The sequence below is a fragment of the Methylobacillus methanolivorans genome (assembly GCF_054588515.1).
In genome coordinates this window covers 56459-114129 of the sequence record NZ_BAAILT010000004.1, presented here as the reverse complement: position 1 = coordinate 114129, position 57671 = coordinate 56459, and the positions used below count along the sequence as shown (strand labels likewise).

General features: G+C 50.7%; 46 protein-coding genes (2 of these 46 running past the window's edge). 8 read left to right on the top strand and 38 right to left on the bottom strand.

From position 1 onward, the window contains the following. The 13 genes from LG202_RS10455 to LG202_RS10395 all read right to left on the bottom strand — a co-directional run. Positions 1-150 carry the 5' portion of a tetratricopeptide repeat protein gene (locus tag LG202_RS10455; protein ID WP_230348390.1) on the bottom strand. The gene continues 768 nt to the left of window position 1, outside the view, so only the first 150 of its 918 coding nucleotides appear in the window; its start codon is at positions 148-150; its stop codon lies off the left edge, out of view. A gap of 174 nt (positions 151-324) precedes the next feature. Continuing rightward, complete coding sequence (locus LG202_RS10450; protein ID WP_230348389.1) at positions 325-1710, bottom strand: efflux transporter outer membrane subunit; 1386 nt, start codon at positions 1708-1710, stop codon at positions 325-327. A 1-nt stretch (position 1711) separates the two neighbouring features. Then, positions 1712-3673 carry a MacB family efflux pump subunit gene (locus tag LG202_RS10445; protein ID WP_459724802.1) on the bottom strand — a complete coding sequence of 654 codons (1962 nt, stop codon included), beginning with the start codon at positions 3671-3673 and terminating at the stop codon, positions 1712-1714. Then, positions 3655-4815 (bottom strand): efflux RND transporter periplasmic adaptor subunit, encoded by a 1161-nt coding sequence (locus tag LG202_RS10440; RefSeq protein WP_230348387.1) that lies wholly within the window; start codon positions 4813-4815, stop codon positions 3655-3657. The genes LG202_RS10445 and LG202_RS10440 overlap by 19 nt, the downstream gene beginning before the upstream one ends. Then, a complete protein-coding gene (locus LG202_RS10435) occupies positions 4816-5442 on the bottom strand; it encodes a hypothetical protein (protein ID WP_230348386.1) in 627 nt (208 codons plus the stop codon). A gap of 182 nt (positions 5443-5624) precedes the next feature. Beyond that, positions 5625-7373 (bottom strand): sulfite reductase subunit alpha, encoded by a 1749-nt coding sequence (locus tag LG202_RS10430; protein WP_230348385.1) that lies wholly within the window; start codon positions 7371-7373, stop codon positions 5625-5627. Positions 7374-7440: 67 nt separating this feature from the next. Beyond that, entirely contained in the window at positions 7441-12951 is a 5511-nt protein-coding gene (locus tag LG202_RS10425) for a glutamate synthase-related protein (protein ID WP_230348384.1), read from the bottom strand. 589 nt (positions 12952-13540) lie between these two features. Beyond that, positions 13541-15982: a TonB-dependent siderophore receptor gene (locus LG202_RS10420; RefSeq protein ID WP_230348383.1), complete on the bottom strand. Its 2442-nt coding sequence runs from the start codon at positions 15980-15982 to the stop codon at positions 13541-13543. Positions 15983-16071: 89 nt separating this feature from the next. Continuing rightward, entirely contained in the window at positions 16072-17046 is a 975-nt protein-coding gene (locus LG202_RS10415) for a FecR domain-containing protein (RefSeq protein ID WP_230348382.1), read from the bottom strand. A gap of 5 nt (positions 17047-17051) precedes the next feature. Beyond that, on the bottom strand, positions 17052-17537 hold the full coding sequence (locus LG202_RS10410; RefSeq protein ID WP_230348381.1) for a sigma-70 family RNA polymerase sigma factor: 486 nt from the start codon (positions 17535-17537) through the stop codon (positions 17052-17054). 109 nt (positions 17538-17646) lie between these two features. After that, positions 17647-20502 carry an EAL domain-containing protein gene (locus tag LG202_RS10405; protein WP_230348380.1) on the bottom strand — a complete coding sequence of 952 codons (2856 nt, stop codon included), beginning with the start codon at positions 20500-20502 and terminating at the stop codon, positions 17647-17649. Positions 20503-20602: 100 nt separating this feature from the next. Beyond that, a complete protein-coding gene (locus tag LG202_RS10400) occupies positions 20603-21997 on the bottom strand; it encodes an ATP-binding protein (RefSeq protein WP_230348379.1) in 1395 nt (464 codons plus the stop codon). Continuing rightward, positions 21994-22716, bottom strand: a complete 723-nt coding sequence (locus tag LG202_RS10395; RefSeq protein ID WP_230348378.1) for a response regulator — start codon at positions 22714-22716, stop codon at positions 21994-21996. Before LG202_RS10395 ends, LG202_RS10400 begins: the two co-directional genes overlap by 4 nt. A 418-nt stretch (positions 22717-23134) precedes the next feature. Between LG202_RS10395 and LG202_RS10390 the strand changes: the two genes are divergently transcribed. Together LG202_RS10390 and LG202_RS10385 are read left to right on the top strand one after the other, a co-directional pair. Then, entirely contained in the window at positions 23135-24754 is a 1620-nt protein-coding gene (locus LG202_RS10390; RefSeq protein ID WP_230348377.1) for an EAL domain-containing protein, read from the top strand. Positions 24755-25129: 375 nt separating this feature from the next. Further along, positions 25130-25375, top strand: coding sequence for a hypothetical protein (locus tag LG202_RS10385; RefSeq protein ID WP_230348376.1), 246 nt, complete (start codon positions 25130-25132; stop codon positions 25373-25375). 261 nt (positions 25376-25636) lie between these two features. On the opposite strand, the gene glmS is transcribed toward LG202_RS10385, so the two are convergent. From glmS to mnmG, 15 genes are all read right to left on the bottom strand, one after another. Further along, positions 25637-27469, bottom strand: a complete 1833-nt coding sequence (glmS, locus tag LG202_RS10380; protein ID WP_230348375.1) for a glutamine--fructose-6-phosphate transaminase (isomerizing) — start codon at positions 27467-27469, stop codon at positions 25637-25639. Between the two features lies 1 nt (position 27470). Continuing rightward, positions 27471-28871, bottom strand: coding sequence for a bifunctional UDP-N-acetylglucosamine diphosphorylase/glucosamine-1-phosphate N-acetyltransferase GlmU (gene glmU / locus LG202_RS10375; RefSeq protein WP_230348374.1), 1401 nt, complete (start codon positions 28869-28871; stop codon positions 27471-27473). A gap of 70 nt (positions 28872-28941) precedes the next feature. Beyond that, positions 28942-29367, bottom strand: coding sequence for a F0F1 ATP synthase subunit epsilon (locus tag LG202_RS10370; RefSeq protein ID WP_230348373.1), 426 nt, complete (start codon positions 29365-29367; stop codon positions 28942-28944). A gap of 28 nt (positions 29368-29395) precedes the next feature. Beyond that, positions 29396-30793, bottom strand: a complete 1398-nt coding sequence (gene atpD / locus LG202_RS10365) for a F0F1 ATP synthase subunit beta (protein ID WP_230348372.1) — start codon at positions 30791-30793, stop codon at positions 29396-29398. A 62-nt stretch (positions 30794-30855) separates the two neighbouring features. Next, on the bottom strand, positions 30856-31731 hold the full coding sequence (gene atpG / locus LG202_RS10360; protein ID WP_230348371.1) for a F0F1 ATP synthase subunit gamma: 876 nt from the start codon (positions 31729-31731) through the stop codon (positions 30856-30858). A gap of 29 nt (positions 31732-31760) precedes the next feature. After that, positions 31761-33302, bottom strand: a complete 1542-nt coding sequence (atpA, locus tag LG202_RS10355; RefSeq protein WP_230348370.1) for a F0F1 ATP synthase subunit alpha — start codon at positions 33300-33302, stop codon at positions 31761-31763. 9 nt (positions 33303-33311) lie between these two features. Further along, positions 33312-33848, bottom strand: a complete 537-nt coding sequence (locus LG202_RS10350) for a F0F1 ATP synthase subunit delta (RefSeq protein WP_230348369.1) — start codon at positions 33846-33848, stop codon at positions 33312-33314. A 19-nt stretch (positions 33849-33867) separates the two neighbouring features. Further along, positions 33868-34338, bottom strand: coding sequence for a F0F1 ATP synthase subunit B (locus LG202_RS10345; RefSeq protein ID WP_230348368.1), 471 nt, complete (start codon positions 34336-34338; stop codon positions 33868-33870). Positions 34339-34408: 70 nt separating this feature from the next. After that, positions 34409-34681: a F0F1 ATP synthase subunit C gene (atpE, locus tag LG202_RS10340; protein WP_011480965.1), complete on the bottom strand. Its 273-nt coding sequence runs from the start codon at positions 34679-34681 to the stop codon at positions 34409-34411. A 63-nt stretch (positions 34682-34744) separates the two neighbouring features. Continuing rightward, positions 34745-35548 carry a F0F1 ATP synthase subunit A gene (gene atpB, locus LG202_RS10335; protein WP_230348367.1) on the bottom strand — a complete coding sequence of 268 codons (804 nt, stop codon included), beginning with the start codon at positions 35546-35548 and terminating at the stop codon, positions 34745-34747. A 12-nt stretch (positions 35549-35560) separates the two neighbouring features. Then, complete coding sequence (locus LG202_RS10330; RefSeq protein ID WP_230348366.1) at positions 35561-35947, bottom strand: ATP synthase subunit I; 387 nt, start codon at positions 35945-35947, stop codon at positions 35561-35563. A 109-nt stretch (positions 35948-36056) separates the two neighbouring features. Then, positions 36057-36917: a ParB/RepB/Spo0J family partition protein gene (locus LG202_RS10325; RefSeq protein WP_230348365.1), complete on the bottom strand. Its 861-nt coding sequence runs from the start codon at positions 36915-36917 to the stop codon at positions 36057-36059. 8 nt (positions 36918-36925) lie between these two features. Then, entirely contained in the window at positions 36926-37714 is a 789-nt protein-coding gene (locus tag LG202_RS10320) for a ParA family protein (RefSeq protein ID WP_268867647.1), read from the bottom strand. Between the two features lie 31 nt (positions 37715-37745). Beyond that, the gene (gene rsmG, locus LG202_RS10315; RefSeq protein ID WP_230348364.1) at positions 37746-38369 is read right to left on the bottom strand and encodes a 16S rRNA (guanine(527)-N(7))-methyltransferase RsmG; all 624 of its coding nucleotides are present in this window, start codon (positions 38367-38369) and stop codon (positions 37746-37748) included. Then, complete coding sequence (gene mnmG / locus LG202_RS10310; protein ID WP_230348363.1) at positions 38366-40270, bottom strand: tRNA uridine-5-carboxymethylaminomethyl(34) synthesis enzyme MnmG; 1905 nt, start codon at positions 40268-40270, stop codon at positions 38366-38368. Before mnmG ends, rsmG begins: the two co-directional genes overlap by 4 nt. 313 nt (positions 40271-40583) lie before the next feature. Between mnmG and LG202_RS10305 the strand changes: the two genes are divergently transcribed. Next, positions 40584-41600, top strand: coding sequence for a choice-of-anchor A family protein (locus tag LG202_RS10305; RefSeq protein WP_230348362.1), 1017 nt, complete (start codon positions 40584-40586; stop codon positions 41598-41600). Positions 41601-41661: 61 nt separating this feature from the next. Here LG202_RS10305 and mnmE read toward each other — a convergent pair whose 3' ends face one another. The 5 genes from mnmE to rpmH are packed head-to-tail and all read right to left on the bottom strand — an operon-like array spanning position 41662 to position 45439. Continuing rightward, complete coding sequence (mnmE, locus tag LG202_RS10300) at positions 41662-43002, bottom strand: tRNA uridine-5-carboxymethylaminomethyl(34) synthesis GTPase MnmE (protein WP_230348361.1); 1341 nt, start codon at positions 43000-43002, stop codon at positions 41662-41664. Continuing rightward, on the bottom strand, positions 42989-44644 hold the full coding sequence (gene yidC / locus LG202_RS10295; protein ID WP_230348360.1) for a membrane protein insertase YidC: 1656 nt from the start codon (positions 44642-44644) through the stop codon (positions 42989-42991). Before yidC ends, mnmE begins: the two co-directional genes overlap by 14 nt. A gap of 33 nt (positions 44645-44677) precedes the next feature. After that, the gene (gene yidD, locus LG202_RS10290; RefSeq protein WP_230348359.1) at positions 44678-44890 is read right to left on the bottom strand and encodes a membrane protein insertion efficiency factor YidD; all 213 of its coding nucleotides are present in this window, start codon (positions 44888-44890) and stop codon (positions 44678-44680) included. Further along, entirely contained in the window at positions 44891-45268 is a 378-nt protein-coding gene (gene rnpA / locus LG202_RS10285; RefSeq protein ID WP_230348358.1) for a ribonuclease P protein component, read from the bottom strand. It lies immediately after the preceding gene. 36 nt (positions 45269-45304) lie between these two features. Next, positions 45305-45439 (bottom strand): 50S ribosomal protein L34, encoded by a 135-nt coding sequence (gene rpmH, locus LG202_RS10280; RefSeq protein WP_230348357.1) that lies wholly within the window; start codon positions 45437-45439, stop codon positions 45305-45307. A 277-nt stretch (positions 45440-45716) separates the two neighbouring features. Between rpmH and dnaA the strand changes: the two genes are divergently transcribed. The 3 genes from dnaA to gyrB all read left to right on the top strand — a co-directional run bounded on the left by dnaA (position 45717) and on the right by gyrB (position 50914). Then, positions 45717-47132, top strand: coding sequence for a chromosomal replication initiator protein DnaA (gene dnaA / locus LG202_RS10275; RefSeq protein WP_230348356.1), 1416 nt, complete (start codon positions 45717-45719; stop codon positions 47130-47132). A 229-nt stretch (positions 47133-47361) separates the two neighbouring features. Further along, on the top strand, positions 47362-48465 hold the full coding sequence (gene dnaN, locus LG202_RS10270) for a DNA polymerase III subunit beta (RefSeq protein ID WP_230348355.1): 1104 nt from the start codon (positions 47362-47364) through the stop codon (positions 48463-48465). Between the two features lie 52 nt (positions 48466-48517). Next, positions 48518-50914, top strand: a complete 2397-nt coding sequence (gene gyrB, locus LG202_RS10265) for a DNA topoisomerase (ATP-hydrolyzing) subunit B (protein WP_230348354.1) — start codon at positions 48518-48520, stop codon at positions 50912-50914. A 63-nt stretch (positions 50915-50977) separates the two neighbouring features. On the opposite strand, the gene LG202_RS10260 is transcribed toward gyrB, so the two are convergent. Further along, positions 50978-51328: a hypothetical protein gene (locus tag LG202_RS10260; protein WP_230348353.1), complete on the bottom strand. Its 351-nt coding sequence runs from the start codon at positions 51326-51328 to the stop codon at positions 50978-50980. 215 nt (positions 51329-51543) lie between these two features. Between LG202_RS10260 and LG202_RS10255 the strand changes: the two genes are divergently transcribed. Continuing rightward, positions 51544-53079: a SulP family inorganic anion transporter gene (locus LG202_RS10255; RefSeq protein WP_230348352.1), complete on the top strand. Its 1536-nt coding sequence runs from the start codon at positions 51544-51546 to the stop codon at positions 53077-53079. Between the two features lie 29 nt (positions 53080-53108). Here the strand turns inward: LG202_RS10255 and LG202_RS10250 are convergent, their stop codons facing one another. From LG202_RS10250 to LG202_RS10240, 3 genes are all read right to left on the bottom strand, one after another. Beyond that, positions 53109-55316, bottom strand: a complete 2208-nt coding sequence (locus LG202_RS10250; RefSeq protein WP_230348351.1) for a glycosyl hydrolase 2 galactose-binding domain-containing protein — start codon at positions 55314-55316, stop codon at positions 53109-53111. Positions 55317-55470: 154 nt separating this feature from the next. Beyond that, complete coding sequence (locus tag LG202_RS10245; RefSeq protein ID WP_230348350.1) at positions 55471-55968, bottom strand: SRPBCC family protein; 498 nt, start codon at positions 55966-55968, stop codon at positions 55471-55473. Positions 55969-56128: 160 nt separating this feature from the next. After that, the gene (locus tag LG202_RS10240; protein WP_230348349.1) at positions 56129-56380 is read right to left on the bottom strand and encodes a DUF2798 domain-containing protein; all 252 of its coding nucleotides are present in this window, start codon (positions 56378-56380) and stop codon (positions 56129-56131) included. A gap of 129 nt (positions 56381-56509) precedes the next feature. Here LG202_RS10240 and LG202_RS10235 point away from each other — a divergent pair, with 129 nt between their 5' ends. Next, on the top strand, positions 56510-57433 hold the full coding sequence (locus LG202_RS10235) for a LysR family transcriptional regulator (RefSeq protein ID WP_230348348.1): 924 nt from the start codon (positions 56510-56512) through the stop codon (positions 57431-57433). Positions 57434-57457: 24 nt separating this feature from the next. On the opposite strand, the gene dinB is transcribed toward LG202_RS10235, so the two are convergent. Beyond that, positions 57458-57671, bottom strand: the end of a protein-coding gene (gene dinB, locus LG202_RS10230) for a DNA polymerase IV (RefSeq protein WP_230348347.1). 944 nt of this gene lie beyond the right edge of the window; only the last 214 of its 1158 coding nucleotides appear in the window; the start codon falls outside the window, past its right edge — the gene reads right to left on this strand; its stop codon occupies positions 57458-57460.

Sequence of the window (57671 nt, the reverse complement as noted above, 5' to 3'; positions counted from 1 at the left end):
GGCTTGTGCTTCTGGCTCGCCTTGTTCAGCCAAGGCCAGTATCCATTGCATCGCCTCTCGCGGATCGCTTGCAAGCTGACGCTTTAGCTCTTCTGCGCTGATGTTGTGCAGGTGTTCAGGAGTAATGGCTTGGGAGCTGCTGGCAGACATGCTGATTGAGAATAGGAATGAATCAGAGGATGACTATACACCAAATCACGTCAGGCAATCCCGCGTAATCTCGACAAGACCCTCTTAGCGTCGGGCGAGGCATGCAACACGTTGAGGCAACCAAAAGGGCGAGCTAGCAAATGCGCCCCTTCACATCGGTTTGCATTCAAGCCTCTACTGCGAGCGTTGCCAGCCACCGCCTAAGGCGCGATAAAGATCCACAGAGGCCTGCAGGCGTTGTTGGCGCAATTGCAAATCCATATCTTGCGCAGTGAATAGGGTACGTTGCGTATCCAGCATCGTCAGCATGGTTTCTGCCCCGGCTTGGTAGCGGGATTGGGCAAGGACAAAAGCACGCTCGGCATTTTCCAGCGCCAGAGTTTGCGCAATGGCCTGCTGTTCCAATCCGGCAATACGGTTGAGCGCCGCCTCTACATCGCTCAATGCGGCAATAATAGCCTGGCGGTAATTCGCCAGCAGTTCCTTGCGGCGCGCAATCGCAACGTCACGCTGGGCTGCCAGACGGCCCGCATTGAAGATAGGTGCAGCCAACCCGGCTGCTAGGTTATACAGCGGGGCATCAAATAGATCACGCAAGTGCTCACTTGCAGTAGAAACACCACCAGTTAAGCGAATACTTGGCAGCATGGCGGCACGTGCCACCTGGATATTGGCATCGGCAGCGAGCAACCTGGCTTCTGCCAAGGCTATATCAGGTCGGCGGGTCAACAGCACAGAAGGCACCCCGGCATCGCTCAGTGGAGGCTGCAACTCTCGCACACTGGCAGCCACCAACGGTAGCTCAGCCAGTGGACGTGACATCAGCGTGGCCAATGCTGCCTCGGTATTACCTCGCTGTTGTTGTAACAAGGCCACGGTACGGCGCTGACTTGCCACCAAGCCCTGTTGCTGGGCCTGCTCAATCGCAGTCGCAGCGCCAGCACGGTAGCGTGACTCCACCAGGGCTAATACCCGCTCAGCATTCTCCAGGTTATGCCGGGCAATCTCGACACGCTCAGCCAAACCGATGGCCTCTATCCAGCTGATGGCGACATTAGCACCCAGGGTTACCCGCATGCTGTCACGATCAAACTCACTGGCGCGGAGATTACTCAATGCGCCTTGGTAGGCAGCGCGGTTCTTGCCCCAAAAATCAATTTCGTAACTAGCGAGCAGCCCAGCGGAATAGGTGCTCAGGCGATTAGCATCGCTGCTTCCTCCCAGCCGTTGCTGGCGACCGATATTGCCGGAGGCAGAGACCTCCGGCAGCAGGGGCGCACCGGCCACCACCGCCAAATGCTGCGCCTGCTCAACACGCGCAATCGCAGCGGCAATGTCGTAGCTTTCCAGTTGGGCTTGTTGCACCATGCCTGCCAACGCTTGGCTACCAAATGACTGCCACCAATCCTGATCAGGCGCATGAGCGGCCTCGGCTACGCTAGCGTTATTACGCCATTGGTCAGGTAGATTGTGCAGCCCATCCTCCGGCTGCAACTGCGGCGGGGTAACGTGGGTACAGGCAGTCAATAACAATAATAGGAATAAACGCAGGACTTTCATGTCACTCACTGGCAAGGGCAACCACAGGGTCAAGCTTGGCTGCCTGGCGTGCAGGCATGAAACCAAAGACCAGCCCGGTAATCACGGAACAGAAGAAAGCGCCGATAATGGCACTCAGGGAAAAGATGACAGGCATGCCCCAGAACACCAGGATGACGCCTATCGCCAGGCCGGATAGCACGCCAGTCACGCCGCCAACCGTGGTCACCAGTACCGCCTCGGTGAGAAATTGTTGCAGGATGTCACGCTGGCGGGCACCGGTCGCCATGCGTATGCCGATTTCGCGCGTACGTTCACGTACGGTCATCAGCATTACATTCATCACGCCTATACCCCCGACGAGGAGGGAAATCACGGCAATCAAGGCCAGCATCATGCCCATACTGTCTTGCGTCTTGGCCTGGGCGGCAATCCAACCAGCGGCGTTCTCCATCCCATAATCTCGGATCTGGTGGCGGGAAAACAGCACATCATCCACGGCTTTTGCCACCGCATCAATTTGCTTCATGTCTCCCACTTCCAAGGTGACGTAGGAGGGGTCACGCTCACCGAACACCCGCATGCTGGCAGTGGAATAGGGAATGACCACCAAGTCGTCGTCGCTCTGGTCTCCCGTCACCGCCCCTTTTGAAACCAGCACCCCAATCACCTGGAAAGGCACGTTGCCGATCAGGACAGTCTCGCCCACCGGGTTTTCCACATCCGGCATCAGGTTCTGCGCCAGACGCGGGCCGATGACGGCCACTGTCGCCATGCGCTGGTTATCTTCCTCACTAAAGAAAGAGCCTTTTTCCACCGGCCAGTTCAACATACGTGCCATGGCCGCGCCTGAGCCCTTGATGCGGGTTTGCACATCCTGGTTACCATAACGCACCACCTTGTTGCCGGAAAGATTAGGCAACACGTAGGTGATCTGTGGAATATCACCAATGGCTTCAAGGTCGCCCACACTGATGCCACGGCCCGGCACCTTTGAGCTTTCGTGCTTGGGCCTGACGTAAATATGGTTGGTGCCAAAAGCACCCAGCTCAGCCACCACGCGCTCCTTGGTTCCCATGCCGACGGCCATCATGACAATCACCGAGGCCACACCGATGATAATGCCCAGCAGTGTCAGGGCCGTGCGGAAGCGGTTGACCCACATCACCCGCCAGGCGGCGCGGCATGCCTCTAGCATATCGCCACGCCAGGCTACCTTGCTGGCATCCGCTTCCAGCCTGAATGCAGGCGCAGTGTTTACCAAGGAGGGCTGCAATACGCCAGTATCGCTGATGACATGGCCATCGCGAATCTCGATCACGCGCCGCGCATTGGCGGCCACATCGCGGTCATGCGTAATCAGGATGATGGTATGGCCTGCATCAGCCAGCTCGTTGAGCAGGCGCATGACCTCTTCACCGCTACGCGAATCCAACGCACCAGTAGGCTCATCCGCCAGGATGATACGACCACCATTCATGAGTGCCCGCGCAATCGATACACGTTGCTGCTGTCCGCCGGATAATTGCTTGGGACGATAGTGCAGGCGCTCGCCTAACCCCAACCTCGTGAGCAAGGCCTGGGCACGCTCTGCACGCTCGCGCTCTGGCATGCCGGCATAAAGCGCGGGGATTTCCACGTTTTCCTGCGCGGTCTCGGTGGCGATCAGGTGATAACTCTGAAACACGAAGCCAAATGCCTCACGGCGTAACCAAGCCAGTTCGTCGGCATCCATATCGGCCACATTACGTCCGGCAAAATCGTAGTGTCCGGAGCTAGGTTTATCCAGGCAGCCGAGGATATTCATCAAGGTGGATTTTCCTGAGCCAGAAGTTCCGACAATCGCCACAAACTCACCGGCTTGGATGTCCAGTGAAATACCATGCAGGATTTCCACCCGTGGCTTATCTCCGCCGCCATAGTGCTTGCGGATATCCACCAAGGAGATCAAGGGCAGGCGGTCACTCAAAACTGGAACTTCCACGGGCTGGGCTTGGGCGCTTTGTCCGCAGTGATCAACTGATCGCCTTCCGCGAGACCAGATAAAATTTGGCTACGCAAACGGGTATGCACCCCTGTGGTGACTTCATGCCAGACCACCTTGCCATCCTTGTGCAGCACGCGCGCCTTGTATTTGCCTGCCTTGGCATCCACTTCTGTCAGCGCCGAAATAGGTGCAGTCAGCACCTCTGTAGCCGCTGCCACGATAAAGGAAGTTTGCGCTGTCATTTGCGGCATTAGCTCGCCATCGGTGTTATCCACATCAAAGAGCACGGTATATAACACCACTTTATTGCTACTAGGCGTTTGTGTACTGGAAGTGCTTGCGCCTTCAGGCTTGGGTGGCGCAGGCAACACCTGGCGCACCGTGCTGCTCCAGCGACGATCATCAGCGCCCAGGGTCTTGAAATAAACCTGCATCTCGGGCTTTACATGGCGCACGTCAGCCTCGGAAACATCCGTCCACACCGTCATGGTGGACAAATCAGCAATCCGCAACAGGGTAGGGGTTTGATAGGTCGCATTGAGGGTCTGCCCGGTCTTGGCTTCAATGGACACCACCGTACCGGACATCGGTGCATAAATCTTAGTGAAACCAAGCAGGGCCTCATTCCCCTGCAACGTGGATTGCGTCTGGTCGATTTGTGCCTTGAGGTTGTTGATTCTCGCTGCCGCAGTTTTCAGGGTGGCCTGTGCCTGCTGCACTTCCTCGGTTCGTGTCGAGCCCTCGGCTTGCATCTGCTGCTGGCGTTCATGCTGTTGGCTGGCGAGCACGTATTGCGCCTCCTGCTCTTGCAGCTGGGCCTGTAAGCCAGCCAACGCCGCGCGCCCCGCATCCACCGTAGCCTGTGGCACGCGCGGATCGATCTCCGCGAGTAGATGACCTTTTTCTACCACATCGCCAGGCTGCACATGCAGGGCCAGAATCTGGCCAGACACCTGTGCACCCACATCAACATAGCTGCGCGGCTGCAAGGTACCAATGGCCGTGACGTTATGCTCGATATTGCCACGCTTGACCGTTTCGATCTCGAATATATCGGCAGGGTCCTGAGTATGGGTCAGCCAAACAGTACCCACCACTACCAGCACAATCGCTAGCAGCGCAATATTACGCCGGCGCATTTAGGGCTTAACCTCGAAACTTAATGTCGCAGTATGCCGCACATCGGTGTATTTGGTGCCTTGGTGCGTCACGCTGCCGTTCACGCGCGCAGTGACTTCAAGGATATACAAACCAGGGAATGGCGTTGTCAGTGTCACCGTGCCATCCTCTGCTGGCTTCAAGGTACGCACCCAGCCCTCGCTAGTGCTGACATTGACCTGAGAAGCTGCCACGGCATTGCCCTTCCACACCAGTTTGAACGTGGTACCGTTAGCCTCCGTCGGCACTAGTTCAAGATCATTCACGGCCTTGGTTTCACTACGTCCTAGCTTGGCCTGGTAAAAATGCAGGACTTTGTCCTGACCTATCGCTTGGGCGGTTAATCGAAGATCGCCACCTTCGGGTGCCATTACCTGCACACGCTCACCGTCCACCTTGGTCGCCACTTCTTTGCCATCTGCCAGCAGGCTGCGAATAGCGCTTAGAGCAGCAGTATCCAGTCGCGCAGATTCATAAAGCCCGAGGTATGCTGTTGCACCACCTTGCATTGGCTCCAGCCAAAGGTAATTTGCACTGGCGCTAAAGCTGGCAAGCAAGGCCGTCGCTGCAATTGCCCAGCGGCCGATCAAGGATTGTCGTGTCGTCATGTGTTTTCCATTCTCGTTATTGCGCGAGTAAAAAATGCGCTCTTACTAGTAATGACACGCGAGAATGAAAAAAGGACACCCCGGTAGAGAAAATTTCACAACAATTGCCACTGTTGCAACATCGACGCACATAAAAAAACGGGGCTGAGTGCCCCGTTTTTCACATCTAGCTGTTTTACGGCTTAGTAAACGTCACGCAGGTAGCGCTTCTCACGCTTGAGCTGGTTAACATAGGCTGTCGCGCCTTCGGCATCCAGGCCACCGTGTTCGGCCACCACATCATGCAGGGCTTGATCCACATCCTTGGCCATGCGGCTGGCATCACCACAGACGTAGAAATGTCCACCATCCTGCAACCAAGCGTACAGTTCCTTGCCGTTTTCACGCATGCGGGTCTGCACGTAAATCTTTTCAGCTTGGTCACGCGAGAAGGCGAGGTCAAAGCGATTCAGCACACCGTCCTTCATCATCACCGTCAACTCATCTTCATAGATGAAATCGCTAGCACGGGTCTGGTCGCCAAAGAACAGCCAGTTCTTGCCTGGTGCCTGAGACGCCTGGCGCTCTTGCAGGAAAGCACGGAAAGGGGCAATACCAGTGCCTGGGCCGACCATGATCACAGGTGCATGCTTATCGGCAGGTACACGAAACGACTTGTTGGTAGTGAGGAAAATACCGGCCTGCTCACCTTCCTGAACGCGATCAGCGAGATAAGTCGAGCACACACCGCCACGCTGCCTGCCAGCAGAAACATAGCGCACACTTGCAACGGTGAGGTGAATACGGTCAGGATTGGCCAGCGAACTGGAGGAGATAGAATAAGCGCGGTGCTGCAATGGCTTAAGCAGGCTGACAAACTCATCGGCACTCAGGCTTAGCGATGGGTTCAACTGCAACAGATCAAGCGTATCCTTGCCCCACAGCCAGTTTTCCAAGGCAGCTTTGTCACCGCTCTGCACTAGGCGGCTCAAGTCCGCATTGCCAGCACGTTGCTCCACAGCAGCAATCAGCTCGCGCGATGGTGTGGAAATTTCGAAACCACGCGTCAGCAACTCTGCTATTGGCTGGTCATGCTTGGCCACAGCGGCATCGGCCTTGATGCCCAGGCGCTCAATCAGCAGATTCACCAGCTCAGGATTGTTTTCCGGCACCACATTGAGTGCATCACCTGCCTCGTAATGAATGCCGCTATCGCCCAAGTCGAATTCGTAATGGCGGATTTCCTTGCCAGAACCCTCGCCGGAAAGGCGACGATTAACCGCCAATACCGACTTATAAGGATTCTTGCGGTTGTAGGCCGATGCGGCTGGTGCAGCAGTATCGGCTGCTGCAGGACTGGCTGCTACTTCGTCAGGGCCACCCTCAACTTCTGCAAATAGAGGTAGCGCTGTTTCAATCCACGTATTGGCCGCTTCCTCGAAATCAACATCACAATCCACGCGTGCGAGCAGTCGCTTGGCACCCAATTGTTCCAGGCGAGTATCGAGATTTTTGCCTGCCTCACAGAAACCATCGTAACCGGTATCACCAATCGCCAGCACACCGAAGCTCATCTCTTCAAGGCGCTCGGCATGCTCGGATGACAACGCCTCCCAGAACAACTGGGCGTTGTCGGGCATTTCACCCTCGCCGTAGGTGGAAGTCACAATCAATACGCGACGCATGGTACCGAGCTCTTCCAGCTCGACTTCATCCAGCGCCTTGACGACAGGCTCCAGGCCATGCTGCTTGGCCGTGCTGGCAGCGGTAGCCGCCAGGCCTTCTGCATTGCCAGTTTGTGAACCGTAGAGTATATAAATCGGCGGCTTACCGCGCCCGCTACCGCTATCGGTATTGAGCAATCTCGTCTGCAAACCAGCCAGGAAACCAGCCAGCCAAGCTTTCTGGTCTTGATTAAACGGTGAATCTTCAGGAATGTAGGGAATCTTCATTATCTGGTCGTCAACAAATGCATGCCGTGCACCAGGCACGGCATGGGGTCAAACTATTAGTATAGTCTTAATTGGATTTAAGCGTGGCTACAAGCTCTTGCATGGAGGCCTTGGCAAACAAGGCTTCCAGGCTGGGCAGTGCACCAAGCAGGGTGCTGTTCTTCAAGCTCTGATGAATAATCCAGCCATAAGTGCCTGGACTATCCATGGAGAGAATGTTGCGCAGGCTCAAGGCAGACTTGTAATCTCTCAGGCGCTTGTCGGCAATCAGCACAGCCAGCTCCTGATCACTATATCCGTCAATTGCTTCACGCGCATAGCGCTGCAGCTTCTGCATCAGGAGGAAGTCTTCCGTCAGCAACAGGTTGCGCACCGCCTTTTGCACGGCAGGGTCAGCTACCGATTGTGCATTTGGCACCTTGGCCATGGCCACTTGCTGCGCCATGTTGAGCACAGTGTAATTGTTCAGTAGCTCATACATTTCCTCGCTGTCTGCCTCGCCATGGCCTGGCACCTTGCCACCCACCACGGGCTTGCCATCGCGGTAAGCCAGCTTGAACTTGCGCACTTGGAAAGCAGCCAACGCGGAAGATAACTCTTCCAACAACTCTTTGCGTGGCTTAGCCTTAAGGATTTCATCGCTGTCCTGGTAAAGCAGCAGGGCGCGTGGCATGACAAAGACGAAGTTTTGACGCTCAGCTTCCCAGTTTTCCAGCAGCCATGCAGCACGCTTGGAGCCGGTGGCTTCCAGATGCCATTGCAATAATTGCTGGATAGCCTGGCTGTGTACACGCGCCATCTCGCTATCATCAGTGATATTGCCCAGCAATACAGAATCCGCCGCCACCTTGCCAGTGAGCTCTCCATAAGGATCATACTGATAGGCAAAACCACCGCTCATGCCGTTACCGAAACCCTTGCCGAACGCACCTAGGTTAAGCACAGCGCCGTTGGTCATATATTCACAGGCAAAATCACCCACACCCTCGACCACAGCAGTCGTACCGGAATTACGTACTGCAAAACGATCGCCAGCCTGGCCTTCAACAAACAATCTACCACCGGTTGCGCCAAACAGTGCAAAGTTACCCACCAGCACATTGCCACCTGCCTGCTCGGAACCACCGCCTGGCGAAGTCACGATGATGGTGCCACCAGCCTGGCCCTTGCCCACGCCGTCGTTGCAGGTGCCGCTGTGGCGCAACACCATGCCATCGTTACAGAAAGCACCATAAGATTGGCCTGCAGAGCCACTGGTCGATATCTTGACGGTATCGGGCTTAAGGAAACGGCGACCACGCTTATCTGCAATCACCGCAGGCAATTGCAATGCAGCTTCTGCTTTCAACTCATGGTTGAGCAGGCGCTCAATATCAATCGCCAGTTGCCCCCCCACGGTCTTGTTGCGATTGTTGAGCATCTGGCCTGCGCCAAGGTTAACCTCAAGCTGCTTGTCCTCGAGCAGCGCCTTGCGCAACACGTCGATAAACGCATCATCCAGCTCGAAATCTTTTTCCATGTAGACCGGATTCTCGATCTTCACTTCTGGCACCACGGTCAACATGGCACGCAGGTCAAGCTGGCCAACAGAAGCGGGGTGATCAAGCAATTGCAGCAAATCGCTGCGGCCACGTGCTTCGCGCAATGAACGCAAGCCAATAGTGGCAAGGATCTCGCGGGTTTCATGCGCGACGTTGATGAGGTATTGCGCCAATGCACGTGGATCACCATCGAATACTTCGGCATTGGTCGTCAGGCCAGCAGGACACTTGACGTTACAGTTCTTCGCCATCACGCACTTGAGCATCATCAGCGCTGTTGTACCAAACTCAAAGCTATCGCCACCAAGCATTGCAGACTTCACCACATCGCTAGCGGTTTGGTGAGCACCAGAACAACGCAGGATCACCTTATCGCGCAAACCATTGGCGCACAATGCCTGGTGAACTTCGGCAATGCCGATTTCAGCGGAGCGGCCGGTATACTTGAGACTGGTGACGGCAGCAGCGCCGGTACCGCCGGTATTGCCTGCCACGTTGATGACATCGGCACCGGCCTTGGCTACGCCAACGGCAATCGTGCCTATGCCCTCGGAGGACACCAGCTTGACGATCACGCGCACGCGCGCTGCCTTGCAGTCGTGAATGAGCTGCGCCAAGTCCTCAATGGAGTAAGTGTCGTGGTGCGGGGGCGGGGACACCAGCTCCACGCCAGGCGTACCACCACGCGCCGCCGCGATTTCGACGGTGACCTTGGGTGCTGGCAGCTGGCCACCTTCACCTGGCTTGGCACCCTGGCCAATCTTGATTTCCAGTTCTTCCAGCATTGGGTCTGCCAAGTAACCAGCCCATACGCCGAAACGACCGGAAGCCAATTGCTTGATGCGCGAGGCACGGATGGTGCCGTAGCGGGAGATATGCTCACCACCTTCACCGGAGTTCGACATACCGCCCACCATATTGGTACCGTGGGCCACTGCCTCGTGTGCAGGGGCAACCAGTGCCCCATGACTCATCGCACCTGACGCGAAGCTGCGAGTGATTTCGCTCGCAGGTTGTACTTCCGCTAATGGCACGCTATCTGGTGCCACGCGCAGCAGTTTGAAATATTCGGCAGCATTGCCGGTGGCTTCCACCGTCAATGCGCTGTCTTCCAGCCAGTGGCCGCTGATGGCCTTGCCAAAATGGGCTACCAACGCTTGGCCCAACGTAGACAAGCGTGAAATATCCCCTGCCAACGGGCCTGTCAGATGTAGGCTAAAACGGTCATTACCCAGGGTTTGCACTTCAATGCCGCGGATCACGATGCTGTTGTTACCAACAATCGCATAGCGACCAAGCACGGCGCGGAACTCATCCGCACTGGTGATCTTGCTCACATCAGCAGGAAACTCCAGCACGTCACGCAAGGCAGATGGCCGCTTGGCGCGCTCTTCCGCCATCATGTGCGAAAAGCTGCGATAGCTTGGTGTCACGCCAAAGTTGTCTATTTCCTCCGCACTCAGGCGATCAAAGCTGCCACTGAATGCCTCGCCTTTCTTGAGAGAGAACGCATCTTCAAGCTTGGACAAGGTCATGAGGCGCAGGAATTCATCTTCCGCACGTGCACCCTGCTTGTCGAAGTGAATTTTTTCTTCCGTCATATCGACGAAACCACGCACGGCAATAGTGCCGAACGAATGGCCAGCCCCCTCGGAACGCTCCTTGAACAAGCCCAGCAAGGGCACGCTGTTCTCGTCGGTCACTTTCTGTGCTTCCTGATGCCAATCCACTACCATCCTGGCAATGGCGGCAAAGTCAGCGCCACCAACCGGGGTCTTCAGGTTGGGGAAATACTTACGCAACACGCGGTCATTGGTATTGAGGAAGTTAGGCTCGAAAAATTCGCCACCGATGTAGCTTTCAACCGTGCACAGGCCAACCTTGCCCATGGTCTTCATCAAGGACTTTTCAGCAGCCTTGGCGTATTTCTTGAATGCCTTGTCAGCATCTGCACCGTACTTTTCTTCAGCACGCAATTGCACGCCCAGCGGATACACCGCAGAAGCGCCAAAGCCCAGGGCAGCCGCCACATGGTGCGAAGATACGATCTGGCCACTTTCCGCCACGATGGAAACATCCAGGCGTAAACCTTCGTCAATCAGGCGCTGGTTGATGGCGGATACCACCAGCAGCAACGGCATGGCAGCCTGGCTGGAGGACACATGGCGATCAGAAATGACGGCAATGCCGCCTTCCTCGCGTGCAAAGGTAACTACGGCCTCGGCGAGATCATCAATGCCCTGTTCTAGCGCCTTTTCATTAGCCGCTGCATCCCCCACGACAGGGGTATACAAAGACTCGAAGCCGCGATATGGCGTTTCCTTCTGCTCACGCAGCTTGAGCATGTCGAGATGGCTGAGGACAGGCGAATCGATGACGATCTGGCGGCCCTTACCCTTGTTCATGTTGGGCTTGGCACCCAGCGCCACACGCAGGGTCATGCCGTCAGCCTCGCGGATGGAATCCAGCGGAGGATTGGTCACTTGTGCAAAGCGTTGCGAGAAATAATGTGCCACGCCGCCTTCGTGGTCGGTCAGCGCATTGATGGCATTACCGTAACCCATGGCGGAAATCTTCTCGCCTCCGGTTGCCAGCATCGGGTCCATCATGAACTTGAAGCTTTCCTGATTGTAATAATAGGAAACAAAGCGCTGATACAGGGCCAGATCACCATGGTAGCGCTGAGGCGAACCAGCCACCTCGGCAGGCACCGCAGGCAATTGCTTCAATGTGGCACGCGCTTGTTCAAGCAGGGCGGGATAATCGCGCTTGGCCGCGAGCATTTCCAGGGTTTCCAGTGTGCCGCGCGAACGCTTTTCGTTGTGGTCGTAATACAGCATGCCGCCAGCTTCGATACGACCACGGCGCAATACACTTTCTGGCGCGAAATTGATCTGGCCAGCCTCGGACATGACACAAAGGTATTCCTCGGTTTCGACACTGCGCAAAGGACGCAGGCCCAGGCGATCAAGACGTGCACCCACCACACTACCATTACCGAAAATCAGCGCGGCAGGGCCATCATTCTTCTCTTCATAGAGGGAGAAATACTCCAACATGGCCTTGATATTGTCAGGCAGGGTAGAATCATTTTCCCAGGCGGGCGGCATCATGGAAACCACGGCAGTCACTAGGTCCAAGCCGTCATCCATCAGGCGGCTGTTCAGGGTCTGGTCAAGACGCGAGCTGTCAGACTGACCCTTGGGACGGAAAATCTTGCCATTACGGGCACGCGCCAGCGCCGCCTCCGCAATACGGTTCTTGCGGTCAGTGTTCAGCTCACCGTTGTGCGCCATCATGCGGAATGGCTGCGCCATGCTCGGATGCGGGTCAGTATTGGTAGAGAACCGTGTATGGAAATACATGGTATGCACGGCGTGATCTTCTTCCATGAGGTCGTGGAAATACGGAATCACTTCGTTGGAATTCAGGCGACCCTTGAGTACCTGGGTATGGGCAGACATCGACAATGGATAGAGGCCGCTTAAGGTAGCATCGGTATATGCCTGCTCTTCGATTACCAACAGGGCCTTGTAGATGCGGCGATCAAACTCTGACGCATCAATGTCGGCAGGCGCAGCAAACACCCATTGCTGGATAGGCAACTGATAGCGGATGGCAGCAGGGCGAATCGCGTCATTGTCCACCGGCACATCGCGCACCAGCAAGACTTCCAAACCCTTATCAGCCAAGGCGGCACGGATAATCTCTTCGGCACGGGCATAAGCGGCGGCATCACTAGGCAGGAAGAAGTTACCCACCCCAAAGCGACCAGCTGCAAGTGTCTTACCAGTCAGCCTACAGAAGAAAGGCAAGGACAAATCAATGGAAACACCAGCACCGTCGCCCACGCCTTCGGCAGACATACCACCTCGGTGAGGAATCGTACACAAAGCCTCATGCCCCTTGACCAGTACATCGTGGGTTTGAATCCCATCTTTGCGGGTAATAAAACCAACGCCACAGTTATCCTTTTCCAAGGAACTGTCATACAAGCCAAAAGTATTGTCGCTTTGCGAACCATTGATTGCGCTCATTCACCTCTCCAGCAAATTCATTAATCTGATGCGGCTCCGGTTATACCGTGCTCCATGGCATGGTATATTGTGGTGTCTCGTTGCCATTCCAAGCACCCCCAACTTCCGCCGGTCTTATTAATAAGCAATTACCATACCAAACCAAGTTAATGCTATAGATATTCACCTTCCGCATTTCCATCAAGGCACATCCACTTTAAAAACAAAGCATTGCACACCAAGCATCACGTTTTGCGAATGATATGGAGTTGTTGAGAATGTTATCAAAAGCACCAAAAATGTGCGCATGCACATTTGAGGCACATTTTTCGTGCGCAGTGCCGATAGAATCAGATCTAACCTAGCAAACCTGCTGGCTTAGAGGATATGAAGTGGGGAAACTACAGTTCACTTACCTGAAATGAACTGAAACATGAAGCTAAAGATTGTATTGTACTGATGAGTGAAACAATTTTCCGCTGATGCAGGAAATCGGAAGGAAAATTCTGGGCCGGCCACAACTCCCGTTCCAAGAGAATTAGGCACCAATAATGTGCATAAAACTTCACAGGGGCGGCATGATATGTCGCTCCTGTGAATTCATTTACTACTAGAATTGGTATTTTACGGTTAGCATGGCATTGCTAGGTGCGCCATAGAACCCCATGCTGGTGCTGCTGTAATAGGTTTTGTCCAGCAGGTTGTTGACATTCAGCGCTGCAGACAGGTGCTCATCAAATTGGTAGCGTGCCAGCAGGTTAACAACAGCATAGCTACCCTGCGTGAAGCGATATGTACCGCCAGGGCCGGTGCCTTCTGAATAGATACGGCTCTGCCAATTGACACCACCTCCGATAGTCAACTTATTCCAGTCACCGTGCAAACGATAACTGGTAAACAGTTTGACAAGATTTTTAGGCGCAACAGTTTGCATCAGGTTGCCATCGGCATCCTTGGAGATTCGATAAGTATAGCCTCCACTAACTTGCCAACCGGGCTGTAACTCGCCAGCCAACTCGGCCTCGAACCCCTTGCTGGTCGTGCCCTTCTCGGCCCTATAAGCCGCCCCTCCTGCTGGGCTTGGGACCCCCACCAACTCCACAGGGGTATTATCCTGCTCAACATGGAATACGGCCAAGCTAGTATTCAAGCGACCACCGTAAAAAGCATGCTTGACGCCTGCCTCCATGCTATTTCCTTCCAAGGGAGGAAGAAATGTACCATTAATATCCCGATAAGACTGCGGCGAGAAAATGGTGGTATAACTGGCATAGACAGAAGCTATATCGGTAATGTCATACGTCACGGCAATGTAAGGTGTCACTTCACCGGTTTCTGACTTGCTTTCCCTATCGCCTGGCTCGTGCTCGGTTGCCTGATGCCAGTGACTGACACGCGCACCGGCCAGGATAGCCAGCTTATCTGTAGGTTTAAATTTAGCAGTAGCATAGGCACCAAACTGGCGCTCCCTGAATTTGTAACGCCCCGTTGCTGGCAAGTACGGCGCGGCTGGCGAATTACCATCCCAATTGATGAAATTTGGCACGCTGGGATCATAGCCAGTGATATACCAAAGCTCATTCTCGGGAGCGTTATATTCGCTATCAGAAGCGTTGATGCCAAATACCAGCTCATGTTGTCGCCCCAACAGGGAGAACGGGCCGCTAGCATAGACATCCAATGCATTCTGCACCGGCTTGGCTTCCCAGCGACCTGCATATAGATTAACCCCGGCGCCCGTGTTGCGATCTGGATATCCCCAGGCTGCCGAGCCTATGAGTGAATCGTACTCGATGCGGGAACGATTAAACTGTACCTTAGCGCGCCAGTCATTTTCAAAGAAATGCTCCAGCGAAGTGAACCAAGCGAGTTTTTCATGCTTGCTGTATGCCCAATTGGCCCCTGGATTTTTCGAGCGCTTCCAATGCGTATGCGAGCCATCAGTGTAGAACAAGGGGAAGCCTGCTTCAGGCGAAGCATTGGTGTCATATTTCTGATATTCAACGCCTGCAGTGAACAAGGTAGCAGGGGTAATTTCTGCCTCAAGAATGCCATAAAACATCTCACGATCAAGAGAAAAGCGCTCTGTATAGGAGCGACTGTCCTGTTTGACGCCAACTACGCGAGTACGCACACTGCCATCTGCATTCAAAGGGGTGGAAATATCCAGCATACCGCGATAGTTGTCCCAAGAACCCACTTGCCCAGTGATAGAAGCCTGGAATTCCTTGGTCGGTTTTTTGCGGATAAAGTTGACACTCCCCCCAGGCGAACCCACGCCATTCACAATACCATTGGCACCACGCAATATTTCCACCCGGTCATAAAATGCCATGTCCGATGTCATCTGCTCAAAACCATTCCGCTGTGGCAGGCCATCAACTAAATAATTATCGATATAGAATCCTCGTGACTGGTAGCCGTTCCAGTTAGCGCCAACATACCCGCTCTGCGTCACGGTAATCCCCACGGTTTGCTCCAGCACCTCCTGCAACTGTGTCAGGTTCTGGTCGTCCATGCGCTGACGCGTGATCACACTAACCGATTGCGGTGTATGACGGAGTGACAACGGCAATTTGGTAGAAGCACCGGTAGCACTTGTGGTGTAAGAACCCGTATTTTCCGTTGTTGGATCCTTGCTGGCATGCACCCGCACCTCTTGCAGGGTGCTTTCCGTACGGCCAGTGTTAGGCCTGGCAACCTTGCGCAATACATAGCCGCCGTTTTCCTGCGAAACCGCCTCTAAGCCAGTTCCAGCTAGCAATTGCTCCAGGCCTTCGCTCACCGATGCAGCCTTGTTCAAGCCATTGCTATGCAACCCAGCTACCAGCTCACCGCTGTAAGAAAGCATGATTTGTGCGTGTTGGCCGAATTGCGCCAGCGCATCTTTAAGCGGCCCAGCAGAAATCTGGTAGTGCTTAACCGCCACCTCTGCCATGGCAGAACCAACAAAGATAGGTGTGGTAAACACTAGTAGTGTGGAAAATGCCTGAGCCAGAATCAACTGACCCAGCCTTAACCGTGGCGGTGATATGTAATGCTTGTGCTGCATTGATTTTCCCTTGATATGCGAATGAAAATAGGTTCCCCTATTTCCAATGCCACGCAAGAATCAAAAACAGCTCAATAATGTGTTGGAATTTACACCGAAGCTGGCATCAGGCGCACCCAGTAACGGGTCAACATGCGGATTTCCAGCTTTAGACTTTGTTGCAGCATATCAATGACCTTGTCGGTGTCCTCCAAGGGATACGTCCCACTCACTTTCAGGTGCTTGATACTGTCATCGCAACTCAGGCTACCTTTGCGGTAGCGGCTAAGCTCGGCCAGGAATTCAGCCAGGGGCATGTCATCTGCCACCAGCATGCGTTTCAGCCAGGCTGTATCGTATGGAAGAATAGGCTCAACTGGTGTCAGCATATGCCGCGTAAAAGATAACTGCTCTCCTGCCTGCAGCCTTACTTTGGTGGATATCTCGTTGGGGGCAACCTCGACAGCCCCCTCCAGCACACCGATCTTGATCGGGCTATCCTTGTCATTGGTCAACTGTCGCACAACAAATTGGGTTCCCAAGGCACGCATACTGCCTTGATCGCTCGCCACCAAAAATGGCCGCCTCTTGGCAGGCTCGTGGGCAGTGGCAATATGAATCTCGCCGCGTAGCAACATCACAATACGCTGTTGTGCGGTATACGCCACATTAATCGCACTGGATGAGTTGAGTTGCACGACGGTGCCATCTTCCAGCACCACCCGCTGCGATTCACCCACGCCGGTGCTGTAATCAGCATTGAGTTGCCACCATGGCATCTTGTCTTGCACGACCCAGGCACTGCCACCAGCAAACAATAACATTGAGAGGGTCTTGATGGCACGCCTGCGCTGCAAGGAGCCTTTGGGTGCCAGCGTGGCATGGGCGAGGGATGATGATAAGCCTCCCAACCGCTCTCCCAGCTTTTCAATATGCTGCCATGCCTGCTCATGTTCAGGATGTGCGTCGCGCCAAGCTTGCCATTGTGCCTGGGTCTGAGGGCTGGGCTGGCCAGATTGCAGCTCTACCAACCACTCGGCAGCCTCACGGCTCACCTTCAGGGAGATTTCCTTGCTCGTATTCATCCCCATTACCTCACACCTCCAAAACAACATTGTTGTATCGCTTGCACAATGTAGCGCTTGACTGTCGATATCGATACGCCCAACTCCAAGGCAATCTCCGCCTGACTCAAGCCATCCAACTGGGAAAGCAGGAAAGCCTTGCGTACGTTATATGGCAACCCCTCTAGCAGACCATCAATTTCAACCAAGGTTTCCAACATCATGGCTTTGACCTCGGGCGAAGGCATGACGGCTTCCGGCAATTGCATCAGGGCATCAAGATAAGCCTGTTCCAGTTTCTTACGGCGATAAAAATTAGATACCAGGCCAGAAGCCACGGTAGTGAGAAACGCACGAGGTTCATGCAGCTTATCGACATCACCACTGAGTAAAACACGCATGAAGGTATCATGCGCCAGGTCAGCCGCATCGAACTGGTTGCCCATTTTCTTGCGCAACCATTGGCTAAGCCAGCTATGGTGATTAGTGTAGAGAGCCTTGAAAGCGTTCAAGATGAGGAGGGTGGCAGCTGCACACGACGCAATAAATGAGAATAAATCTCATTATATAGCAGTGTCTTCCGCGTGCAAAGCCCATTCCGGTAACCTCGGGAGCAAAACGCTACTGCATCAGGTTTTGTCCATCTGCCAAGATAAGTTCCAGATGGCGCAGGCGCATGGGCTTGCCGAAGAAGTAACCTTGCGCAATCGTGCATCCCTGAATCTTGAGCAAATTAGCCTGCTGCTTACTCTCCACACCTTCTGCCACCAGTTCCAGCCTCAAGGCATGGGCAATGCGGATAATGGCGGTAATCAGCTCCAGCTTATCTTGCTTGGCAGCGATATCCCGCACGAAAGAGCGATCTATCTTCACCTGGCTGATTGGGAACTGACCAAGATAACTCATGGCAGAATAGCCAGTACAGAAGTCATCAATCGAAATGGTTATCCCCATTTCCTTGAATGCGCTCAGGGTATTGATGATCTCCTGGCTGTCTTCCAGTAACAGGCTCTCGGTAATTTCCAGTTTCAGCCACTCAGGCTTGCAACCGGTTTCTGCCAAAATCTGCTTCACCGAGGCCAGCAGATCGTTATAAAGGAACTGGCGTGAAGACAAATTGACCGCCATGCTAAGCGGACTCTGTTCCCCGCGATTGTTATTCAGGCTAACCAAGGCATTGCAGGCCTCACGCAATACCCATTCGCCAATTTCCACTATTAGGCCACTTTCCTCCGCAACCTTGATAAATCGATCTGGCATTACCACGCCCAATTGCGGGTTACGCCAGCGCAGCAACGCCTCCGCGCCGACAATGCTCCCTGACATGAGATCAACCTGAGGCTGGTAGAACAATTCAAACTCAGCATTCTTGAGCGCCTGTCGAATGGAGGCACCCAACATAATGTATTCTGACGCCTTGGAGCCCAACTCGCGAGAATAGAACTGGTAGTTATTGCGGCCATAGTTCTTGGCGTGATACATCGCCACATCAGCGCTCTTGAACAGTGTGGCACGATCTTCACCATCGTCGGGATAAATAGCAATCCCTATACTGGTAGAAATGAAAAGCTCTTTCTTGTGAATATGAAAGGGCTTGGCAATCTCATCATTGATTTTCCTCGCGATGGTCGCTAGGTCATCAGGATTGCGCAACTCAGGCAACAGGATCGCAAACTCATCACCACTCAAGCGCGCAATCGTATCGTAGCTGCGCACCGCGGCATTGAGCCGCTGCGCCACGGCAACCAGCAGCTCATCACCTGCCTGGTGCCCCAAAGTATCATTGACTTCCTTGAAGCGATCCAGGTCAAGCATCATGAGCCCAAAGCGCTGCTCATGCCAACTTGCATCCGCTAATACCTGGTTAACACGGTCAGAGAATAAAGTGCGGTTCGGCAGGCCAGTCAATGCATCATAGTATGCGAGATAATGAATCCGCTCCCGGTATTCCATCAGCTCAGTAATATCGCGCTCTACCGCCAGCACACCCACAACCTGACCGTTGTCCCCAAATTCGGGCACAATCCGCACATGAATAAACCATGCGTTACCATTCTCGGCCTTGCCGTGTAACTCCAGGAAATCTGGCGTTGCACTGCTGATCACTCCCTTAATCTTCTCCTCATATTTCACATACGCCTCACCACCGGGGTATTCTGATGGCGATGTCCCAATCAGCTTCTCGGTGTCGATACCAATACGTTTCAATTTAGGCGTATTAGCATATAAACGGCGTGCATTCAGGTCATAACGGATGATGGTATCGGGCGTATTATTGATCAGCGATTGCAGTTCGCGCTCGCGTTGTAGCAACTTCTCCTCGTTCTGCTTGATTTCGGTGACATCGCGGAAAAATCCTACTGTACCCACGACTTTGCCATCTAATACCATGGGCGACTTATAAGCTTCTATCCAGCCCTTTTCACCGTTCGGCTTGGTGATTGGCACTACTGCGAGATAAGGCAGGCCACTTTGCAAGACGCGCTTATCCCCATCAACATAGTTCCTGGCATCTTCCAAGGGGAACAAGTCAAAATCTGTTCTTCCTTCCAACTCCTCTTTTGATGCCACCTTGGCAAACTCGGCATAAGCACTGTTAGCTGCCAATAATTTGCTATCCAAATCCTTGAGCCAAACCACAAAAGGAAAGTTCTCAATCAAGGCACTCTGGTATTGTTCTCGTTTTCTGAGTTCGCGCTCCACACGGCGTATATGTGAAATATCGCGCGTAATGGTCAACACCCCCGTAATTTCGCCTTTGACATTACGCTCAGGCACAGCGTGCAGAGACTGGCACACGTAATGTTTACCCTTCATCCACTCCAATTCAATTTCTTGAGCCGTGCCCGACTGCATCACCTCTCGCAATCTGATTTCATACTCTGCAGGTGGCATGTTGGGCCTACCCCAGACCTCAGTTGGCTTTTTGCCCAATGCCTTGGCAGCAGATACGCCAAATACGCGCTCATAATCATCGCTCAGAAAAATACGGCGGCAATCTTGATCGTAGCGAATAAAAATATCGGGGGAATTCTTGACCAACTGGCGGAATTGCAGCTCCTGCTCGCGTAACTTTTCCAGCATTTCCAGATGAGCACTGAGATTTCGGATCAACAACACGCAATACTGCTGACCTGAATCGACAAAATAATTAGCCTGGATCTCGACGGGAATAGTAGTGGCATCACTGTTCCGGATATGGGTTTCGCGGATCATGATCTGCTGATGTTGCAACACCTGCCAGTCCATCTGCCATTGTGTAGCATCCAGACTAGTCAGCACCTCAGTCACCGACATTTGCAGCAGGTTTTCCTCTGTATAGCCCAGTTCATCACAGCTGGCCAAATTCACTAGGCATATCCTGCCATCAGCATCACAGATAAGCACAGCTTCCTGAATGCGATTAATGACAAAACTCAGCATTTTCAGCTGCATAGCACCGTTCAAGCCCCGGTCAGAGATATTCGTACTGCTCATTCTTTTCACCGCAACCCAATTATTGTCGTCCCAATGAGCAAAACATCATGTCACCATGAAGTCCCTACCCATTCATTCCCTGTTTTTGTTCTGCAGCGGTTTAGAGTGATTGCCTTGGCAAGGCAATCAGGACTTCAAGCCCCCCTGAGGCCATATTGCGCAGATGTATCTGTCCATCATGCGCTTCCACAATAGTTTTGGCAATGCTCAAGCCCAGACCAGAGCCCCCAGTAGCGGCATTACGGGAGGTTTCCACCCGATAGAATGGTTCAAACACTTGACCGAGCAAGTCCTCAGGAATACCCGGGCCTCTGTCACGTATGGCGATACTTAAGTGGGTTGGCGCATCCATCACTTCAATATGCGCAGACTTCCCATAGCGAATGGCATTTTCCAATACGTTCTGCAAGCAGCGTTTCAGGCTCACTGCATAGCCATCAATCGGGGCCGCCTCACCTGACAATGAGACTTCAGCGCCCGTTTCCTGTGCGTCTACCTGTAAGCTTTGTAACATGGCATTGATATTAATGAGGTGGCGGTTCTCATGCACCTCAACGCCACGCATAAAATCCACCGTGGAGGAAATCAGGGTCTCCATATCTTCAAGATCACGGCGAAACTTCTCACGCAACATTGGTTGATCGATCTGCTCGGTGCGCAAACGCATCCGAGTAATAGGAGAGCGCAGGTCATGAGAAATCGCCGCCAAAAAGCGGGTCTTTTCCGTCACAGTATCAATCAGCCTTTGTTGCATTAAATTGAATGCCTTGGCAGAGCGGCGTACCTCTGTTGGCCCATCAGCATCCAGGGGTGGGCTGTAAATATTACGTCCCAAACGCTCTGCTGCTTCCGCTAGCCGATTTAATGGCCGCATAATCTGCCTCACCGCAAACAAGGCAATCCCGACAATCACGATGATGCGGATGAAATAAATCCGGAACAGGTAATCGAATAAATCCATGAGAGGTGCCATGCTCATGCCCGCCTGACCTTCATAGGCATCCAGCTTAAGCCATTGCCCACTATCCAATTGCACATAGAGGATAAAATGGGCAGAAGGATAGTGGGATTCAAATAAATCCAGCCACCCGGCTTCCCTGCCATGGTCATCATGCAAGTCAATATCTCCCATCCGGATGGGCAACAACCGGCCAAACTCTTGCTCGAAAACATGCTTGAACAATAGTTCCACGGCACGCTCACGGGTATTTAAAGTTTTCAGGCGGGGAGGGGCATCTACCGGGGACAATCGGTACATATTGTTGCTGAGCTTGTTAATGAGCAAGCGCTCATCATCTACTTTGCTGATCTCTATTAGGCTGATGCTATCGGAAAGTTTGGCGGCTAGTACCCGTGTAGGGATTTCCAGTGCCTTGCCGTAATTCATGTCATACCAGATAAATCCTGTCAGTACTTGCGCTGTCATGGTGCCAGCAACCAACACAATAACCAAACGGCCAAATAGCGAGGCAGGCCACAGCCATTTCCAGATCATTTTTCTTGCTTGACCTGGCTAGCCAGCATATAACCCGCGTTCCGAACGGTACGAATAATCGCTGGGTTACGTGAGTCAACCTCCAGGTGATGCCGTAGGCGACTGATACAGACATCTATGGACCGATCCATGGCATGGCTTTCCTTGCCATAGACATGTTCAATCAGGAAGTCGCGGCTAAGGGGGCGATTGGGGTGTTCAAGCAAGGCTCGCAGGACCATATAATCCGAGCTTCCCAGAGAAACCACCACTCCCTCCGGTGAAAACATCTGGCGAGCGTGTGTATCAAGGCGCCACCCCTCGAAACTGATATAGGCAAACTCGTCTGCAGTTTTTGCCTGATTGGAGCGGGTACGCCGCAGAATCACCTTGATCCTGGCCAGCAACTCCCTCGGGTCGAACGGCTTGGGCAGATAATCATCTGCTCCCACCTCCAAGCCAATAATACGATCAACCAATGTGCCCTTGGCGGTCAGCATGATAATCGGCATATCCCCTTGAGCACGCACCTCGCGGCATAGGCTCAGACCACTCTCTTCCGGCAACATCAAGTCCAGCACAATCAGGTTCACTTGATCCTTGTTAACCATCCTCCACATTTCACGCCCATTGGCTGCTTCAGATACCCTGAAGCCTGCATCCCGAAGATAGTCCGTCAATAGTTCACGGATTTCGTGATCATCATCAACTACGAGAATATGTTCTTGTGTAGTGTTCATTGCGCTGGTGGTAGAGAAAGTCAATTGGCAATTATTATAAGACAGGAGTTGCTACAACCACATCACTCATGCAAGCAAGTCAGTTTATCAACACAGACTATAACAAACTTGGTCAAATGCATGCATAACCCCGTGTGTATGCACAATTCATTGGGTAAAAAGCAAATAAAAGTAAAAAAATAATCCACTTACTCAAACCCTAGCCACCTTCCCACTTGCTTCGCTGCGCAACACTCCAGCCATTAAGCATGGTTTATCAGACGCCAGATTCCATGACATTTGTAAGAAAAACTCCGTCTTTACTCAAATGTATTATCAAGCCTATGATGCGACACAATATCTGCAGCTCCAGAATACCCATGTAGATGGAAGCTAATACTAATTAGAACCCTCACGTTTCGTAGGAGAAATAGCAACCATGCTACATTCGATTCAGCCCTTGTCCCAGGGGCTCAAAATTCCATCGCCATTACTCGGTATGCTGTTCTGGATCATGGCCTCTATTGCCATGTTTGTTTGTCAACGGCTAGTTGAACATGCCGCCGTGTCCGTCGATAAATTCAGCCGGCAAATCACCACATCCCATGCTGCCATTGGCGTGGGCTCGATTATCTGGACACTGGATGTCGCAGGATTCTTCATTTATGAGCCAGGCATCGTTTCAAAAAACCTGGAATTAATCCCAGCGCTGATCGCCTTAATCATCATCACTCTTGGTTGCCGGGTGACCATACCCACACTGGCAGCGAGCACACGCAATAGCACGGTCATCCTCGCCAGCACAGGATTGGTAATCGCGATCCTGACAGCACATTGCGTGATTGTAAATTGGCAAATGCCCAGCGTGATCTACCAAGATGGCTGGAACATCGCGACTGCGATTTTCTTCATCCTGGCACTAACGCTTTATATGTCTTTTTCGCACCAGCGCGTCAAGTTGCGCAATCTCAAAACCCCTGTCGCCTGGAACAACTGGCAAGACTGGGTGTTGGGAGGAGGGCTCATCCTGTTCATACACTGGTTATTGGTCAATGGTGTCACCTCGCCACCTGACTCGCTGACCACCACAGAGCCTCCTGCAAACACGCTTTTATTGTTGCTCTTAATCATCGGCTCATCGCTGGCCATTGGGACAGAATTACTTTTTAACCTACGTTCAGATCGGCAACGACAGCAGTTCTTTCATCAAGGCTTATTACTGCTCCGGGCCTCACATGTTTCCATCTCTCCTGCGCAAGACCATAACCTGGCAATGCTGGCAGATCATTTCAATGAGCTGGTACATCCCGATAAACTCGTGCTGCATTTTCAACCCATCGTCAATTTACGCTCCCATAGCATTCACCTGGAAGCATTGCTTAGATTGGAGCATGAGCGATTGGGGCGTATCAACCCTGAGCAGTTTTTTCTGGCCTGCGAGTTGCATAAGAGAACAGTAGAGGTCGATAAACTCATCATCCTCAATGCACTGCAATGCCTAAAGCATTGGCAAGAGCAAAACATGCTGCCCTGTATCAGCGTCAATATCGCCCCCATCACCTTATTATCCAAGGAGTTCATCCCATGGTTAATCAGCGCACTGGACAAACTTTCCCTGCCAACTCACCAGCTATGCCTGGAGATTACAGAACATGCCATCATTGCCTATGAAAAAGAGATTGTTGATGTCATGTCCCACTTGAATAACATCGGCATACGTGTCGTCATGGATGACTTCGGCGTTGGCTATTCATCCCTCAGCGTACTCGCAGACTTGCCCATTGCAGGCATCAAGTGTGATCGACTATTTCTACGCAATATTCAGCATGAGCCAAGAAGGCAATTATTGCTGCGCAAGGTTGCAGTCATGTGTGCAGAATTATCTATCCCAGTCACAATCGAAGGAGTAGAAACGGAAGAAGAACTATCTATTGTGCAGCAATGTGGAATAGACAGTATTCAGGGTTATTTTTTCGCACGCCCCATGCCTGCTGAAGAGATACCAGCATGGGTGTCCAACAGCTTGCCATTATTGCCCTCGCTGGCAACCCCTTCTTAAGCGATCACCATCAGCCAGACCGGGCAGATCACATGAGCCTGATCTTGTGCTGAGTAATTCCTGTGATGAATGATACAAGGGCAGCGAGGGCAAGGATAATGTCATTACATGGATTTCTTAAGCTGAGAGTTACTCTTCTTTGGTTCGAGTATTAAAGTATCATGCTGGTTGCAACTCAGTTTTGGACATAAATGTGTCAGTGCTTTTGCATATTTAGCAAACTACCATCACTACAGGTATTGCAAAGAGAGTTGTGAACAGCTAGCTTGAGCAGTAGACTTGCGCTAGCGAAAACGCCTGACTTTGGGTGCGCACTAAACATGAACCTTTGATTATGCTGCCGCAAAATCGATATTGAATTTGATGGAGAAGATAATGGACGGCAGTTGGGCTAACTCCTTTCCATACTTTGCTGGAGCTTTTAAGCTTACTGTATTAGGTATTGGAGCCTATTTTGCTATTAAATGGCATTTTGATGAAGAGAGGAGGGTGAGGGAAGCAGCAGGCGTGGTATTTGATAAACCAGGCTTCAGGAAAAAGTTGGCAATGACCCTAGCGCTCACAGTTCTTCTAGTTATTCTGGCCGTTCTAGTGATTTATGCTACTGACCGGCTTTATTGATACGATCAATGTTTAGCGATTTCAAATAGTGTACTCATACTGTTAAGAGGCTTGTCCGATAAAACAGGTCAATCAAGAGAAAAAATCTTGTCTCAACTTTTAATCTCTAAATTGGTTGGGGCATTTTTAATTTAGAAATGACAGCGTTCCGATGTGATTGCTGCCATTTTAGTATGGTACCTATACTCAGTATGAATCTTCATTACTTGGTATGAGACTTTATTACTCTCCTATTACTGTACTTGAACAAAGGTTGGATCATTACTCGACCGTCACGGATTTCGCCAAGTTACGAGGTTTATCCACATCCGTACCTTTGAGCAGGGCAGCATGATAAGCCAGCAGCTGTACCGGGATAGTATGCAAGATGGGAGAGAGCACACCGACATGGCGTGGTGTACGGATCACATGTACACCTTCACTCTCCGTAAAGTTGCTGTCTGCATCAGCAAAAACAAATAACTCCCCGCCACGCGCACGAACTTCCTGCATATTGGACTTGACCTTTTCCAGCAAGGCATCGTTAGGGGCGATCACGACCACCGGCATATTCTTGTCCACCAATGCCAGCGGACCATGCTTGAGCTCTCCCGCAGGGTAGGCCTCAGCGTGAATGTAGGAAATTTCCTTGAGCTTGAGCGCACCTTCTAGAGCAATGGGGTAGTGCATGCCACGCCCGAGGAAGAGGGCATGGAATTTGTTGCTGAAAGCCTTGGCCCATTCGCGGATTTGCGGTTCCAGGTTAAGTGCGTATTGCACGCTGCCAGGCAAGTGGCGCAAATTATCGATATATGCCTGCTCTTGCTCAGCATCCAGCAATCCACGCTGCTTGGCGAATGTCGCCGCCAGTGTGAACAACGCTACCAATTGAGTGGTAAAGGCTTTAGTGGACGCTACACCGATCTCAGCACCAGCGCGGGTATACAGCACCAACTTGGAAGCTCGCGGAATGGCGCTCTCCTGCACGTTACAAATTGCAAGTGTCAGGTGTTGACCCAACGATTTGGCATGCTTAAGCGCTTCCATCGTGTCCAGAGTCTCACCAGACTGCGAAATGGTGATAATCAACTGCTTGGGATTAGCTACGGATTTTCGGTAACGGTACTCACTGGCGATCTCGACCGAAGTCGGTAGCCCAGCAATACTTTCCAGCCAGTATTTAGCCGTCAACCCTGCGTAATAACTGGTGCCAGCTGCCAAAATGAGGATGCTATCTACTTCCTTGAACACGGATTCGGCATCGGCACCAAACAAGGCTGGACTAAAAGCATTGTCGTCGATGATGGCTTCCAGCGTATCGGTCAAGGCACGCGGCTGCTCGTGAATTTCCTTTTGCATGAAGTGGGAGTAGGGCCCCAACTCCAGCGATGCCAGCGAAAGATCGCTACGGTGTACAGTACGGGCGACAACTTGGTCTGTGGCGTCAAATATATCGACCTTATCCTTGGTGATGTCAGCAACATCCCCATCTTCAAGATAGATCACGTTGCGGGTAACGGACAACACGGCAGAAACGTCCGAGGCAATGAAGTTCTCACCTTCGCCAAGGCCAATCAACAGTGGGCAACCCTGGCGTGCACAGATCATCTGTCCAGGGTAATGAATCGACACGACGCTGATCGCAAATGCACCCGTCAGTTCCTTCACCGCATGCTTCACCGCATCCAGCAAGGCAAGCCCTTGCCCCAGATAATGATGAATCAAGTGTGCGATGACCTCAGTATCGGTTTGTGACTCAAACTCGTAACCCATGGCTTGCAACCGCTGACGCTGCTCATCATGATTTTCGATAATGCCATTGTGTACCACGGCAATTTCGCCACGCGAGATGTGCGGATGTGCATTGGACTCCGTCACCCCTCCATGCGTCGCCCAGCGGGTATGCCCAATGCCGACCATGCCGGTGAGATTCTCCGCTTGAGCTTTTCCCTGCATTTCTGCTACGCGGCCCACGGCACGCACACGGCGAATATTGTCTTCGCTCAACACTGCCACACCGGCAGAATCGTAGCCTCGATATTCCAGTCGGCTTAAGCCCTCTATCAGGATCGGAACGATATTACGTGCACCAACTGCACCAACAATGCCACACATCTTATTTCTTCACTTTCTCGGGGCGTTTCCAGTTTTCAATCGTAAATTGGCGCACACGCGACATGGTCAAAGTATCCGCCGGTGCATCCTGCGTAATGGTCGAGCCTGCTGCAATGGTCGCGCCTGCTTTAACGGTTACCGGAGCAATCAATTGAGTATCAGAACCAATAAATGCGCGATCCTCGATGACGGTACGCGATTTGTTCACGCCATCATAATTGCAGGTGATCGTGCCAGCACCAATATTGACTTGCTTGCCGACCGTAGCATCACCAACATAGCTAAGGTGATTGATCTTGCTACCGCTATCCACCTGGGCATTTTTCAACTCAACGAAATTACCCACATGGGCATGATCGGCCAAGATAGTACCTGGACGTAAACGTGCATAAGGCCCGATACGACAGTCTTCAGCGAGGCTTGCGTCATCAATATGCGTATAGGCGGATAACGTAGTACCCGCACCAATCGTCGCATTGCGGATGACGCAATAAGGCTCGATACGTACATTATCTGCCAAGGTCACCACACCCTCGAATACGCATCCCACATCAATCTCCACATCGCGGCCAACCACCAGTAATCCACGAATATCGATACGGGCAGGATCTGCCAGTGTCACCCCTTGCGCGAGCAACTTAGCGGCATAACGATGCTGATAAACACGTTCCAGAGTCGCCAAATCTTGCTTGGAATTAACCCCAGCGACTTGCCACTCATCATCACCTTGCGTAGCAGCCACTGGTTGGCCATCCGCTACCGCCATCGCAACGATATCCGTTAGATAATATTCTTGCTGGGCATTACGGTTATCCAAACGCGATAGCCATTTCTCCAACCACGCATTTTCCGCAGCCATGATGCCAGTATTCACTTCCTGGATAGCGCGCTGTGCTTCTGTTGCATCCTTATGTTCAACGATCGCTTTCACAGCTGCCTGATCGCGCACAATGCGCCCATACCCGGCAGGATTAGGCTTACTGACAGTCAATAATGCCAATGCTGCCTGCTCACTCAGCAATCGCTCACAGCTTTCCAACTCCAGTAACGGGACATCCCCCAACAGAATCAGCGTTCTTGCATCTGACTCAAGATAGGGCAGGGCTTGCTGCATGGCATGCCCGGTGCCTAATTGTTCAGTCTGCTTTACCCAAGTGATGTCATCTGCTGGCAAGGCTTGTGGTACGGCCTCACCACCAAAGCCATAGATCACAATGATCTTGCTTGGCTGCAACTTGCGGGCAGTATCCAGCACGTGCTGCAAGATAGGCTTGCCTGCTAGGGCATGCAGTACCTTGGGTTTGTTGGAATGCATGCGGGTACCTTTTCCCGCAGCGAGAATCACGATATTGAGCTTGGAAGAGGGTGTGGAAAGAGACAAGTAGCTATCCGGTTCAAGCATTGAAAATTAACTAGAAGTATAAATAAAAAAGGCAGCCATTTGGCTGCCTTTCCTCGCAAAACTTGCAGGTTTAGTGCGTTGTCTTGCGTAATTGCTCAATTGTCTGCAATTGTGCCAGCGCTTCGGACAATTCAGCCTGCGCACGCGCATAATCCACACCCGATGCATTGTTCTTCAATGCCTCTTCTGCAGCACGCTTGGCTTCAATCGCCTTGGCTTCATCCAGATCATGACCACGAATCGCAGTATCTGCCAGCACGGTGATCAAGCCTGGCTGCACTTCCAGCAAACCGCCGGAAATGTAGATAGCCTGTTCTTCACCGCTATTGGCAACCTTGACGCGCAGCACGCCTGGCTTGATGGTGGTAATCAGCGGTGCATGGTTAGGATAAATACCTACCTCACCCAGTTTCGCAGGCGCTGCGACAAACTCTGCTTCGCCCGAGAAAATGGATTCTTCTGCGCTAACCACGTCCAGGTGTATTGTTGATGCCATATCGTCCTATCCTTACCTGTGACAAGGTTTAGTTAAGGGTCTTTGCCTTCTCAACCGCTTCTTCAATCGCGCCTACCATATAGAACGCTTGTTCTGGCAGGTGATCATATTCGCCGGCAACGATAGCCTTGAAGCCCTTGATGGTGTCTTTCAAGGTCACGTACTTACCAGGTGCGCCAGTGAAGACTTCAGCAACGTGGAAAGGCTGGGACAAGAAGCGCTGGATCTTACGAGCACGGGCCACTGCCAGCTTGTCTTCAGGAGACAATTCGTCCATACCCAGAATCGCGATGATGTCACGCAATTCCTTGTAGCGTTGCAGAGTGGACTGTACAGAACGTGCCACGCTGTAATGCTCTTCACCCACGATTTGTGGATCCAGCTGGCGTGATGTGGAATCCAGTGGATCAACCGCAGGGTAGATACCCAGCGCAGCGATGTCACGGGACAGAACCACTGTGGAGTCCAAGTGCAAGAATGTGGTCGCTGGGGATGGATCGGTCAAGTCATCTGCAGGTACGTAAACAGCCTGGATGGAAGTAATGGAGCCAACCTTTGTAGAAGTAATACGCTCTTGCAAACGGCCCATTTCTTCAGCCAGTGTAGGTTGGTAACCCACAGCAGAAGGCATACGACCCAGCAACGCAGATACTTCAGTACCAGCTAGTGTGTAACGGTAGATGTTGTCAACGAAGAACAGGATGTCACGGCCTTCGTCACGGAAACGCTCAGCCATGGTCAGGCCAGTCAGCGCTACGCGCAGACGGTTGCCTGGTGGTTCGTTCATCTGACCGAACACCATGCCTACCTTGTCAAGAACATTGGAGTCCTTCATTTCGTGGTAGAAGTCGTTACCTTCACGGGTACGCTCACCTACACCAGCAAACACGGACAGACCGCTGTGCTGCTTGGCGATGTTGTTGATCAGTTCCATCATGTTAACGGTCTTGCCCACACCAGCGCCACCGAACAGACCAACCTTACCACCCTTTGCAAACGGGCAAACAAGGTCAATCACCTTGATACCGGTTTCCAACAGGTCAACGGAAGGGGAGAGCTCTTCGAAAGTTGGCGCTTTCTGGTGGATGGAGCGACGTTCGTCAGCTTCAATCGGGCCAGCTTCGTCAATAGGACGACCCAGCACATCCATAATACGGCCCAGTGTACCGTGACCTACTGGTACCTGAATTTGGCTGCCGGTGTTTTTCACCTTCATGCCGCGGGACAGGCCATCGCTGGAACCCATGGCAATCGCGCGAACCACGCCATCACCCAGTTGTTGTTGCACTTCCAGGGTCAACCCTGCTTCTGCTGTGGATGTTTCTTCATCCAGGATCAGTGCGTCATATACCTTGGGCATCTGGTCACGTGGGAACTCAACGTCAACCACGGCACCAATACATTGAACAACCTTACCTTGACTCATCTTGGTATCCTCAATCTATACTTAAATTCTTTGAGCTTTAGCTAAGCTACAGTTCAGCACGACTAAACAGCAGCCGCGCCACCGACAATCTCTGAAATTTCCTTGGTAATTGCAGCCTGGCGCGCCTTGTTGTACACCAGCTTCAATTCACCAATCACCGTCTTCGCGTTATCCGATGCAGCCTTCATGGCCACCATACGGGCGCTTTGTTCAGACGCCATGTTTTCGGCAACGGCGTGATAAATAATGGACTCAATATATCGAGTCATCAGTTCATCGATGACGACATTAGCCTCAGGCTCGTAGATGTAATCCCAGTGCCCTTTGGCTGTCGTTGCTGAAACATCCAGCTTTTCGCTAGACAATGGCAACACCTGCTCAATCACCGCTTCCTGCTTCATGGTATTGATAAAGCGGGTATAAGAGATATACAGCTGATCAATCTCACCTGCGATGTAGGCATCCAGCATCACCTTGATCGTACCGATGAGCTTTTCCAGATGTGGCGTATCGCCCAAGCCGGTCACATGAGATTTCACATCGGCATTGATGCGGTTCATATAACCGAACCCCTTATTGCCGATAGCGCTCACAACCGTCTTCTTGCCTTCGTCTTCCCAGGCTTTCATCTGATTGATGGATAAACGCAGTACATTCGTATTGAGGCCACCACACAAGCCCTTATCCGAACTCACAACGATCAAACCGACGTTGCCAACCTTTTCGCGTTTAACAACGAAAGGATGTTTGTATTCGGAATTAGCATGGGACAGGTGAGCTGTCACATTACGAATTTTTTCTGCGTAAGGACGGGCCATGCGCATGCGCTCTTGCGCCTTACGCATCTTGGAAGCCGCGACCATTTCCATCGCCTTGGTGATCTTGCGTGTATTTTCCACGCTCTTGATCTTGCTACGTATCTCTTTGCTACCAGCCATTGTCTAGTCTGCCTGTCTGTACTTTAAGCTTAGTAAGCGTTGGTTGCCTTGAAGTCTTGAATTGCTGCTTCCAGGGCCTTCTCATCGTCACCACCAAGGTCATTGGTGCTGTCGATCTTGTCCAGAATGCTCTTGTACTTGGACTTGAGGAAGGAGTGCAGGGCAGATTCAAACGCCAACACGCGAGCAACCGGCACATCGTCAAAGAAGCCCTTGTTAGCAGCCAGCAAGCTCACTGCCATCTCGGAGGTAGACAGCGGCTCATATTGTGCTTGCTTCATCAACTCAGTCACCAGACGACCACGATCCAATTGCTTGCGGGTTACTTCGTCCAGATCGGAAGCGAACTGCGCAAACGCAGCCAATTCACGATACTGAGCCAATGCGAGACGAATACCGCCACCCAGCTTCTTAATCACTTTGGTCTGTGCTGCACCACCAACGCGGGATACGGAGATACCAGCATTGATCGCAGGACGGATACCAGCGTTGAACAAGTCAGTTTCCAGGAAGATCTGACCATCGGTAATCGAAATCACGTTGGTCGGAACGAATGCGGAAACGTCACCAGCTGCAGTTTCAATGATAGGCAGGGCGGTCAAGGAACCTGTTTGGCCTTTCACTTCACCGTTAGTGAATTTTTCAACATACTCTTCGCTCACGCGAGCAGCACGCTCAAGCAGACGGGAGTGGATGTAGAACACGTCACCTGGATAAGCTTCGCGGCCTGGTGGGCGACGCAGCAGCAGGGAGATTTGACGATAAGCCCAAGCTTGCTTGGTCAAGTCATCATAAACAATCAATGCATCCTGACCACGGTCACGGAAGTATTCACCCATGGTGCAACCAGCATACGGTGCCAGGAACTGCAGAGCAGCAGGGTCGGAAGCAGAAGCAGCAACAACAATGGTGTATTCCATCGCGCCATGCTCTTCCAGCTTGCGCACTACGTTAGCGATAGTAGAAGCCTTTTGGCCGATCGCAACGTAGATACAGGTCATGTTCTGACCCTTTTGGTTGATGATGGCATCAACCGCTACAGCTGTCTTACCTGTTTGACGGTCACCAATGATCAATTCGCGCTGACCACGACCAACCGGCACCATGGAGTCAATCGCCTTGATACCGGTTTGCACAGGCTGTGACACAGACTTACGTGCGATCACGCCAGGAGCAACCTTTTCAATCTTGTCTGTCAGCTTGGCGTTGATTGGACCCTTGCCGTCAATCGGCTGACCCAGTGCATTCACTACGCGACCAACCAATTCTGGACCAACTGGCACTTCCAAAATCTTGCCAGTGCACTTCACGGTATCGCCTTCAGTGATACTTTCGTAGTCGCCCAAAATCACGGCACCCACGGAGTCACGCTCCAAGTTAAGCGCCAGACCGTATATATTGCCTGGGAACTCGATCATTTCACCAGCCATCACATTGGACAGGCCGTGAATACGCACAATACCATCAGTCACGGAAATCACAGTACCTTGAGTACGTGCTTCAGCGCTGGTGGAGAAATTCTCTAATCTGCTCTTAATCAGTTCACTGATTTCTGATGTGGATAATTGCATTACTTTTTCCTAACCTTTCAGCGTGTAGGCCATCTCTTGCAATTGGCCACGGACTGAAGCGTCAATGACCGTATCGCCGACTACAATTTTGATCCCGCCAATAATTTCCGGATCCACTTTTACGCTTGCTTCAACCTTTTTGCCGAACTTGGTTTCCAGGCGCTTTACGATGGCCGCGAATTCAGCATCGCTTGGTTGGCTGGCCGCGGTAATCTCGGCTTCCAACACACCTTCGTCCTGCGCCTTTAACTCTTCAAATGCAGCTGCAATTTCTGGCAGGATGGATAGGCGACCGTATTCCACCAGCAACTTGACCAGGTTAGCACCCGCCTCGTTGAGCTTGTCTCCGCTTACGGAAAGGAATACGCGCTCCAAATCAGCCGCGTCAACCTTGGGGTTGTCAATAAATGCCCGCATCTGCTCATCGGCCACGATAGTCGCGGCCAGTGCGAGCATTTGCGACCAATCTGCCAGCGCATTTTTTTCCTTCGCCAAGCGGTAAACCGCTACCGCATAAGGTCTTGCAATGGTGATCGCTTCAGCCATGTCGTGCTCCCATTCCTTCCTAGAGCTCGTTTGCGATGGTGTTCAGCAGGTCAGCATGCGCCTTGGCATCGATCTCCTTGCGCAGAATCTTTTCTGCGCCAGCAACCGCCAACGCAGACACTTGCTGACGCAAGCCTTCCTTGGCACGGTTAACTTCTTGATCAATTTCAGCCTTAGCACCAGTGATAATACGATCACCTTCTGCCTTGGCATTTGCCTTGGCTTCTTCCACGATTTCACTAGCACGCTTCTCAGCCTGTGCAATGATGGAAGTCGCTTTTTGCTTGGCATCGTTAACAACTTCAGCAGAACGCTGGGTTGCCACGTCAAGCTCCTGCTTACCGCGCTCAGCCGCTGCCAGACCATCTGCAATGGTTTTCTGGCGTGTCTCGATTGCATTCAGGAGATATGGCCACACAAACTTTGTGGTAAACCAGATCAGAATGGCAAATGAGATGGCCTGCGCAATGAGTGTCAGGTTGATATTCATATTTGCTCCCGAGCCTTTGAACCTAGTAGGTATTAATTAAGTTAACCACTTAATCCAGTACTAGATTTCGTTAAGCAACTACGCTCAGCAATGGGTTTGCAAAGGCGAACATCATAGCCAGACCAACACCGATAATGAAGGAAGCATCAATCAGACCCAACAGCAGGAATACCTTGCCTTGCAGAGCAGGAATCAGTTCTGGTTGACGAGCTGCGCCATCCAGGAAGCTTGCACACATGATACCAATACCGATACAAGCACCAGCTGCGCCCAAACCGATGATCAAACCGATACCAACACCGGTGTAAGCTTGAATCATGGCCAACAATTGCAAATTCTCCATTTAATTTCCTTTCGGCTTTTAGAGAGTGTTAACGATAAAAATTAAGAACAAAACTAACTAAATCTAGTGGCTTTCATGCGCCATGGATATGTAGACAACTGTCAGCATCATGAAAATGAATGCCTGCAGACAAACGATCAAGATATGGAAGATCGCCCAGCCAGCGCCTAACAATGCACCGAAGAAAGTGCCTGCCAGACCAGTTGCCGCCCACATACCGAGCAGCAGGAAAATGATTTCGCCTGCGTACATATTGCCGAACAAACGCAGGGAATGTGAAAGAGGCTTGGAAATGTATTCAATCAGGTTGAATGCAAAATTAGCTGGCCAAACCAGTGGGTTTGAGCCAAAAGGTGAGCAGAACAATTCGTGAATCCAGCCGCCCAAGCCCTTGACCTTAATACTGAAGAAGATCATCAAAAACCAGACAGCCAATGCCAACGCAAACGTAGCATTGATGTCAGAGGTTGGTACACTACGCCACTCATGCAGACCAAGCCAGCCGTAAACAATCGCCATGATGTCGATAGGCAGGAAGTCCATCGCATTCATGACCAGCACCCAGACAAATACGGTCAAAGCTAACGGTGCAACAAATGCATGGCGATCGCCATGGAAAATGCTTTTAACTTGGTTGTCGATAAACTCAATCAACAACTCCGCAAATGCCTGACGCTTGGTTGGCACGCCAGCGGTAGCGCCACGCACCACCCACCAGAGCAGACCGAATACGACAATACCGAGCAACGCAGACATAACCAGGGTATCCATATGCAATACCCAAAAGCCGCCATCACCCACGCTCTTTGCATTGAAAGAGAGGTGGTGCCCGATATATTCCGAAGGAGTTAATTGACCTGTCGCCATAACCATCAAACCTTAAGCGTTGTTTTTCTCATTAATTGCAAAAATTGCTGCACCAGACATGATTGCCGCCGCCGCCAACCCTGCGATCAGCGCAATAGGAACCAGCTTTTCATAAAACTTGAACACCAAGAGCAGGGTGATTGCGATCACTGCGATTTTGATTGCCTCGGCAACCAAAATATTGACCAATACGGAACCTGCGCCCATCCCCACTGTCTTATTTTGCAGCTTCATTTTGGCAGCCAAGCCGCCCAAGATGGCAGAACCACCTCCAGCCAGTGCAGACATTGCACCATGGAGGCCAACACCAAACTTGTTGAGGAAGACAAACGCAAGCACCGCAACTACTAGCGTGGCAAAGACCTGTCTTTTGATCATTCTTGCCAGTAGTTCGTCCATGCCTTGAGAATTCCCTGTTTCACAAATAACGGGCAAAAGAAAAGCCGAGCATTTTTGCCCTACCCGTGAAATCCCGAGATTCTGTTGTTAAATCAGCATTAAGTCAAGCTTAATTGCTATTTCCACCCTTAAATCGCTGAATCAATGCATCCAACTCATCAAGACTGCTGTAATGAATCTTGACCTCTCCCTTACCCTTGCTGCCAGCCTTGATCACAACCGCAGCGCCCAAGGCTTCGGACAAATCCTCTTGTAAACGCAAAACATCGCGATCAACTACTTTGGCAGGCTTTTGTTGTGGCTCAACACTCAGCTGCTTGACCAGCTTTTCTGCCTCCCTGACAGACAGTTGCTTCTGAGCAATTTGCTCTGCAGCGAGGATTTGATTCGCCTCAGTCAAGGATAATAGCGCACGTGCATGCCCCATATCCAACTGCCCCTGCATCAGCATTTCCTGCACATTTTTATTTAGATTCTGCAACCTAAGCAGATTCGTAACCACGCTGCGTGATCGACCAACCGCATCTGCCGCTGCCTGGTGCGTCATATTGAACTCATTGATCAAGCGCTGAATTCCTTGCGCCTCTTCCAGTGGATTGAGGTTTTCGCGCTGGATATTTTCGATCAGTGCCATCGCCAGTGCAGACTCGTCGGGAATCTCGCGCACCAACACCGGAACCTCTAACAGGCCTGCTAATTGCGATGCACGCCAGCGACGCTCACCGGCAATAATTTCATATTTATCCTCAGCAATCTTGCGCACCAAAATAGGCTGCATAATGCCCTGGGCACGGATGGAATCAGCCAGACTAGCCAGTGATGCTTGATCCATATGGGTCCGCGGCTGGTATTTACCCGGCTGCAACTGACCAACCAACAAGGTATTGGGCGTATCATTGGCCGATACCGTCTCCACATCACCTGCCAAGAGCGCATCCAGCCCACGCCCCAACCCCTTCAACTTAACCATTGAAACTCCTAATTTGCTGCAACTTGCCGATTGCTGACGATATGTCGATTGATGATTTCACCCGCAAGGGCAAGATAAGCCTTGGCTCCTTTGGATGCCTTATCGTGCAATAACACAGGCACACCATAACTAGGCGCTTCCGCCAGGCGGATATTCCGCGGAATCACTGTGCGGTAGACTTTGTCACCAAAATGCTGCGCCAACTCATGGGAAACCTGCTGTGCCAGGGTATTGCGATTATCGAATAACGTCCTGAGCAAACCCTCGATCTCCAAATGAGGGTTGAGGTGGGCACGTACCTTCTTGATGGTATTCACCAGGTCAGACAAACCCTCAAGTGCATAATACTCACACTGCATGGGGATCATGACCGCATGAGCCGCAGTCAAGGCATTGACGGTGGTGAGATTGAGGGCAGGGGGACAATCGATCAGCACATAATCGTAGCCATCGCCTAGCTCTGCCAAAGCGGATTTTAGACGAGTCTCGCGTGCAAACTCATTAACCAACTCTACCTCAGCCCCAGCCAACTCCCGGTTTGCCGGCACGACATCAAATCGCCCGCGCTCTGAACGCTGCATCACATCCCGCAAGCTTTTGTCACCAATCAACACGTGATAAATGGTGTGCTGCATCTTGGATTTATCAATACCGCAGCCGGTGGTGGCATTGCCCTGCGGATCAAGATCAATCACCAGCACCTTGCGCTTGGTTGCCGCCAAGCTGGCAGCGAGATTGACACAGGTCGTCGTCTTGCCAACGCCACCTTTTTGATTGGTAATTGCCAGAATCCTCATGATTTAAGCCATCCCACTAGTATTAAATCCATTAACACTGCCTCGCTGGCAGGAAAACCAGGTGACGCTGTGCATCCAGCCCCGGCACTGCCAACAACTCTACCTTCGAGGGTTTAAGCGAAATCGCTTCCAATTCACCCTGTGGCATTTGCCCCTTCATCGCCAGCCACAATCCTCCTTCAGCGATTAAATGCTTCGTCAACTTGATGAATAAGGCGATCTCAGAAAATGCCCTCGAGATCACGGTATCGAAAGGCAGCTCCGGCTTGAGCTGTTCCACACGCCCAGCCACCACCTGCAAATTGTCGATCTGCAACTCTGCCTTGGCCTGGCGCATAAAGCTCGCCTTCTTCTGCACCGCGTCTATAGTAGTCACCTGTAAATCCGGACGGCAAATTGCCAGAATAATGCCTGGTAAACCAGCACCACTGCCCACATCCAGCAATCGACCAGCAGGCACGTAAGGCAATACCGAAAGACTATCCAGCAAATGCAACGTGACCATTTCTTCAGGGTCGCGCACCGCCGTCAGATTGTGTACCTTGTTCCATTTCACCAACAGCTCAAGATAAGCCAATAGCTTATCAATGACAGTGCCCGGTAAATCCAGCCCAAGTTGTTGAGCACCTACTTCTAACTTACTCCGCAAACTCATGCCACCTGACCCGTTGTTTGATTCGACTTACGTCCTTTACGCTTGAGGTGTACTAATAACAATGAGATTGCGGCTGGCGTTACCCCAGAAATACGTCCGGCCTGGCCGATTGTTTCTGGCTTTTGCTTGTTGAGTTTTTGCTGCACCTCAATAGAAAGACCGTGCACTTCGCCATAATCCATATCTATGGGCAACTTATAATCCTCACTAGTTTTTAGGCGTTCGATTTCCTCAGCCTGCCTATCTATATATCCTTGATACTTGGCAGCGATTTCCAATTGCTGACGCACTTGTGGATCCGCCTCGCCTTCACCGGCCAGGGGCAGGGTGAGCAATGCCTCATAACTCACTTCTGGACGCCGCAACAATTCAAACATGGAGTATTCTCGCTCCAGCATCTTGCCAAACACCTGTTGCAATTGCTCTTGCGGCACATGTTGCGGATGGATAAAAGTACGACGCAGGCGTTGCTGCTCACGCTCAATCGCTTCCTGCTTGCGCTGGAAAGCCGCCCAACGCACATCATCAACCAAGCCCAACTTACGTCCAGCCTCGGTTAGCCGCATATCGGCATTATCCTCGCGCAGCATCAGCCGATACTCCGCACGACTGGTAAACATACGATAGGGCTCACTCACACCCTGAGTAATTAGGTCATCAACCAACACACCAAGGTAAGCCTGGTCACGTGTAGGCCACCACGCTTCTTTTTCCTGCGCATACAACGCCGCATTGGCTCCCGCCAGCAATCCCTGCGCAGCGGCTTCTTCGTACCCCGTAGTGCCATTAATCTGACCAGCGAAGAACAAGCCCTTTACGGCCTTGGTTTCCAGCGAGCTTTTCAAGCCACGTGGATCATAGTAGTCATATTCGATAGCATAGCCAGGACGCAATATATGTGCATTTTCCAGCCCCTTGATGGAGCGCACCAATTGGTATTGGATATCGAATGGCAGACTCGTTGAAATACCATTAGGGTAGATCTCATTGGTAGCCAAACCCTCTGGCTCGAGAAAAACCTGGTGCGAATCCTTATCTGCAAAACGATGTATCTTGTCCTCAACCGAAGGACAATAACGCGGCCCAACCCCCTCAATCACTCCGGTATACATCGGTGAACGATCCAACCCACTGCGAATGATGTCGTGTGTTCTTTCATTCGTAAAAGTAATCCAGCAGGGAAGTTGCGCCGGGTGCTGCTCAACGCTACCCAAAAAGGAAAACACTGGCACCGGCGTATCACCTGGTTGCTCCGCCATGACACTGTAGTCAATGGTGCGACCATCAATGCGGGGAGGAGTGCCAGTCTTCAGGCGACCAGCCGGCAAGCCCATTTCACGCAAGCGTGCCGCAAGCGAAACAGCGGGGGGATCACCCGCGCGACCCGCCTGATAATTTGCCAACCCAACATGCACCAAGCCCGCCAGGAAAGTGCCTGCGGTCAATACCACAGCCCTGGCTTCAAACTTGAGACCCAACTGGGTTACCACACCCGCAACACGCTCACCCTCGAGAATAATGTCATCCACTGCTTGCTGAAACAGCCACAGATTAGGCTGGTTCTCCAAACGACGACGAATAGCAGCCTTATAAAGCACGCGGTCTGCCTGCGCACGTGTTGCACGCACAGCCGGCCCCTTGCTTGAATTGAGGATACGAAACTGTATGCCACCTTCATCGGTAGCGGCAGCCATAGCACCACCTAACGCATCCACCTCTTTAACCAGATGCCCCTTACCAATACCACCAATGGATGGATTACATGACATCTGGCCCAGCGTTTCAATGTTGTGAGTCAGCAGCAAGGTCTTCTGACCCATGCGAGCACTCGCTAGCGCCGCTTCCGTTCCAGCATGGCCTCCACCAACCACAATCACGTCAAATTTCTCGGGATATTGCATGAAAAATACTCAGATAGAATTACTCGAATGATACTGTATTACCCCCCCTCTGTCAGTGACTATCAGGCAATGTTCCACGTGAAACATCGATAAATTCTCCGCACCTCAGTTCCCCATATGTTTCACGTGGAACAATTAACAATTGTTGAGTTTTTGTGAGTGGTGCTTATCCATTCAGATTATATAATTCTGATTCACCATCTGATATTTTCTTGACATCCAAAACCACATTATCAATGTAGTTAAAAAAGTCGACGCCATTCATTAGCGCGATTATTAAAGAAGTTTATTTAATTCACTATCGGGGATTTTTATGTTAATTCGTGCTTTTGCATTGCCAGCCATCATGGCTGCCGCATTTTTTAGCACAAGCGCACAAGCAGCGCTTGATGCTAACCAAACTTTTCAACAGTTCAATACCGTGGTTTTGGGTAATGTCGACTCTACCTCCCACTTGCATGGGCGTGCCTGGGTGGGAGGCAATGTAGTAGGTGGGGAATACGTGCATCGCTCACTCCCAACATCAGACTATGCTGGGCTTACCGTTCAAGGCAACATTAGCAATGCTCGAGTACTTGCAGATGGTGCTGTCATTAAGGGAAACTCAACTAACACCAGTGTAAACTCTGGCAGCACAGCTATTTTCGGAAATGCCAGTGATGGTCACATGAATGGACCAGCCTATATCAATGGCACAACAAGCAATATCCACTTCAATGGTGGCCGATTATCTACACCCAATACTCAACTGGATACCAATATTGCAGTGGCAAGCTCCACTAATTTTTACAATGTACTGAACCAAACCTCGGATAGTCTGGCACTGTTAACCAACACCAGCAATGTCACCTGGAACTCACAAAAGGCAACTTTCACCGCTAGCGCAGACAGTACTGGCTTAGCCGTTTTTAACCTTAGCAATGCTGATGCACTGGCTATTTTTGGCTTGGGTGAATTTGATTTTATCCTGAACAACGCTACCACTATTGTTATCAATTCCGGCCTGAAGGATATCGATATTTCCGCTAATTTTCTCGGCGGTTCGGCACAGAAAATTGCGGGTAATGTCGTCTGGAATTTTTACAATGCTCAGACAGTAGACTTAGGGCATCAGTTTGGTGGCACCATCCTTGCGACTGATGCTACATTAACTAATCAGGCAGATATCGAAGGCAATGTATATGTGAATAATCTGGTTCAACGCGGCCAAATTCACCAATATGCATTCACAGGTAATCTACCAATTGCTGCAGTACCAGAGCCTTCGAGTTATGCCATGCTGTTGCTAGGCTTAGGGTTCCTTGGCTTTGCAGCTCGTCGTCGCGCATAAGTTACGACTAGCCAAGAAATAAAAAAGCCCGGTATCCGGGCTTTTTTATTGATCTAACACTTTATTTCCCAATACAAAAACGGCTGAAAATTTCCCCAAGTAAATCATCCGGGGTGAACTCACCCGTAATACTATTCAGCGCATCCTGCGCCAGTCGAAGCTCTTCAGCAAATAATTCCGGTTGAAGTAACAAACCTTCAGCTACATCCAAGTGTTCATGGACGGTATTTAATGCCAACAAGTGCCGATCACGCGCCATAAATACACCTTCACCGCTGGGTTGCCAGCCGGCAATTTCCAGCAAGCGTTGTCGTAATAGCGCTACTCCATCTCCCATCTTGGCAGAAAGATAAATATGCGTATTGCCGTCTTGCTGGATAATTTTAGGGCTTGTGGATTCAAGATCAATTTTATTATGAACCCAAATTTTGGGTAAATCCTGCGGCAATCGCTCTAGAATCGATTTTTCCACCTCGCCAATACCATGAGATGCATCAATCAATAATAATGCAACACCGGCGTTTTCTAGCGCTCGCCATGTTCTGGCAATACCATGCTGTTCTACTTCGTCTGTCGTTTCACGCAATCCTGCAGTATCAATAATATGAAGTGGCACCCCATTGATTTGTATGGAGTTTTTTATGGTATCGCGCGTTGTACCTGCAATAGACGTCACAATCGCGACTTCTTCACCGGCCAATTGGTTCATCAGGCTGGATTTACCCACATTGGGTTGGCCAACCAAAACCACCTGCAAACCCTCACGCAATAAATTGCCTTGTTTAGCCTCACGAAACACTGCGTCCAATCCTGCTGCAACATGCGCTAATTTTTCAGCAACACGCCCCTGGCTGATGAAGTCAATATCCTCTTCAGGAAAATCCAGGCAGGCCTCGACATATAGTCGTAAATCAATCAGCTGCTGCAGCAACTCATGGATTCTTGTGGAAAACTCACCGGATAAGGATTTTACCGCGCTGCGAGCAGCAGCCTCAGTGGCCGCATTAATCACATCTGCCACGGCTTCAGCCTGGGCTAAGTCCAACTTGTCGTTTAAGTAAGCACGACGCGTGAATTCCCCCGGCTCTGCCTGCCGGGCTCCAAGAGCCAAGCAGCGCTTGAGCAAAATCTGCATCAAGGCAGGGCCACCATGCGCCTGTAATTCCAATACATCCTCACCGGTGTAGGAGTGTGGGCCAGGGTAATAAATGGCAATGCCCCGATCAATCAGGGAATTTTTGTCATCACGAAAAGCAAGATACGCTGCATAGCGTGGGGAAGGGCAGTGGCCTAGCACTGCCTCGGCAATAGATTGGCTAGCAGGGCCGGAGACACGTACCACGCCAATACCCCCGGAGCCGGGAGCAGTGGCGATGGCAGCAATGGTATCAACGACGCGCATTTCCCTTCTTTTTTTCTGCTGCCTGATGGATAGTGCGGTTGATATGCCATTGTTGGGCAATCGAAAGAATATTATTCACCAACCAGTACAGCACCAGACCTGCAGGGAAGAAGAAGAAGAACACGCTAAACACAATAGGCATGATGGTCATGACCTTGGCCTGAACAGGATCAGCAGGCTTGGGGTTCAACCTGGTCTGGATAATCATGGTTGCACCCATGAGAATAGGCAGCACGTAGTAAGGATCTATCGCAGACAAGTCTTGTATCCAGAGCATGAACGGCGCGTGACGCATTTCAACGCTACCAAGCAACACCCAGTACAGTGCAATAAATACAGGAATTTGCACCAAGATAGGCAAGCAACCACCCATAGGGTTGATCTTTTCTGTCTTGTACATTTCCATCATTGCTTGATGCATTTTTTGCCTGTCATCACCGTATTGTTCCTTCAGGCGTTGCAAGCGCGGAGCCAACTCACGCATATTGGCCATGGAACGATAGCTGGCTGCGGACAATGGATAGAAGGCGAGCTTGATCAGAACCGTTAACAAGATAATAGCCACACCCCAGTTGTGCACCAGTTTCTGAATCGAAGACAGAACCCAGAACAGAGGCGATGCAATCACCGTCAACCATCCGTAATCCACGGTATATTCCAGCCCGGGAGCTACGCTTTTCAATTCACTTTGCGTTTGGGGACCTGCGTACAAGCGAGACTTCAATTCGATAGACTGTCCGGGCTCAATATTGCCCAGATGACTGACACTACCAATAGAAAACATATTGTCCGACAGCTTCTTGGAATAGAACTCCCGCGCTAAACCATCCTTGGGAATCCAGGCGCTAACGAAATAATGCTGCACCAAGCCAACCCAGCCATCACTCGCATTCTTCGAGAGATTGGTCTTGGACATATCGGAGAAGCTGAGCTTTTTATATTTGTCAGCCTCAGTGAAATAAGCGCCACCAGTAAAGGTTGGCATCATGTATGAGCCTTGGTGGGACTGATTATCATGGACAATTTGGTAATACACCGAGGGGTCAATTGCCACCGTGCCGTTGTTACGGATTTCATAGCTGACTTCTATTGCATAACTATCGCGGTGGAAGGTATAAATCTTATCAACCTCAACACCGTTATCACCTTTCCAAGTCAAACGCACATCCAACTTGTCAGCACCTGTAGCAAGCTGATAATTTGAAGAATCACTGGTAAAGGCCGCCTTGTGAGTTGGTAAGTCATTACCAATCAAGCCAGTCTGAGCGACATACAACATCGGTGCCGAACCATCATCCATCAACACGAAATTCTTATCCAGATCAACGTCATCCTTGTGCTCACGCAATTCCAAACGACGCAGGTCACCACCTATCGTATCAATACTCGCCTTGTAAAGATCAGTTTCAACCTGAACACGCTCACCAGATTGCAAGCGGAAACCAGTTTCTACAGGAAGACTTGCCTGGCTAGCAGCAGGTGTAGATGATTTTGCGGCTTGAGGAACGCTACTATCTTCAACATGCTGAGTTGCTGTCGCTACAGGCGTTGAGGCAGGCTTGTGATCACGCTGCCAGGAATCCCATAACATCAGGATAGAAAAGGAAAAAACAACGAAAAGAATCAGGCGCTTGGTATCCATAAATCTCTTAATCTAATGTATTAAGCCACACTCTCATGGCACAGGATCATGACCACCGTCATGCCATGGATGACACTTGGATAAACGGCGTATTGTATAAACGGCTCCGCGCCATGTGCCATGCTTTTGTATGGCTTCAATGGCATATTGCGAACAGGTCGGGTAAAAACGGCATCGCTGGCCCAGCAATGGACTCAATACCCATTGGTATAACTTGATCAAACCCACCATGAGTTTGCCCAACATTCATTGAGGCTCCTGCTGTATCGTCAGCTTACGCTGTAGTTTGCTTACCAATTCCATGAACTCCTGTTCAATCTCGGTAAACTCAGAACGACCAAATATCATGTGAGGTCTTATCACCAGATCAACGCCAGGCAATTGATGCTGGTTTAACCTGAATAGTTCCCGCATGACACGCTTGATATAATTACGATCTACAGCACGGCGAGCAATTTTCTTACCTACTACCAAGCCTAATCTTGCATAAGCCAACTCGTTAGATTGGTAGTGGAACACAAGATAACGACCTGAAACTCGTTTGCGGAAATTAAAAACGGATGAAAAATCATCCGTTTTTAACAATCTTGCCCGACGCTCAAACGCATATGATGGCAAAACCATGTATAGCTAAAATCGCCTTAAACGGCGAAAGGCTGATTAAACAGCCAGGCGAGCACGGCCCTTGGCACGACGCGCAGCGATAACAGCGCGACCACCACGGGTCTTCATACGCACCAGGAAACCATGCGTACGAGCACGGCGAATTTTTGAAGGCTGGTAAGTGCGTTTCATGGGAATCTCCGGTTGACTTCTAGATGTTGCGAATCAAAAACGCGTAATTTAACCTGAAAACACAGTCCTATGTCAATGTTTATTTGGGAAAACATTGCCGTTGTGAAAATGATTGTGCGTTGCCTGTGGATAAGTTGTGGCAAACAAGCTAGAATCCTTCATCTGGCATGGGGTGGTAAACATTCTGTGAATACAGCATCTGGTCGATAAAAATAAACATAATCAGACATTTCGTCCATACCTCACATTCATTTCACTGCGGAGTTTCGGGCAACCGATGGAAAATTTTTGGTCTCTTTGTCTCGGTCGCTTTGAAGAAGAGTTGTCAACGCAGCAATTCAATACCTGGATCAAGCCCTTACGTTTTGAAGCTAACGGGGAAGTATTGCGCCTATTAGCGCCCAATCGCTTTGTACAACAATGGGTAAAAGATCGCTTTCTACAAAAAATCACGGCACTGGCTGAGGAAGTATTCTCCAATCCCATGCATATCGAACTGGCATTGTACGATGCCAGTGACAAAGCAGCGCCAGTCAGCCCTAAACCACAACAAGCGGCAGCAGAACCTACTCCAAAAGCAAAAATTGAAGCTGAAGTGAGCAAGGTCACAAAAGCAATAACACCGACAAAATCTGCTTCAGCAGCAGTGAAAAAAACCAAACCCGTCGCCGAAACCAATGGCCTCAATCCAGCATTCCGCTTTGATAACTTTGTCACGGGAAAAGCCAATCAATTAGCTCGTGCAGCAGCCATACAAGTCGCGGAAAATCCAGGTACTGCCTACAACCCTCTGTTTATTTATGGTGGAGTTGGCTTGGGCAAGACTCATGTGTTGCAAGCGATTGGCAATCACCTGAAATCCCAGCGTCCAGATGCAAAAATTCGTTATTTACATGCAGAACGCTATGTTTCGGATGTCGTCAAAGCCTATGAACACAAAGCGTTTGATGAATTCAAACGTCAATATCATTCTCTGGATCTCTTGCTGATTGACGATATCCAGTTTTTCGCCAAGAAGAGTCGCACCCAAGAAGAATTTTTCTATGCGTTCAACTCTCTGATCGAAGCCAAGAAGCAAATCATCATCACCTGTGATACCTATCCCAAGGAAATCGCAGATGTCGATGAACGCCTGCGCACACGATTCAGTTGGGGGCTAACAGTAGCAGTAGAACCACCAGAATTGGAAATGCGCGTTGCCATCCTGTTGAAGAAAGCCGAAGCAGCACGTGTACGATTGGATGAAGACGTTGCTTTCTTCATCGCCAAGCAGGTACGTTCTAGCGTCCGTGAACTGGAAGGAGCGCTTAACCGTATTATTGCTATGGCCAATTTCACTGGTCATGCCATTGATGTTAATTTGGCAAAAGAAGCATTGAAAGACTTGATCGCAGTTCGTGGTCGTCAGATTACTATCGAAAATATCCAGAAAACAGTTGCTGACTACTACAAGATCAAAGTTGCTGAAATGTATAGCAAAAAACGTTCACGCAATTTTGCACGTCCACGACAGATCGCCATGACACTAGCTCGTGAGCTGACTAATCACAGCTTCCCCGAAATCGGAGAAGCCTTTGGTGGCCGTCACCACACCACGGTAATGCATGCCTGTGATGAAGTTGAACAATTGCGCCAAAACGATCAAACCTTGGCAAGAGATATTTCTGTCCTGATTCAAGTGATCCGGGATTAAAAATAAGTACGTGCTTATGGAAAGGCTGTGGGTAACAATGCGGGTTAAACGCGATTTTAAGAAGTCAGTAAAATAACCAACATTCTATCCACAACAGTTTCTAAAAATTTCAAGATAGTTTAATTTCAAATATGTGATTGAATTTAAATTGAAAATTTGAGTTATCAACAGAAGTTGCTTACTTTATTGTTATTATCAATTTATTTTTTATATATTAGGTTTTAAAGATATGAACATCCAAATCAATCGCGATACGCTGTTAAAACCACTTTCATCAGTAAGCAGTATTGTTGAAAGACGTCATACCTTGCCTATTCTTTCCAATCTGTTACTAGAAGCTAAACAGGACAAAATTGTTCTGACAGCCACAGATCTGGAAATGCAAATCTCCCTTTCAGTCGAAACAGCCGTCGGCGGTGAGCTATCAACGACTATCTCTGCAAAGAAACTTCTGGATATTTGCCGTTCATTGCCTGAAAACGCTGATATCACCATGGCAACACAGGAAAATCGCATCCAGGTTAAAACCGGCAAGAGCCGTTTTAACCTGCAAACACTGCCTGCCAACGATTATCCTTTGATGACTAAAAATGCAGATGCAAGTAATACCATCATCAACATCGGGCAAAAATCGCTTAAGCGCTTATTCAAACAAGTTGAATTCGCGATGGCGCAACAAGACATCCGTTATTACCTTAACGGCTTGTTGTTCGAAGTGAATGGAAATAGGCTGAATGTCGTAGGTACTGATGGTCACAGACTCAGTTTTACTTCTACCGAACTGGCAAATAGCTACGAAAAACAGGAAATCATCCTGCCACGCAAAACCGTGATCGAATTGATAAAACTGTTGGACGAAAGCGAAGATGAAGTCACAATAGAGGTTGCCAATGGTCAGGCTAATTTCGCTTTTGGTGATATCCGATTGATTTCAAAAGTAATTGACGGAAAATTCCCAGATTACACACGTGTAATCCCTACAGGGCACCAGAACAGTTTCACTGTAGATCGCATGATGATTTTGTTATCCATGCAACGAGCCTCTATCCTGTCCAACGAAAAATATCGTGGTATTCGCATGGTGCTTTCTGCGAATAGCTTGAAACTTATCAGCACCAATAGCGAGCAGGAAGAAGCAGAAGAAGAACTTGAAATTAGCTATGGTGGCAGCAGTCTGGATATCGGCTTCAATGTCACTTACATGATCGATGTATTGAACAATTCAGACAGCGAAAGCGTGATTTTCTCATTTGCAGACGCTAATAGCAGTTGCCTGGTGACAGTGGAAAACGACAATAATTACAAATATGTCGTTATGCCAATGAGAATTTAACTAATTGAATATTAAAGAATAACTGATTGTTTCACGTGAAACCAATAGGACTATGACTGATTACAATTCCGACAGTATTAAAATCCTTGAAGGCCTAGATGCAGTTCGTAAACGCCCAGGTATGTACATTGGCGATACATCCGATGGCAGCGGTTTACACCACATGGTGTTCGAGGTACTGGACAATGCGATTGATGAGGCCTTGGCCGGACACTGTGATGACATCAAGGTAATCATTCATCCTGATAATTCGATCAGTATTTCAGACAATGGTCGTGGTATTCCTACCGACGTCAAGGAAGACGACAAACACGAGCCTAAGCGTTCAGCCGCTGAAATCGTGATGACAGAACTACATGCTGGCGGCAAATTTGACCAAAACTCCTACAAAGTTTCTGGTGGTTTGCACGGTGTAGGTGTGTCTGTGGTGAATGCGCTCTCAGATTGGCTTCGATTGCGTATATGTCGCAATGGCCAAGTACATCAAATGGAATTCCGTCGTGGCGTGGCCGTATCACCTTTGGCTGTGACTGGCACGACTGAACGACGTGGTACAGAAGTCCATTTCCTTGCTTCCGTTGAAACTTTCACTACTGTGGAGTTTCATTTCGAAATTCTTGCAAAACGTATTCGCGAGCTTTCTTTCCTCAATAATGGCGTCAAAATCGAGCTGATCGACCAACGCAATGGCAAATCTGAAAACTTTGCCCACTCAGGTGGGGTCAAGGGTTTCGTCGAATACATGAACCGCAGCAAGACTGTACTGCATCCCAAGCCTTTCTATGCATCTGGCGAAAAAGATGGCATGACTATCGAAGTATCCATGCAATGGAACGATTCCTACAGTGAAAGCGTGCAGTGCTTTACCAACAATATCCCACAACGCGATGGTGGTACTCACTTGACTGGCTTGCGTACGGCAATGACACGTACGCTGAACAGTTATATTGAACAAAATGATCTAGCTAAAAAAGCCAAGATCGACACCAGCGGTGATGACATGCGCGAAGGCCTGACTTGTGTACTTTCCGTAAAGGTACCTGAGCCAAAGTTTTCCTCGCAAACCAAGGACAAGCTGGTTTCCAGTGAAGTACAGCCTGTTGTGCAAGAAGTAGTTTCTGCCAAGCTGGCTGAATTCCTGCTGGAAAATCCTAACGAAGCCAAAATCATCTGCAACAAGATTATTGAGGCAGCCCGTGCACGTGATGCAGCCCGGAAGGCGCGTGAAATGACACGCCGAAAAGGCGCCATGGATACCATGGGATTGCCTGGCAAACTTGCTGATTGCCAAGAAAAAGACCCTGCATTAAGCGAGCTTTACCTAGTCGAGGGCGACTCTGCGGGCGGATCTGCCAAGCAAGGACGTGACCGCAAGTTCCAGGCTATCCTGCCATTGAAGGGTAAGATCCTGAACGTGGAAAAAGCCCGGTTCGATAAGCTCTTGTCTTCACAGGAAATTGCAACCCTGATCACTGCTTTGGGGACAGGCATAGGCAAGGATGATTTCAGTGCAGAAAAATTGCGCTATCACCGCATTATCATCATGACCGATGCGGACGTTGATGGTGCGCACATCCGTACCTTGTTGTTGACATTCTTCTATCGCCAGATGGGGGAGTTGGTAGAGCGAGGCCATGTTTATATTGCTCAGCCACCGTTGTACAAGGTCAAGCAGGGACGTGATGAGCGTTATCTCAAGGATGAGCAGGAACTGGATCAATACCTGCTGCAATCTGCACTCAAAGGTGCGGAATTACTCAAGCAAACAGATGGTGAAACCATCAGCGGCGAAGCATTGGCAGCGATTGCCAAGCAAATGGTACTAACTGAGGCTATCATTCGTCGCTTAAGCCCACTGTATGACGAAAGCATCCTGCGCGCATTGCTTGAGCTGGGCAAGCTTGAACTCGATAGTGAGGCCCAGGCTGAAGCAACAGCCGCAAAACTTCGTCCATTGTTGGGCCATACAGGTAGCGAAGTATTGGTGACGCAAAACCAGGAAAGTGGCAACTATCGCCTCGCAATCAACAAGTATGTTCACGGCAACCTGCAAGCCAGCGTGATTGATAGCGATTTCATCAGTAGTGGTGATTACCAGCAAATCCTCACCACATCACAAACCTTGCAAGGCTTGGTAGGTGAGGGTGCCACTATCAAGCGTGGTGAAAAACAACAACCAATCACCAGCTTCAAGGCTGCTTTAGATTGGCTGATGGGCGAAGCCAAGCACGGTCTCAATATCCAGCGCTATAAAGGCCTGGGTGAAATGAACCCTGAGCAACTCTGGGAAACCACCATGGATCCCACTGTGCGCCGCCTACTCAAGGTGCAGATTGACGACGCCATTGCGGCTGATGAAATCTTCACTACATTGATGGGTGATCAGGTAGAACCGCGCCGTGCCTTTATTGAAGGCAATGCTCTGGGGGTAAGTAACCTAGATGTTTGATCTATAAAGTATTTTTATATGATCGTCAACCATCAGGCTAATCAATGATTAGCCTGATTGCTTTCAACTCATTTGATTTAGCCAAGGTAGGGGTTTGGGTGAAATTACATAAGTGATCCCGCCATTATCTGACTTGAATACAAATCCATAGTTGAAAATAGTACTGTCTGGTAACCAGAATACAACGGGTTGATTGCGGTTGATATTGTCATAGCCGTGAGCAATCGCTGCCTCGCGAGCAAAACGGTAGGCTGCTAGAAATACCTCAACCCTCGGGTGATCTGCGACTAGACCATTCGCTTCTGCTTCTGCCCAATTCCCACCCAATAGGCGTGCGGTTTCGTTTACCGTCTTGAGATAGTGCCAACCGTGGTCGATAGGAGATACGCGATAGACACTCCACTGGTTTTCCATGATGGCAGCTCCTTATCATCTGGAATATTGAATGCAGGTTAATCTACTACCTACTATTTCTGCAAACTTGTAGGATTTGTCATATCGAGCTTGGAAAGGCTAACAGTTTGTTTTCTATTATCTGGTGTTTTTACCAATTTAACTTATTGATTAAATTGGTATGACACAGTGGCCGCTAAAACGGCTGAGTTGTGCTTCAGCACAGGAGTTTATTGATGTCGAATGTAGTATCCAAGCGGCTAAATCTATCCAAAATTAAAACCAATGCATTAAGCGGGCTGACAACAGCCCTGGCGATGGTGCCGGAAACAATCGCATTTGCCTTTGTTGCCCATGTATCGCCTTTGACAGGGCTGTATGCCTCGGTGATCGTGTCGTTTATCACCTCTGCCTTTGGCGGGCGTCCAGGAATGATTTCCGGGGCGGCAGGTTCATTAGCGGTAGTGATGACAGCCTTGGTGGTGCAGCATGGCGTGGAATACCTGTTTGCAGCTGTGGTGCTGATGGGGATATTGCAGGTGCTATTCGGTGTTGCAAGGATGGGCAAGTACATTCGCATGGTGCCTTATCCGGTAATGCTTGGCTTTGTGAATGGTTTGGCGATGGTGATTTTCTTCGCGCAGTTCAACCATTTCAAGGTGGCGGCAGGCGATGGTAGCTTGCAATGGATGAGTGGGCCTTTGCTTTACACCATGTTGGCGCTGGTCGCGTTGACGATGGTTATCATCTATCTATTACCACGTATGACTAAGGTAGTGCCGTCGGCATTAGCGGCAATTGTGCTGGTATCAGTGGCGGTGGCTGGCTTCGGCTTGGAAACGAAGACGGTGGGCGACCTGGGCTCAATTGCCGGTGGTTTGCCTAGCTTTCATATTCCCTCGGTGCCATTTGATCTTGAAACCTTGAAGATCGTGTTTCCTTATTCACTCATCCTTGCAGCGATTGGCTTGATCGAGACTTTGCTCACGCTGAACCTGGTGGATGAGATGACCAATACGCGTGGTCAACCCAATCGTGAGTCGATGGCGCAGGGGGCAGCGAATGTGACGACTGGGATGTTCAGTGGCATGGGTGGATGTGCCATGATAGGGCAAACCATGATCAATATGAATGCAGGCGGCTTACACCGGTTATCCGGCATTGCCATGTCGATTTTCCTGCTTTCTTTCATTTTGTTTGCTTCGCATTGGATCGAGATGATCCCATTGGCAGCGCTGATAGGTGTGATTTTCGTCATGGCGCTGAAGACCTTTGAATGGGGCAGTTTCAGATTGTTCGGCAAGGTGCCAAGGCCGGATATTTTTGTCGGCATATTGGTGGCATTGATTACTTTGTTCAGTGATCTGGCAGTGGCGGTATTGATCGGGGTCATCGTGTCAGCGCTGGTATTTGCCTGGGAACATGCCAAGCAGGTATCAGTCAGTACCGCGATTGACGAGTCTGGTCGTAAAGTCTACGTACTCAAGGGCAGTGTGTTTTTTGCCTCGATTGCCAACTTTCAGGCCTTATTTACGCCACATGATGATCCTGCGCAGGTCGTGGTGGACTTTGCACAGGCAAAAGTAGTGGATCACTCAGCCCTGGCTGCGATTGATGCTTTGGCCGAGCGTTATGCACAGCAAGACAAGCAGTTATCGCTCAAGCATTTGAGCCCGGATTGCCGGGCTTTGTTGGGCAAGGCGAAAGAGTTAGTCGAAGTGAATCTGCTGGAAGACCCCACCTATGCGGTGGCTGACGACAAGCTGGACTAGGCCTGACTGGCTCTGCCTGCTGCGTTCGCTTATTTCACGCTGAAGCTATACTGGTTGCGCCCCATGAGCTTGCCGTCCTGGCCTGTGATCTCGGCTTTTAGCTGGTATTGCCCGGCTTGCAGGGCGGGTAGGGCATAATCGCGCAGCTTGTGGCCAGAATCCGGCGGCATTTCCAGCGGTAGCTGGAGGTTGTCCAGCGCAGTGCCGTTTCGGTAGAGCGTGACCTTGTAGCGGGCATGCTCAAAGCCCTGCCAGGTATCATTGATCGCCCATAGCCCGATCTGTGGTGTAGCGCCTACTGGATATTCGTCCTGCTTCCATTCCAGGCTTGGCAGGATAGGCTGGTAGGCAGTACGCAAGGCGTCATAGCCAGCCTTGGGTTCACGCCAATAATCGACGATGCCCCAATTGATGGAGGGCCAGTTTTCCACAAACATGAATTGAAATACGGCAGATACCGGGGCATAACGCTGGCGGCGGTAGTTTTCTACGGCAAACTGGAGCAGCCTAGCTTGATAATGCTGGCTGTTGGCGATAAATTCCTCAATGTTCTTACCCTGCTTGATACCAGCGAACTCAAAAGTCTCCTTACGCTGGAAATTGTGATATTCCCACTGGCGCCATTTTTCTTCGTTGTCCGGCCAGAGCAAATCCTGGCTGAACATACGTTTCAGGTTCTTGAGATTAGGCAATGCCTGTGCACCAAATTCCGTGCTCCAGGGCGTAGGCGTAGGGCGAGAAAAAGCCAGCCAGTGGTCGAAGTACCACCCCATCCACTCATGTTCCTTGGTGGCGGATTCCTTGCGCACAATGCGTAACGGGTCTAGTTGGCTGATGTCTACATAGAGTAGCTCATCAAGCTTGCGATTGATGTTGGGCTGGTAATCCGTGTATTTCTGTGCCATCCACGGTGAATCCCAGGGTGGCTCGTTGTGCATGGTCCAGGAGATGATGGAGGGATGTTGCTGCAGTGCTTGCACCATATCCTTGGCCTGGGAGCGCGCATCGGCAATAAACGCGGGATCATCGCTATAACCCCACAACAGAGGGAAATCCTGTGTCACCAAGATACCCAGCCGATCACATAAAGCATAGAACGCTTGGTCGGTAACATGAGCGTGCACGCGCACGGCATTGATGTGGGCGGCCTGCATCATGTCGAGGTCATGCTGGTAGCGTGCGGGTGTCATTTCCGCCAGCCATTGAGCACCGATGTAATTGGTACCGCGCAGGAACAGGCGGCGGCCATTGATGTGCCATTGTAAGCCATCGTCTACCTTGACTTCACGCACGCCAAATATCTGTGCCTGACGATCCAGTACCTTGCCTGAAGCATCTTTGATACTAAGCTCCAGCTTGTAGAGATTGGGTTTGCCATATTCGTATGGCCACCACAGCGCAGGGTTATCCAGTGGAAAGCTCAGAGCAAGGCGATTGTCACCTGGCCTCAAGGTTTGCTGCTGGTTGAAATGCAGCGTGTTGCCCGGAAAATTCTCCGGGCGGATATTTGCCTCTACCGTGACAGATGTTTCATGTGAAACATGCTGACGTATCTGTGCGCTAGTGTCTATTTGCCAGCGATCTGGCTGTGCCTGTGTCGCTTGTTTGCGAGGCGTGACCTGTAACTGGCGTAGTGCTGCCTGTTCGGCAAACTGCAACTCGACAGGCGCCCAGATGCCGCCAGTGTTTTTTTCCTGCCCGCGCTCAGACCAGGCTCCACCGGGACGGGTATCGTGATGACTGAAAATGCCTTTTACCAGCCGTTTGTGTAAAGACCAATCCTCAGGTTTTTCTAGCGGGCTGTTCACTAGCACACGCAGCTGATTGTTGCCGGATCTGAGTAAACCGCTGACATCAAACGCAAAGGCCTGGAAATAACCAGTGTGATGGCCAAGGTAATGATCGTTAAGCCATACGTCTGCTGCGTAATCCACGCCATGGAATAGCAGGTGAGTCACTTTGCTGGACTTAGCATTATCAAGCTTGAATTGCGTCTGGTACCAGGCAAACCCACTGATGTCATGGCCCTGACGATACCAGTTGTCAGGCACCTTGATCATTTTCCAGCCATTATCAGGCGCTGTGAGTTGTGGTGTTACATTGACTGGGCCGGTAATAGGCTGAAACTGCCAGTTACCATTCAAAGAGAGGTGCTTGGTTTCTTGCGCTTGAGAGGGAAATGCTCCCAGCGTTAGGCATAGTGTTAACCAAGTAATAAGGCGGGAAAGCAATGTCATGGCGGGATTCACAAATAATGAGCCGGGCAATGGCCCGGCTCAAGGTTAAGCGTCTACTGTTTTAGGTTTTCTGTGGTTGAGATAATAGCGCGTCAGTTTCTTAGCGACATAACCTGCAAACAGGGTTTTCAGTAGTAGTTTCATGATAAACCTCCTAACGTGGTTGATTCAAATGACCAGGCGGCGGTGCTTGGTAAGTACTCTGATTGACCTGACCGCGCCAAGCTCCTGTGGCGTTACCGCGCGACTCGATAAATCCCTTGAAGCGCTCTAGATCACCTGCCACACGATGGGTTAATACGCCAATAGCATCTGCGGCATTTTCCAGCAGACCTTCCGGGTCATAATCCATCTGTAGCATGATGCGTGAGCTCGAATCATCAAGATGGTGGAAGGTGACAACCCCAGCGTTACGCGCACCGGAAACACTGTGCCAGGCAATGCGCTTGCCGGGAATCTGCTCTGTGATTTCAGCATCCCATTCCTTGCGCTGGCCGACGATTTCCGCTGTCCAGTGCACATGGGTGTCGTCAAGCTGGTTAACCGCAATGATGCCTTCCATGAACAATGGAAAATCCTCGAACTGCGTCCATTGATCATAGGCCACTTGGGCGGGTACGTTCACTTCTATGGATTTCTCAATCACTGGCATGACGTCCTCCTATCAATATGGATGGTTTCTGGGCTAAACAGTTCCACTGAATTGCTTTGTATCAGTAGAAACCCTGACTACCATTGTAGTGATGGCAAGTCTTTCATGGCATAGGTTGGCTTCCGAAATGGCTGTCGGAGAAAGTGAATGCCCACAGAGTTTAAGGGCGGATGGTCCTGGCAACCAAAGCCATGACGATGGGGCGCACCATGAGTACACAGATAAATGCCACTGGCATCGCCAGCATGTAGGCATGCAGTACTCGATTGAAATATCCCAAACCTACGCCGCTGTTGGCGGCAACGATCACCAGGCACATCAGCATGGCCATGATGCCAGACATGAAAAAGGCAAATACCACAGGCGTGTAGTGTTTGGGTAGGCCGAGGTTGAAACGGGGAACTACATTCATGATATTGCTCCTGTGTTTGTGGATGGAGAGCACTGTACTCTAGCCATTCATTAGCCAGTAGCCTGTAAAATCCAATGAAATTTTCAAGTTAAACTTATAAGTAAAGATCATTGTACAAAAGGTTAGCTTGTGGATAACTTGAAAGGCATTAGCAGTTTCGTCAAGGCAGTGGAGGAGGGGAGCATTGCTGCCGGGGCAAGGCGGCTGGGTATTTCAGCTGCTGCTGCCAGCCAAAATATTGCTCGCTTGGAACAACAACTGGGAGTGAGGTTGCTGATCAGGACGACGCGCAGCCTGGCCTTGACGGAAAGTGGTCAGCTTTATTACCAGCGGGTGCAATCGGTGATGGAGGAACTGGATGACGCGCAGGCAGAGCTGCATGAGCTTGCTGGCGAACCTCGGGGGAAATTGCGTATCGCCAGTTCTGCAGCTTTTGGGCGCAATGTGCTGGCGCCACTGGTGGCAGCGTTTGCTATTCGCTATCCCAAGCTTAAGATCGAGCTGGTGCTGGCAGATCACTATGTTGATCATATCCGCGAAGAAATTGATCTCAGTATCCGCTTTTCGCAGCAGCTGGAGGCTGGCTTGGTTGCCAGGCGGATTGCACGGGTGCCATTGCGCTTTTGCGCCTCCCCGGCGTATCTGGCACAACATGGAACACCACATGATCCTGACGAATTGATCCATCACCAATGTTTGGTGTTAAGAGTGCCGTTTGACGGACGATTACTCGGATGGCGCTTCGTGAGAAATGGCTTGCGGTTTGAAGCTCCGCTGAACGATACCTTAATTTGCAACGATATTGATACGTTGGCCAACATGGCGGCTGCAGGAGCTGGCATTGCCCGTATCGGTGCGTTTGTCGCGGACCGCCTGATTGCGGATGAATTGCTGGTGCCCTTGTTTGAGCCGCTTGAGGGTAAGGTGCCGAATGCCGAGATCGAGCCCTTGGAGTTTTATGCTTGCTATCGGGATAGGCAGGCGGCAACTGGCAAGCTCAGGTTGCTGATCGATTTTCTGGTGACACATATCCCGGCGCCATGGCAGGCTTGACCGGCTAGTTTGTAGAGCTCATCTTCAGCTAAATAAGCTGGCCTGTTCCGGGGGATCTGCCTCGATCTCATCGCTATGTATTAGATTACTGACTTTTACCCCTAGCAAGCGAAAGCGCTGATCTAGCGAAAGGCGTTTTAAGCAGCGGCCTGCGGCTCGGCGGATGGTGGCTGCATCATTGGTAGGGTGAGGCAAGGTGAGATCGCGTGTGGCAGTACGAAAATCCTGATACTTGATC

Excerpts from the sequence above, each read along its gene's own strand:
- LG202_RS10245 (WP_230348350.1), bottom strand. The coding sequence starts at position 55,968 with ATGCCAGTGATTGAGAAATCCATAGAAGTGAACGTACCCGCCCAAGTG.
- LG202_RS10420 (WP_230348383.1), bottom strand. The coding sequence starts at position 15,982 with ATGCAGCACAAGCATTACATATCACCGCCACGGTTAAGGCTGGGTCAG.
- LG202_RS10400 (WP_230348379.1), bottom strand. The coding sequence starts at position 21,997 with ATGATCTGGAAATGGCTGTGGCCTGCCTCGCTATTTGGCCGTTTGGTT.
- mnmE (WP_230348361.1), bottom strand. The coding sequence starts at position 43,002 with ATGCGCGTCGTTGATACCATTGCTGCCATCGCCACTGCTCCCGGCTCC.
- LG202_RS10430 (WP_230348385.1), bottom strand. The coding sequence starts at position 7,373 with ATGAAGATTCCCTACATTCCTGAAGATTCACCGTTTAATCAAGACCAG.
- atpA (WP_230348370.1), bottom strand. The coding sequence starts at position 33,302 with ATGCAATTATCCACATCAGAAATCAGTGAACTGATTAAGAGCAGATTA.
- yidD (WP_230348359.1), bottom strand. The coding sequence starts at position 44,890 with ATGTTGGGCAAACTCATGGTGGGTTTGATCAAGTTATACCAATGGGTA.
- glmU (WP_230348374.1), bottom strand. The coding sequence starts at position 28,871 with ATGCTTGAACCGGATAGCTACTTGTCTCTTTCCACACCCTCTTCCAAG.
- LG202_RS10415 (WP_230348382.1), bottom strand. The coding sequence starts at position 17,046 with ATGAATACGAGCAAGGAAATCTCCCTGAAGGTGAGCCGTGAGGCTGCC.
- LG202_RS10450 (WP_230348389.1), bottom strand. The coding sequence starts at position 1,710 with ATGAAAGTCCTGCGTTTATTCCTATTATTGTTATTGACTGCCTGTACC.
- LG202_RS10370 (WP_230348373.1), bottom strand. The coding sequence starts at position 29,367 with ATGGCATCAACAATACACCTGGACGTGGTTAGCGCAGAAGAATCCATT.
- atpE (WP_011480965.1), bottom strand. The coding sequence starts at position 34,681 with ATGGAGAATTTGCAATTGTTGGCCATGATTCAAGCTTACACCGGTGTT.
- LG202_RS10240 (WP_230348349.1), bottom strand. The coding sequence starts at position 56,380 with ATGAATGTAGTTCCCCGTTTCAACCTCGGCCTACCCAAACACTACACG.
- LG202_RS10350 (WP_230348369.1), bottom strand. The coding sequence starts at position 33,848 with ATGGCTGAAGCGATCACCATTGCAAGACCTTATGCGGTAGCGGTTTAC.
- LG202_RS10255 (WP_230348352.1), top strand. The coding sequence starts at position 51,544 with ATGTCGAATGTAGTATCCAAGCGGCTAAATCTATCCAAAATTAAAACC.
- LG202_RS10250 (WP_230348351.1), bottom strand. The coding sequence starts at position 55,316 with ATGACATTGCTTTCCCGCCTTATTACTTGGTTAACACTATGCCTAACG.
- mnmG (WP_230348363.1), bottom strand. The coding sequence starts at position 40,270 with ATGCAATATCCCGAGAAATTTGACGTGATTGTGGTTGGTGGAGGCCAT.
- LG202_RS10330 (WP_230348366.1), bottom strand. The coding sequence starts at position 35,947 with ATGGACGAACTACTGGCAAGAATGATCAAAAGACAGGTCTTTGCCACG.
- LG202_RS10435 (WP_230348386.1), bottom strand. The coding sequence starts at position 5,442 with ATGACGACACGACAATCCTTGATCGGCCGCTGGGCAATTGCAGCGACG.
- yidC (WP_230348360.1), bottom strand. The coding sequence starts at position 44,644 with ATGGATACCAAGCGCCTGATTCTTTTCGTTGTTTTTTCCTTTTCTATC.
- gyrB (WP_230348354.1), top strand. The coding sequence starts at position 48,518 with ATGACTGATTACAATTCCGACAGTATTAAAATCCTTGAAGGCCTAGAT.
- atpB (WP_230348367.1), bottom strand. The coding sequence starts at position 35,548 with ATGGCGACAGGTCAATTAACTCCTTCGGAATATATCGGGCACCACCTC.
- LG202_RS10325 (WP_230348365.1), bottom strand. The coding sequence starts at position 36,917 with ATGGTTAAGTTGAAGGGGTTGGGGCGTGGGCTGGATGCGCTCTTGGCA.
- LG202_RS10260 (WP_230348353.1), bottom strand. The coding sequence starts at position 51,328 with ATGGAAAACCAGTGGAGTGTCTATCGCGTATCTCCTATCGACCACGGT.
- LG202_RS10305 (WP_230348362.1), top strand. The coding sequence starts at position 40,584 with ATGTTAATTCGTGCTTTTGCATTGCCAGCCATCATGGCTGCCGCATTT.
- LG202_RS10425 (WP_230348384.1), bottom strand. The coding sequence starts at position 12,951 with ATGAGCGCAATCAATGGTTCGCAAAGCGACAATACTTTTGGCTTGTAT.
- LG202_RS10390 (WP_230348377.1), top strand. The coding sequence starts at position 23,135 with ATGCTACATTCGATTCAGCCCTTGTCCCAGGGGCTCAAAATTCCATCG.
- dnaN (WP_230348355.1), top strand. The coding sequence starts at position 47,362 with ATGAACATCCAAATCAATCGCGATACGCTGTTAAAACCACTTTCATCA.
- LG202_RS10345 (WP_230348368.1), bottom strand. The coding sequence starts at position 34,338 with ATGAATATCAACCTGACACTCATTGCGCAGGCCATCTCATTTGCCATT.
- LG202_RS10395 (WP_230348378.1), bottom strand. The coding sequence starts at position 22,716 with ATGAACACTACACAAGAACATATTCTCGTAGTTGATGATGATCACGAA.
- LG202_RS10320 (WP_268867647.1), bottom strand. The coding sequence starts at position 37,714 with ATGAGGATTCTGGCAATTACCAATCAAAAAGGTGGCGTTGGCAAGACG.
- LG202_RS10405 (WP_230348380.1), bottom strand. The coding sequence starts at position 20,502 with ATGAGCAGTACGAATATCTCTGACCGGGGCTTGAACGGTGCTATGCAG.
- dnaA (WP_230348356.1), top strand. The coding sequence starts at position 45,717 with ATGGAAAATTTTTGGTCTCTTTGTCTCGGTCGCTTTGAAGAAGAGTTG.
- glmS (WP_230348375.1), bottom strand. The coding sequence starts at position 27,469 with ATGTGTGGCATTGTTGGTGCAGTTGGTGCACGTAATATCGTTCCGATC.
- rsmG (WP_230348364.1), bottom strand. The coding sequence starts at position 38,369 with ATGAGTTTGCGGAGTAAGTTAGAAGTAGGTGCTCAACAACTTGGGCTG.
- atpG (WP_230348371.1), bottom strand. The coding sequence starts at position 31,731 with ATGGCTGGTAGCAAAGAGATACGTAGCAAGATCAAGAGCGTGGAAAAT.
- LG202_RS10440 (WP_230348387.1), bottom strand. The coding sequence starts at position 4,815 with ATGCGCCGGCGTAATATTGCGCTGCTAGCGATTGTGCTGGTAGTGGTG.
- rpmH (WP_230348357.1), bottom strand. The coding sequence starts at position 45,439 with ATGAAACGCACTTACCAGCCTTCAAAAATTCGCCGTGCTCGTACGCAT.
- atpD (WP_230348372.1), bottom strand. The coding sequence starts at position 30,793 with ATGAGTCAAGGTAAGGTTGTTCAATGTATTGGTGCCGTGGTTGACGTT.
- rnpA (WP_230348358.1), bottom strand. The coding sequence starts at position 45,268 with ATGGTTTTGCCATCATATGCGTTTGAGCGTCGGGCAAGATTGTTAAAA.
- LG202_RS10385 (WP_230348376.1), top strand. The coding sequence starts at position 25,130 with ATGGACGGCAGTTGGGCTAACTCCTTTCCATACTTTGCTGGAGCTTTT.